This window comes from Pseudomaricurvus alcaniphilus, assembly GCF_011440395.1.
In the GTDB taxonomy this organism is placed as follows: Bacteria; Pseudomonadota; Gammaproteobacteria; order Pseudomonadales; family Cellvibrionaceae; genus Pseudomaricurvus; species Pseudomaricurvus alcaniphilus.
The window spans coordinates 1162402-1220072 of the sequence record NZ_JAAOIX010000001.1 but is presented as its reverse complement, the minus strand read 5'-3'; the positions used below and the strand labels follow the sequence as shown (position 1 = coordinate 1220072).

At 60.4% G+C, this 57671-nt stretch carries 49 protein-coding genes (1 of these 49 running past the window's edge); 32 read left to right on the top strand and 17 right to left on the bottom strand.

Annotated elements, in window-relative coordinates; translation table 11 throughout:
* The 7 genes in view from gspH to gspN are tightly spaced (at most 35 nt apart) and all read left to right on the top strand, a layout consistent with a single transcriptional unit that may run on beyond the window.
* Positions 1 to 303, top strand: the 3' portion of a protein-coding gene (gspH, locus tag G8764_RS05180; RefSeq protein ID WP_166162501.1) for a type II secretion system minor pseudopilin GspH. The gene continues 279 nt to the left of window position 1, outside the view; 303 of the gene's 582 nt are visible here — the last part of the coding sequence; the start codon falls outside the window, past its left edge; its stop codon occupies positions 301 to 303.
* Positions 290 to 706, top strand: coding sequence for a type II secretion system minor pseudopilin GspI (gspI, locus tag G8764_RS05175; RefSeq protein ID WP_166162499.1), 417 nt, complete (start codon positions 290 to 292; stop codon positions 704 to 706). Before gspH ends, gspI begins: the two co-directional genes overlap by 14 nt.
* A 5-nt stretch (positions 707 to 711) precedes the next feature.
* Positions 712 to 1431 carry a type II secretion system minor pseudopilin GspJ gene (gspJ, locus tag G8764_RS05170; protein ID WP_166162497.1) on the top strand — a complete coding sequence of 240 codons (720 nt, stop codon included), beginning with the start codon at positions 712 to 714 and terminating at the stop codon, positions 1429 to 1431.
* Positions 1428 to 2621, top strand: a complete 1194-nt coding sequence (gspK, locus tag G8764_RS05165) for a type II secretion system minor pseudopilin GspK (RefSeq protein ID WP_166162495.1) — start codon at positions 1428 to 1430, stop codon at positions 2619 to 2621. The genes gspJ and gspK overlap by 4 nt, the downstream gene beginning before the upstream one ends.
* Before the next feature lie 35 nt (positions 2622 to 2656).
* Positions 2657 to 3904 carry a type II secretion system protein GspL gene (gene gspL / locus G8764_RS05160; protein ID WP_166162493.1) on the top strand — a complete coding sequence of 416 codons (1248 nt, stop codon included), beginning with the start codon at positions 2657 to 2659 and terminating at the stop codon, positions 3902 to 3904.
* Positions 3905 to 3906: 2 nt separating this feature from the next.
* The gene (gene gspM / locus G8764_RS05155; RefSeq protein ID WP_166162491.1) at positions 3907 to 4392 is read left to right on the top strand and encodes a type II secretion system protein GspM; all 486 of its coding nucleotides are present in this window, start codon (positions 3907 to 3909) and stop codon (positions 4390 to 4392) included.
* Between the two features lie 3 nt (positions 4393 to 4395).
* Entirely contained in the window at positions 4396 to 5187 is a 792-nt protein-coding gene (gene gspN, locus G8764_RS05150; RefSeq protein ID WP_166162489.1) for a type II secretion system protein N, read from the top strand.
* A 14-nt stretch (positions 5188 to 5201) separates the two neighbouring features.
* Here the strand turns inward: gspN and G8764_RS05145 are convergent, their stop codons facing one another.
* Positions 5202 to 6386 carry a glycosyltransferase gene (locus tag G8764_RS05145; RefSeq protein ID WP_166162487.1) on the bottom strand — a complete coding sequence of 395 codons (1185 nt, stop codon included), beginning with the start codon at positions 6384 to 6386 and terminating at the stop codon, positions 5202 to 5204.
* 293 nt (positions 6387 to 6679) lie between these two features.
* Between G8764_RS05145 and gltX the strand changes: the two genes are divergently transcribed.
* A complete protein-coding gene (gene gltX / locus G8764_RS05140) occupies positions 6680 to 8170 on the top strand; it encodes a glutamate--tRNA ligase (protein ID WP_166162485.1) in 1491 nt (496 codons plus the stop codon).
* Positions 8171 to 8420: 250 nt separating this feature from the next.
* Positions 8421 to 10676: a type IV pilus assembly protein FimV gene (locus tag G8764_RS05135; protein WP_166162483.1), complete on the top strand. Its 2256-nt coding sequence runs from the start codon at positions 8421 to 8423 to the stop codon at positions 10674 to 10676.
* 260 nt (positions 10677 to 10936) lie between these two features.
* Here the strand turns inward: G8764_RS05135 and G8764_RS05130 are convergent, their stop codons facing one another.
* Complete coding sequence (locus tag G8764_RS05130) at positions 10937 to 11476, bottom strand: hypothetical protein (protein ID WP_166162481.1); 540 nt, start codon at positions 11474 to 11476, stop codon at positions 10937 to 10939.
* 137 nt (positions 11477 to 11613) lie between these two features.
* Complete coding sequence (locus tag G8764_RS05125) at positions 11614 to 12804, bottom strand: LysR family transcriptional regulator (RefSeq protein ID WP_166162479.1); 1191 nt, start codon at positions 12802 to 12804, stop codon at positions 11614 to 11616.
* A 434-nt stretch (positions 12805 to 13238) separates the two neighbouring features.
* Here G8764_RS05125 and G8764_RS05120 point away from each other — a divergent pair, with 434 nt between their 5' ends.
* The 16 genes from G8764_RS05120 (at position 13239) to G8764_RS05045 (ending at position 30494) form a co-directional block, all read left to right on the top strand.
* On the top strand, positions 13239 to 14837 hold the full coding sequence (locus G8764_RS05120) for an acyl-CoA dehydrogenase family protein (RefSeq protein ID WP_166162477.1): 1599 nt from the start codon (positions 13239 to 13241) through the stop codon (positions 14835 to 14837).
* Positions 14838 to 14989: 152 nt separating this feature from the next.
* Positions 14990 to 16324, top strand: coding sequence for an MFS transporter (locus tag G8764_RS05115; RefSeq protein WP_207951666.1), 1335 nt, complete (start codon positions 14990 to 14992; stop codon positions 16322 to 16324).
* 27 nt (positions 16325 to 16351) lie between these two features.
* Positions 16352 to 17749 (top strand): aldehyde dehydrogenase, encoded by a 1398-nt coding sequence (locus tag G8764_RS05110; protein ID WP_166162475.1) that lies wholly within the window; start codon positions 16352 to 16354, stop codon positions 17747 to 17749.
* 83 nt (positions 17750 to 17832) lie between these two features.
* Entirely contained in the window at positions 17833 to 18672 is an 840-nt protein-coding gene (locus tag G8764_RS05105; protein ID WP_166162473.1) for a p-hydroxycinnamoyl CoA hydratase/lyase, read from the top strand.
* Between the two features lie 25 nt (positions 18673 to 18697).
* Positions 18698 to 20185: an AMP-binding protein gene (locus G8764_RS05100; protein WP_166162471.1), complete on the top strand. Its 1488-nt coding sequence runs from the start codon at positions 18698 to 18700 to the stop codon at positions 20183 to 20185.
* A 15-nt stretch (positions 20186 to 20200) separates the two neighbouring features.
* Positions 20201 to 21085: an amidohydrolase family protein gene (locus G8764_RS05095; protein WP_166162469.1), complete on the top strand. Its 885-nt coding sequence runs from the start codon at positions 20201 to 20203 to the stop codon at positions 21083 to 21085.
* Entirely contained in the window at positions 21082 to 22101 is a 1020-nt protein-coding gene (locus G8764_RS05090) for an AraC family transcriptional regulator (protein ID WP_166162467.1), read from the top strand. The genes G8764_RS05095 and G8764_RS05090 overlap by 4 nt, the downstream gene beginning before the upstream one ends.
* A gap of 190 nt (positions 22102 to 22291) precedes the next feature.
* Positions 22292 to 22981: a 4-carboxy-4-hydroxy-2-oxoadipate aldolase/oxaloacetate decarboxylase gene (locus G8764_RS05085; protein ID WP_166162465.1), complete on the top strand. Its 690-nt coding sequence runs from the start codon at positions 22292 to 22294 to the stop codon at positions 22979 to 22981.
* 3 nt (positions 22982 to 22984) lie between these two features.
* Complete coding sequence (locus tag G8764_RS05080; protein WP_166162463.1) at positions 22985 to 24079, top strand: 4-oxalomesaconate tautomerase; 1095 nt, start codon at positions 22985 to 22987, stop codon at positions 24077 to 24079.
* Complete coding sequence (locus tag G8764_RS05075; protein WP_166162461.1) at positions 24079 to 24999, top strand: NAD(P)-dependent oxidoreductase; 921 nt, start codon at positions 24079 to 24081, stop codon at positions 24997 to 24999. The genes G8764_RS05080 and G8764_RS05075 overlap by 1 nt, the downstream gene beginning before the upstream one ends.
* A 6-nt stretch (positions 25000 to 25005) precedes the next feature.
* Complete coding sequence (locus G8764_RS05070) at positions 25006 to 26025, top strand: amidohydrolase family protein (protein ID WP_166162458.1); 1020 nt, start codon at positions 25006 to 25008, stop codon at positions 26023 to 26025.
* Entirely contained in the window at positions 26022 to 26912 is an 891-nt protein-coding gene (locus G8764_RS05065; protein ID WP_166162456.1) for an amidohydrolase family protein, read from the top strand. The genes G8764_RS05070 and G8764_RS05065 overlap by 4 nt, the downstream gene beginning before the upstream one ends.
* Before the next feature lie 54 nt (positions 26913 to 26966).
* Complete coding sequence (ligA, locus tag G8764_RS05060) at positions 26967 to 27353, top strand: protocatechuate 4,5-dioxygenase subunit alpha (RefSeq protein WP_166162454.1); 387 nt, start codon at positions 26967 to 26969, stop codon at positions 27351 to 27353.
* A gap of 1 nt (position 27354) precedes the next feature.
* Entirely contained in the window at positions 27355 to 28194 is an 840-nt protein-coding gene (locus tag G8764_RS05055; protein ID WP_166162452.1) for a class III extradiol dioxygenase subunit beta, read from the top strand.
* A gap of 165 nt (positions 28195 to 28359) precedes the next feature.
* Entirely contained in the window at positions 28360 to 29304 is a 945-nt protein-coding gene (locus tag G8764_RS05050; RefSeq protein WP_166162450.1) for a Gfo/Idh/MocA family oxidoreductase, read from the top strand.
* 200 nt (positions 29305 to 29504) lie between these two features.
* Positions 29505 to 30494: an aldo/keto reductase gene (locus G8764_RS05045; protein WP_166162448.1), complete on the top strand. Its 990-nt coding sequence runs from the start codon at positions 29505 to 29507 to the stop codon at positions 30492 to 30494.
* Between the two features lie 249 nt (positions 30495 to 30743).
* On the opposite strand, the gene G8764_RS05040 is transcribed toward G8764_RS05045, so the two are convergent.
* The 8 genes from G8764_RS05040 to G8764_RS05005 all read right to left on the bottom strand — a co-directional run bounded on the left by G8764_RS05040 (position 30744) and on the right by G8764_RS05005 (position 41672).
* Entirely contained in the window at positions 30744 to 31967 is a 1224-nt protein-coding gene (locus G8764_RS05040; RefSeq protein WP_166162446.1) for an MFS transporter, read from the bottom strand.
* Between the two features lie 197 nt (positions 31968 to 32164).
* Positions 32165 to 33067, bottom strand: coding sequence for a dienelactone hydrolase family protein (locus G8764_RS05035; protein ID WP_166162444.1), 903 nt, complete (start codon positions 33065 to 33067; stop codon positions 32165 to 32167).
* Positions 33068 to 33146: 79 nt separating this feature from the next.
* Entirely contained in the window at positions 33147 to 34412 is a 1266-nt protein-coding gene (locus G8764_RS05030; protein ID WP_166162442.1) for a sensor histidine kinase, read from the bottom strand.
* A 1-nt stretch (position 34413) separates the two neighbouring features.
* Positions 34414 to 35079, bottom strand: a complete 666-nt coding sequence (locus G8764_RS05025; protein ID WP_166162440.1) for a response regulator transcription factor — start codon at positions 35077 to 35079, stop codon at positions 34414 to 34416.
* Positions 35073 to 38270 (bottom strand): efflux RND transporter permease subunit, encoded by a 3198-nt coding sequence (locus G8764_RS05020; protein WP_166162438.1) that lies wholly within the window; start codon positions 38268 to 38270, stop codon positions 35073 to 35075. The genes G8764_RS05025 and G8764_RS05020 overlap by 7 nt, the downstream gene beginning before the upstream one ends.
* Positions 38267 to 39502, bottom strand: coding sequence for an efflux RND transporter periplasmic adaptor subunit (locus tag G8764_RS05015; RefSeq protein ID WP_166162436.1), 1236 nt, complete (start codon positions 39500 to 39502; stop codon positions 38267 to 38269). The genes G8764_RS05020 and G8764_RS05015 overlap by 4 nt, the downstream gene beginning before the upstream one ends.
* Positions 39499 to 40866 (bottom strand): TolC family protein, encoded by a 1368-nt coding sequence (locus G8764_RS05010; RefSeq protein ID WP_166162434.1) that lies wholly within the window; start codon positions 40864 to 40866, stop codon positions 39499 to 39501. The genes G8764_RS05015 and G8764_RS05010 overlap by 4 nt, the downstream gene beginning before the upstream one ends.
* Positions 40867 to 40961: 95 nt before the next feature.
* On the bottom strand, positions 40962 to 41672 hold the full coding sequence (locus G8764_RS05005; RefSeq protein ID WP_166162432.1) for a GntR family transcriptional regulator: 711 nt from the start codon (positions 41670 to 41672) through the stop codon (positions 40962 to 40964).
* 231 nt (positions 41673 to 41903) lie between these two features.
* On the opposite strand from G8764_RS05005, the gene G8764_RS05000 reads away from it, so the two are divergent.
* Complete coding sequence (locus G8764_RS05000) at positions 41904 to 42935, top strand: aromatic ring-hydroxylating oxygenase subunit alpha (RefSeq protein ID WP_166162430.1); 1032 nt, start codon at positions 41904 to 41906, stop codon at positions 42933 to 42935.
* Between the two features lie 256 nt (positions 42936 to 43191).
* Here the strand turns inward: G8764_RS05000 and G8764_RS04995 are convergent, their stop codons facing one another.
* On the bottom strand, positions 43192 to 44241 hold the full coding sequence (locus G8764_RS04995) for a helix-turn-helix domain-containing protein (protein ID WP_166162428.1): 1050 nt from the start codon (positions 44239 to 44241) through the stop codon (positions 43192 to 43194).
* A gap of 136 nt (positions 44242 to 44377) precedes the next feature.
* Between G8764_RS04995 and pobA the strand changes: the two genes are divergently transcribed.
* A complete protein-coding gene (gene pobA / locus G8764_RS04990; protein ID WP_166162426.1) occupies positions 44378 to 45589 on the top strand; it encodes a 4-hydroxybenzoate 3-monooxygenase in 1212 nt (403 codons plus the stop codon).
* 122 nt (positions 45590 to 45711) lie between these two features.
* Here pobA and G8764_RS04985 read toward each other — a convergent pair whose 3' ends face one another.
* Positions 45712 to 47538 carry a SpoIIE family protein phosphatase gene (locus G8764_RS04985; protein ID WP_166162424.1) on the bottom strand — a complete coding sequence of 609 codons (1827 nt, stop codon included), beginning with the start codon at positions 47536 to 47538 and terminating at the stop codon, positions 45712 to 45714.
* 276 nt (positions 47539 to 47814) lie between these two features.
* Entirely contained in the window at positions 47815 to 49014 is a 1200-nt protein-coding gene (locus G8764_RS04980) for a pyridoxal phosphate-dependent aminotransferase (RefSeq protein ID WP_166162422.1), read from the bottom strand.
* Positions 49015 to 49130: 116 nt separating this feature from the next.
* On the opposite strand from G8764_RS04980, the gene G8764_RS22715 reads away from it, so the two are divergent.
* From G8764_RS22715 to G8764_RS04970, 3 genes are read left to right on the top strand one after another with little or no spacing between them, the layout of a single operon-like run.
* Positions 49131 to 49256: a hypothetical protein gene (locus G8764_RS22715; RefSeq protein ID WP_279538398.1), complete on the top strand. Its 126-nt coding sequence runs from the start codon at positions 49131 to 49133 to the stop codon at positions 49254 to 49256.
* Positions 49257 to 49260: 4 nt separating this feature from the next.
* Complete coding sequence (locus tag G8764_RS04975; RefSeq protein ID WP_243748547.1) at positions 49261 to 51084, top strand: ABC transporter ATP-binding protein; 1824 nt, start codon at positions 49261 to 49263, stop codon at positions 51082 to 51084.
* Entirely contained in the window at positions 51081 to 52943 is a 1863-nt protein-coding gene (locus tag G8764_RS04970) for an ABC transporter ATP-binding protein (RefSeq protein WP_166162418.1), read from the top strand. The genes G8764_RS04975 and G8764_RS04970 overlap by 4 nt, the downstream gene beginning before the upstream one ends.
* On the opposite strand, the gene G8764_RS04965 is transcribed toward G8764_RS04970, so the two are convergent.
* The 3 genes from G8764_RS04965 to G8764_RS04955 form a co-directional block, all read right to left on the bottom strand.
* A complete protein-coding gene (locus G8764_RS04965; RefSeq protein WP_166162416.1) occupies positions 52940 to 53647 on the bottom strand; it encodes a fumarylacetoacetate hydrolase family protein in 708 nt (235 codons plus the stop codon). The two genes, G8764_RS04970 and G8764_RS04965, sit on opposite strands and share 4 nt — an antisense overlap.
* Before the next feature lie 154 nt (positions 53648 to 53801).
* Positions 53802 to 55124: an NAD(P)/FAD-dependent oxidoreductase gene (locus tag G8764_RS04960; protein ID WP_166162414.1), complete on the bottom strand. Its 1323-nt coding sequence runs from the start codon at positions 55122 to 55124 to the stop codon at positions 53802 to 53804.
* 59 nt (positions 55125 to 55183) lie between these two features.
* Positions 55184 to 56638 carry an aldehyde dehydrogenase family protein gene (locus G8764_RS04955; RefSeq protein ID WP_166162412.1) on the bottom strand — a complete coding sequence of 485 codons (1455 nt, stop codon included), beginning with the start codon at positions 56636 to 56638 and terminating at the stop codon, positions 55184 to 55186.
* Between the two features lie 383 nt (positions 56639 to 57021).
* Here G8764_RS04955 and G8764_RS04950 point away from each other — a divergent pair, with 383 nt between their 5' ends.
* Together G8764_RS04950 and G8764_RS04945 are read left to right on the top strand one after the other, a co-directional pair.
* A complete protein-coding gene (locus G8764_RS04950; RefSeq protein WP_166162410.1) occupies positions 57022 to 57255 on the top strand; it encodes a type II toxin-antitoxin system ParD family antitoxin in 234 nt (77 codons plus the stop codon).
* Complete coding sequence (locus G8764_RS04945; RefSeq protein ID WP_166162408.1) at positions 57255 to 57560, top strand: type II toxin-antitoxin system RelE/ParE family toxin; 306 nt, start codon at positions 57255 to 57257, stop codon at positions 57558 to 57560. The genes G8764_RS04950 and G8764_RS04945 overlap by 1 nt, the downstream gene beginning before the upstream one ends.
* Positions 57561 to 57671 lie beyond the last annotated feature (111 nt).

Here is a 57671-nt window from a genome sequence, read left to right as displayed (position 1 = left end):
TATCGCGATCGGCAGTGGCAGATGCAGACTGATGTGCTGGCGCTGCAGCGGTTACCGGGCTGGATGATGCTGGAGCTGAGGGTTGAAAACGAGCCGGTTGACCTGGTGCAGTTGAATGCCGCCAGCCCGCAGCCACAGCCGGTAATCGCCATCTATCCCAGCGGCGAGATCACCCCGTTTGTGCTGCGCTTTTACTCCAGTGAACACGGTGTCGCCGACGAGGTGGGGCGGCGGGTACTGCTCAATAGCAGCGGCCAGCTGGTCAGTTATCAGGACGGTGAAGACAGCAGTGACTTGCGCTAACAGAACGCAGTATCACAACCGTGGGACGAAGGGATCACGGCGGCGGGCCGGCGGCTTTACCCTGGTGGAAGTGCTGGTGGCATTGTTTGTGATCGGGGTGGCGATTCCGGCGCTGTTGTCGCTGGTGATGGGACAGGTGGATGGGACCGGGATTTTGCGCCAAAAAATGGTGGCCCACTGGGTGGTGGAAAATCGCCTGACTCAACTGCGCCTGCAAAAAGCGGTGACGCAACAGGTGTTTAAGGGCAAGGCGTCCGGCATCGAGGCCATGGCCGGCAGTGAGTGGCAGTGGCAAGTGGAGAGCACGCCTACCGAGGTGAGCGGCCTGCTGCGCTATGACATTACCGTTGGCACCCGGGAGCAGGCGGCACTGGTGTCGCTGACGGCGTTTGTTGATGAGTAGTGCCGATGAGTAGTGTCCATGGCGCAATAGCCATCGCCATGCGGCCGCGGCCAGGGTTGCGCCGCGACCGCGGCTTTACCCTGGTGGAAGTGCTGGTGGCGCTGGGACTGTCGGCGGTGGTGGCGGTGCTGGCTTACCAGTCGCTGACGGTGGCGTCGGACGCCTCCCGCGCCATGAAGCTTGCCGCCGAGCAGATGAATGCGGTGGAGCGAACCTGGCAGTTTATCCGCCAGGATCTGCAGCACAGCATCAACCGGGCGCCGCTGCAGGGGCAGCAACAAAGCCTGCCGGCGTTCGAGGCAGTGGCCGCTGCTGAGCTGGATAGCTTCACCTTTGTTGGTGATACCTGGTTTTTGCGCCTGACCCGCTCCGGCTGGTCCAACCCCCTGGGGCAAGTGCGCAGTGAATTGCAGGGAGTGGCCTACCAGTTACAGGACGGCAGTTTGTATCGGGTCAGCTGGCCGCAACGGGATTATTACGACGGCATACTGCCCGCCATGCAGCGCCGCCTGTTGCTGCCCGGAGTGGAGCAACTAAGGCTGCGTTTTTTACCGCTCTCGGCGGCGGGGCTGGACGACAGTGACTGGGTGGAACAGTGGCCGCTCAGCAGTAACGACGGCACTGTCAATAACACCAGTCTGCCGCGGGCGGTGGAAGTGACCCTGGTGGCAGATACCCTGCCCGAGAGCAAGCGGGTGTTCCTGTTGGCGGGTGCCGCGCAGTGATCGCAGCAGCACGACAACGGCCAGAGCGCGAACTGCCAGAGGGCATACTGCCAGAGCGCATACTGCCAGAGCGCATACTGCCAGAGCGCATACTGCCAGAGCGCATATTGCCGGCCCATAAACTGCCGGCGCATAAATTGCGGGCCGGCTGGGAGCCAGCCAGGGCGCGACAGTCGGGGGCGGTGTTGATTATGGCCCTGTTGATCGTGGCGGTGGTGGCCGGGCTGGCGACCAGCATGGGTTTCTGGTTTCAGCTGACCCTGGCGCGGGGCGAGAATCGCTGGCACGGGGCCCAGGCCGAGGCCTACCTGCAGGGGGCGGAGAGCCTGGCGGCCTACCTGCTGCAGGACGACTACAACAACAGCAAGGTGGATCACCTCGGGGAAAACTGGGCCCGGGAGGGGGTGTATTTCCCGGTGAATGAGCGGGGTGACGGTTTGACGCCGGCCATCCGCGACGCCCAGGCACGGCTTAATTTGAATTCGCTGGCGACCAAACTGGTTTACAAAAATCAGTCGAACACACCGGATTTCGCCGCTTTCAGCCCCGCTCAACAGCAGTTTGTGCGCTTGCTACAAAGTTTTGACGCGCTGCCGGTGAGCGAGGCCGAAGCGGTGGCTATACTGGAGGCCGTGGTCGACTGGATCGACCGGGATTCTGCTGTTAGCGGCCAGGGCGGGGCGGAGCTGTATGAGTACCAGCAGCTGGAGCCGGCCTATCACCCGGCCAATCAGTATTTCTACAGCGTGTCCGAATTGCGCCTGGTGCAGGGCGTCAGTGCAGAGCTCTACCAGCAACTGGAGCCAATGCTGGTGGCCCTGCCAGAACCGGTGAGCTTGAACCTCAATACCGCACCGCTGCAGTTGCTCAGGACCCTGGGCAGCAAGGAGCAGCAAGTGCCGCTGTCGTTGGCCGAGGCGGAAAGCCTGGATGCCGCGCGGCAGGCGCGGCGCCAGACCGGGGAGGGGGATAAACAGGGCTTTGCCAGCCCGGAAGAGTTTTTCCAAACGGCGGAGGCCGAGGCGGTGTTCGGCCGCGAGGCGACCCTGGCCACCGAGGGGCTGACCGTGACCAGCCATTATTTTCAGCTGCAAGTGGAAGCGGCCGTCGCCCGCCAGCGGCGAACCCTGGTGAGCCTGCTGCAGCGCAGCGAAACGGGCGTCAAAGTGGTGGGGCGGAGCGGGCTCTAGTGGGTCCACAAGAGTGAGAATTGAGGGTTAAAACCGTGTTTGTAATTCGTGTACTGGAACAAGAGGATGGCACCATCGGCTACGCCTGCTGCCTGCTCGCTGAGCAGAGGGCATCCGCCTGGCAGTGGTGCGAGACCGCCGCCGAGTTGCAAGCCCGGGCGGCCCAGTCAGAGTACGATGCTGTGGGGCTGATCCTGCCCGGCCAGAGAGTCGGTCGCGGCGGCCTTACGCTCAGTCGGGCCGAGCTGCGCCACCTGGCCAGCCTGGCCCCGTTTCAACTGGAAGATGAATTGGCCGGGTCGGTGGATGAATTGCATTTTGCCTATTCCATACCGGAGCGGGGCGAGGCCGGCTACCGGGTCGAGGCCTACTGGGTCGACAGAGACTGGCTGCGGGCTCGCTATGACGAACTCGAGGCGCTGGGTTTTGAGATCAGCCACTGCTGGGCGGACTTCGATTTGCTCGACGGGGCGGCGGGAAATTGCTGGACGCTGCAGCTGGATGGCAATGTGCTGGTTCACCCGGCCGGCTCTCAGGCGTTTGCCCTGGATCTTTCCATGGCCCCGGTAGTGCTGGAGAAAATGGTGGCCGCGCAGGTATCCCAGGGTATTGAGCTGCCCGAGTCACTGCACCTGTTGGCGCCGGACGACCGGGGGCTGCAGGCATTAACCGGCTGCGTACCCAACATTTTACGTTCGCTGCCGGTAGAGAGTGAGTTACAGCCCTTGCGCCTGTCGACGGCATTGCTCAGCAGAGCCCGGGATTTGGCCCGGGGTGACTTCGCCAAAATGCTGCCATTCGGCCGCTGGTGGCAGCAGTGGCGCGCGGTATCGGTGCTGGCCGGTGTCGCCGTGGCGCTCTACCTGGCGGTTGGCCTGGTGCAGGTGGCCGATCTCCAGGCGCAACAGCAACAGGTGCGCAGCGCGATTGAATCCAGTTACCGCCAGGCGGTGCCCAGGGGCGCCATGGTGGACCCGGAAAAACAGCTGCGCCAGAAAGTCAGGGGCAGTGGTAACCAGGGCGAGCGCAGTTACTTCCTGCCCATGATGGCGTTTGTCGGCCCGATTTTGAATGAGCACCAACAAGTCCGGGTCGCCTCTTTGAATTACCAGAGCAACAAGCATGAGTTGCGACTCAGCATCGAGTCGGAATCCTTTGCGGATATCGAAGCCCTGCGCGCGCGGCTCAACGCCCGGGGCTACCGGGCGGAGTTGACCAGCTCCAGTTCACGCCAGCAGAAGCACCTGGCGCAATTGCAAATCGTGCGCACAGCGGGAGTTTGAGAATGTTGGCAGAACTGAAAGCGGCATTCTTGCGCCGCGATAGCCGCGACCAGGTCATGCTGCTGCTATTGCTGGCCGCGCTGTCACTGTTCCTGCTCTACCATCTGCTGGTGCTGCCGCTAAACGGCTATATCAACAGCCAGCAGGTGCAACTGGCGGGCCTGCAAGCCAGCCACGGCCGAGTCAAAAACCTGGCCGCCCAGGTGATCCAGGGGCAGACGAGTAATGTGCGTCCGGCTGCCAGCAACAGCCTGGCGCAGCAGGTGGACCAGGCCTTGCGCCAGAGTGGGCTCAGCATGCAGGGTCTGCAATCGGGTGCCGATGGCGAGGTGCGCTTGCGTTTGCAGGAGGTGGAATACTCCCGCTTGTTGCAGTGGCTGTACAGCATGGAAGTGGAGCTGGGGGTGCAGGTGATCAGTTTGTCGATGGTGGCGAGCCAGGAGGAAGGCCGGGTGGTGGCCAATATTGTGTTGAGAAAAGGAGGCTAGCCCGTGGCAGATTCAACCGCACCCGTGCGTCGCTCGCGCTGGTGGCAGCTGCTGTTGTTGGGGCTGGCTTTTTGGCTGCTGTGGGTGCTTGCCAAAGCACCGGCGACATTGCTGGCCAACCTGGTACAGAGCAACCTGCCGGGCAGTGCGATAAGCGCGGTAACGGGCAGTTTTTGGCGCGGCCAGGCGGGCGAGGTGGTACTTCCCCTCTATGGCGTCAATTATTCCCTCGGGGCAACCCGTTGGCGGGTCAGGCCGTTGCGCTTGCTAAGCCTGGAACTCTGCCTCGAATTGGAAGCGGAGCTTAATCGCCAGCAAGTGCAAGGGCTGTTGTGCGTGAATCCGGCCGGTACGGTGCGTATTGCCGACACTGATATTACCGTGCCCGCCGCTGTGGCAACGCTGTGGCAAGCCCCGCCCGCCGATGGTTTGTTGTCTCTGCATATCGCCGCGGCGGAGATGCACAATGGAGCGCTTGAGCGCGCCAGTGGCAGTGCCAGTTGGCAGCAGGGGCGCGTGTTGCTGTTCGAGCGCTGGCTGGAATTGGGCACCTACGGCACGCGTTTTCAAACTAATGGTCGCGGTGTGCTGGAGGCCGAGGTGATGGACGTAACAGCGCCGCTGGAACTGCAGTTGAGCGCCAGTTCCGAGCTGGGCAAAAACCTGGTACTGAAGGGCAAGTTGCGAGCGCGGCAAAACCTCGATCCCCAATTGGCGCAGGGGCTGCAATTTCTCGGCGCCCCCGATAGCGAGGGTTTTTACCTGATCAACCAATCGCTGGGTTTGGGTTTATAGCGCGGGGGCGGGTATTAGTCATTAAAAGTGGCGTTGTCGCGCTTGACGTCTTCCGCAAACGGCTTGAATACAAACAGTCGCGCAGTAATGAAATTCACCCCCATGCCCAGCGCCACTCCAGCCATCAGCGCCAATATCCGGTTTTGGTCAAAGAAAGCGAACTCACTGGTTAGAAGTACGTAACTACCCCAGTTGACGGCAAAGCCGAGACTGGAGGTGAGCAGGAAGCGTGGCCACTGCACCAGCTTGGCCAGCTGCTGGTGTTGGGAAAAGGTGATGGTGCGATTCCAGCCCCAGTTCCAGGAGGCCGCGACCAGGAAGGAAAGCGCCCGGGCGGTGGTGTGGGATAGGCCCACCAGCCATTGCAGCAGTAGATAAAACAACAGGTCGATGACAAAACCGCTGGCCCCTACCAGGCCGAACTGCACCAGCTCCGACAGCAGTGGAAAGTGAAAGTGGTAGAGGCGCCGCAGGTGTTGCAGAAAGCGCAATTGCTCGCGCGCGCTGAGCTTGCTCTCGCCGTGCACGCGCTCGCCGAAGTGGATGGGGACTTCTTTGGGTTTATCGAAGTCACCTTTGACAAAAATCTCCAGACCAATTTTATAGCCCACCGGCGACAGCAATTGCCGCTCCGGCAGCGAGTCCCGCGGCAGGGCAAAGAAGCCCGACATGGGGTCCCGCAGGGGCGAGAGTGGGCGCGACAACCAGGAGGGCACGCGCGAGTTAATGGTTCGAGACCAGCCCCAGTTGGCGTGGGTGGAGCCGCCGGGCACATAGCGGGAGCCAACCACAAAGTCGGCCTCACCGCTTTGCAAGTGGTCCAGCATGGCGGGGATGGCGCTGCAGGGGTGGGAGAGATCGCCGTCCATGACCACCAGGTAAGTGCCGCGGGCCTTGCTGCAGCCCTCCAGCACCGCCGAAGATAAGCCTCTCTGGTGGCGACGACTGATCAGCCGGACCGGGTTGCCCTCGCTAAGCAGCTGCTCACAGGCAGCACCGGTGCCATCGTCTGAGTGGTCATCGACGATAATCAGTTCGTATGGGGTTGCCCGGGGTGCCAGGACATCGTCTATGCCGCGGGCTAACAGGGGGATATTCAACGCCTCCCGATAAGTGGGCACGATAATGGACACGGCCGGGCTTTCACACTCAGGGGCGGCGAGGGGGGGAGCTGCTGCGGCGGTGGCGATCGAGGCCATGATCAAATCCGTTTGCTACTTATGTTGAATTTGGCGCCATTATAATGGTTTTCGCCGCGAGCCGCAGCCTTTTTTCTCCAGCCTTCTTCTGGCTTTTCTGTGGCGCCTGGCCGGGTTAGTCGCTGGTTGAGGGCGGCGGAAGTGCGTATAATCGCGGGCTTTTGCTGGCAGCCAGTCCGTGGCAAAGTCTTCCTGCTTTTGCCGCGAGCCTTTTATCGTAACCGAGTAAACAGAGTAAGAGTAATGCCAGCGTCGAATTCCTGTTGCCATCCATTATCCAGAGCCTGAAATACATGACCGTTCGCACCCGTATCGCCCCATCGCCCACCGGTGACCCCCACGTAGGCACCGCCTATATTGCCCTGTTCAACCTGTGTTTTGCCCGCCAGCACGGCGGCCAGTTTATCTTGCGCATCGAGGATACCGACCAGGCCCGCTCCACACCGGAGTCGGAACAGGCGATTCTGGACAGCTTGCGCTGGCTGGGGCTGGATTGGGACGAGGGCCCGGACAAGGGCGGCGAGTTCGGCCCCTATCGGCAGAGCGAGCGGCGCGATATCTACGCCCGCTACGCCGAGGAATTGGTGGCCAAGGGCCACGCTTTCTATTGTTACCGCACGCCGGAAGAGCTGGACGAACTGCGCGCCGCCCGGCGCGAGGCCGGTGGCTTTGCCGCCCTCAAGCCCAGTGAATTGCGGCTGCCAGAAGAGGAAGTGGCGCGTCGCAAGGCGGCCGGGATGCCCGCGGTGGTGCGCATGAATGTTCCCGAAGGCGAGGGACCCTGCCCGATAGATGACCTGCTGCGCGGCAGCATAGAGCTGGACTGGGGCCAGGTGGATGCCCAGATCCTGCTGAAATCCGACGGTATGCCCACCTACCATCTGGCCAATGTGGTGGACGATCACCTGATGGGCATCACTCACGTGTTGCGCGGTGAGGAATGGATCAACTCGGCCCCCAAACACAAACTACTGTACGAATACTTTGGCTGGGAAATGCCCCAGCTGTGTCACTTGCCGCTGCTGCGCAACCCGGACAAATCCAAGCTCAGCAAGCGCAAAAACCCCACCTCCATCCTCTATTACCAGCGCATGGGCTACCTGCCGGAAGCGCTGGTCAACTACCTGGGGCGGATGGGTTGGTCCATGCCGGATGAGAGCGAAAAGTTCAGCCTGCAGCAGATGATGGATAATTTCGATGTGCAGCGGGTATCTCTGGGCGGCCCCATATTCGACACCGAGAAGTTGTCCTGGCTCAACAGCCTCTGGATTCGCGAGGACCTGTCGCTGGAGCAATTGGCGGAGCGGCTGCAGGGCTGGGCCTTCAATCGGGAAAACCTGCTGGCGGTATTGCCCCACGCCCAGACCCGGATGAATACCCTCAGTGACTTCGCGCCGCTGATGGCGTTCCTGGTGTCCGGCCAGCTGCCGCTGACCCAGGCCAGCTTTGCCGAGGTCAAGTTGGAGGAAGACAAGCTCAAGGAGGTGCTGCAATTCTCCCTCTGGCGGCTGGAAAACCTGCGCCACTGGGATCGGGACGAGATTTTCAGCACCCTCAAGACCCTGGCCGACCAGCTCGAATTGAAGCTCAAGGACTTTCTCGCGCCGCTGTTTATCGCTATCGCCGGTACCACCGCGTCTTTTTCCGTGATGGACTCCATGGTATTGCTGGGGCCGGACATGAGCCGGGCCCGCCTGCGCCATGCCCTGGGCGTGTGTTGCGGTGAACTGGGCAAGAAGCAGCTGAAAAAACTGGAAAAAGCCTACGAAGCCCTGAACCGGTAGCAGAATTGAGTTGCATAGCCCAACATGGCATTAAGTCCATTGCCGGCTATACTTTTCGTCAAGACTGCTCTTTTGTGCCGTCCCTGTGTTGCGGGGACGGTCAAACCAGCGAGTTTCAGGGTCCGTACGTAGCGCGTACGTAGCGGACAGGCACCGGTGCCGCTGGGGTCAATGAAAACCCGCGCCCATGGAATAAACACGAGTTGCCTTTTAGCAGTGCCAGTGTTGGAAAGGCCATAGAGACACATACATGCTGTTTGGTAAGCACAAACCCTGCGTTATCACCGTTGCTGCATTGCTGAGTGGCGTTTTGCTGTCGTTCAACGCCGCGGCCCTTGGTCTCGGTGAAATCACCTCCAGCTCGCTGCTGGGGCAGCCGCTGCAGGCCGAAATCAATGTGGTCGACTCCGCCCGGGAATATCGTGCGCAAGACCTGTTGGTGCAAAAACTCGACATAACCCGGGCGCAGCAATTCGGCTTCGACGCCCTTTCGGTAAATTACGACCTGGTGCTGGAGCTGGACAACACCGATGCCGGCGTGGTGGTGCGGGTGGCAAGTCGCCGGCCGGTGCTGGAGCCCTTTATTAATTTCCAGGTGGAGCTGCAGTGGTCGAAGGGTTCGCTGATTCGTGAATACACTCTGTTTCTCGACCCGCCAGCCCTGGCCGCGACAGCGGTTGACTCGCGCCCTGCGGCAAGTGGCAGCGGTGCTGGCGCAACTACCGGCCCCGGCAACATTAGCAACAACGTCAGCAAAACTGCTGCTGGCAGCGCAGGCGCCGCGGCAGTAGCGAGTCGCCGCACCGCTGTGACGGCACTGACGGCGGACAGTTACCGCGTGCAGAGTGGTGACAGCCTCTCCGCTATCGCTCGGCGCTGGTCCGAGGGGCGCGGGGAAAGCCCGGCTCGGGTGAGCCAGTGGCTGTTCCAGCACAACTCCCAGGCGTTTATTGGCGGTGATATCAATCGCTTGAAAGCCGGTGCCAGCTTGCAGTTGCCGCAGGCCAGTGATTTACCGCTGCAACTGGGCGGGGAATCCGGCAGCGTTGGCGCCGTCAGCGCGCCCGCCGCTGCTGTCCAGAGCGAGTCCGGCGCAGCGGGTGGTAATCGTGCCTGGATGAATAATCTGCCTACCCGGGAGCCGGCCAGTGCTGTGAGTCCGGTGCCGGCGCCGGAGCGCGACACCGACCAGGCGGCGGGCATGTTGCGGCTGTCGGAAAAAAGTGAGGGCTCGACGCCGAGTTTTGCCGAGCTGGACGCGGAAAGCCCAGAGGCACTCAAAGCCTATCTCGACAGCACCCGGGAATCCATCGACCGGGTGCAGCGTGACAATGCCGACCTGCGCCGGCAGATCGATACCATTGAAAACTCCGATTACATCAATATGTTGAAAGAGTTGGTGGAGCTGCAGGCCCAACAACTGGAAGCGCTTAATCGTCAGCGTAGCGGCGCCGGCAGCCCGGCTGCGACTACTGTGGTTGCGAATCCTGCTGCTGGTGGCGGGGTCGCGGCAGCAGCGACCCCGCCGCCCGGGCAGTCACTGCTTGACATCAACAGTGCCACACAGCCGGCGCAAACGCCGCTGGCTAATCGCGATGCCTATAAGGGCTGGGCGGCTTTGGGGTTGCTGTTACTGGCCCTGATTCTGCTGGCACTTATTATCCGGCGCCTCTGGGAGCAACAGGGTTCACGCTATAAAACCCGGGAGCTGCCGATTGCGGTGGCCCCAATTACCGTGACCGCCGGCGCTGCAAAAGCAAGCGCCGCAGCGACGCCGTCCAGGGCGACCAACAATGCGACGTCATCCTCCGGGACGACAAATACCGGGGCGGCAAAGAGCAAAGCGGGAACGGCGCCAGGCAAGAGCGTAGCAACGGCCGCAGTGCAGAGTGCTGCCGAGCGGGAGGCTCTGCCGGATCTATTGGACGATGATTTTGAAATTACCGATGCAGACTTGCAGACCCTGGGGCCACTGGAGCTGGATATCGATACCGGTGAAGTCGTACCCTCGCCCTTGACCGCAGATGCACCCAAGTCGAAAGCCAAACCTGAAGCCAAGCATGAACCTGCTGTTAAGCCTCCGGCGAAAGCGCCAACGGGCAGCCCGTTTGAGGATTTGATTCCGCAGATGACCCACTCCATCGACGACGACTGGGACGAACTGTTCGATGCCATTATTGGATTAGATGGTGGTATGGAAAATGGAATAGAAAGTGATTTGGAAGATGGTATCGACGCTGGCACTTTCGGTGGTGAACCGGGGGCCAAAGACGGAGTTAAGGACAAGCTTCATAAGAGCAAAGTAAAGGGCCTGGATAAGCGGGAAGGCAAAAATAAAGGACAAGACAGTTTCGAGTTGTCGCTGGAATTTGAGAGTGAGCCGAGCGCCACCGGACCAGTGGCCAATGTGCCGACTGCCGCCAGGAAAACTGTCAGTAAGAAGGCAGCCGGTAAGCTACAAATGAAGCCGGGCAACAAGCCGGCGGAGAAACCGCGCAAGCGCTAATCAATTGCCGGGCACTGGTATTGGCTCAGGGTAACAGGCTCAGGGTAACAGGCTGTGGATAGGGCACTGGCAGAATAGTTGGTGCTGAGCTTCTTGCCAACAATCAGGCTCTTGTTAACATCAGCTTCTTGCCAACAAGTAACAAGCTTTTTGGCAGCCAGCATAATTCAGCATTTTGTCTGCGTTTATTACGGTCAAAAAAAAGGGGCTGTTTCCAGCCCCAAAAAATAACAATGTTAGCTGACCAGAGCTAAATTCGATTAAGCAGTCGCTTCTTCTTTCACGGCAGCAGCAGCTTTCTTGGCCGGAGCCTTCTTGGCTGGGGCTTTTTTGGCAGCGCTCTTGCCAGACAGGGTGCTGAATACTTCTTCGGCAGCACTCTTGAGGATTTTGGCGCTGTCTTCCAGCTTGCTGGAGCCAGTTTTTACGGCTTCCTTGACGCTGTCTGCTTGCTTCTCGGCCTGGGCCTTGGCGTCGTCAACGGATTTTTTTACAGCGGCTTTAACGTCAGCAGCAGTTTTCTTGATTTCTGCCTTGGTGTCGTTAACAGCGGTTTCACCAGAAGCACGAACTTTGGAGATAAATGCCTTGTTGGCATTGTAGCCTTTTTCCAGCGCCTTCTTGTTGACGTCCACAGCGCTCTGCAGGGCACCCTGCAGCTCTTCAAAGTAAGTCTTGATCGGGGTGGTGTATTCTTCGTTCAGAGCAGAAGCCTTATCAGAAACCTTTTTCAAGTTTTCTTCAAAAGTCTTTGTCATTCCTTCAACACCAGTGAAGAGTTTGCTTGAGTAAGTAGCCATGTGTAGCTTCTCCTAAATAAAATTGTCTGAATTGCCAAGGTTTCTCTTGTGGGGGCTAATGTAGGAAAAAAAACTAGAAAACACATACTAAAAAAGCAAAGAAACTGATGTTTGACACGTGATTACACCGCTTGGCGTCAGTTTTCACTGCGCAGCAATTCCAGGAAGCGCGTCTGCACCCGGGTTGGCAGCCATTGCTTGCGCAACGCCAGGCCGATATCGCGACTGGTGCCGGTGAGAATTTGTGGATTGACTACCAGCAAGCCCTGGGCCACTTCTACCTCCACCTGCCTGGCGGGCAGCAGGGCGGCGCGGTCGCTCTCCAGCAGCAGGCCGCGGGTGGCCACCAGGGAGCTGCACTCAATCACGTGCTCCGGCGGATTCAGCCCGGCGTTTTCAAACAGGCGCGCGAACACATCCCGGGCCGGGGTATTGAGTCGCGGTGCAATCCAGTCCAGCTGTTGCAACTCTGCCGCCGTGAACGCCGTTTTATTGGCCAGCGGGTGTCCGGCCCGTACTACCACGTTGAGAGGGTCGCGGAACAACAGTTGCTGGGTGATATCCGGGCTCGGTTGTGGATGCCGGAGGGCGCCGACAATAACGTCCAGCTGGCCCTGCAGCAGGCTGTGCAACTGCTCCTCGTAGGGGCCGTCGATAATACTGACGCGCGCCGCCGGAAACTCCTGCAGTAACAGGGTCACTGCGTGGGGCACCATGCGGGTCCTGGCCAGCGGCAGGCTGCCCACCCGCAGGTTGCCGTTCATATGCCCCTCGTGTTCGCTCACCTCATCCAATCCCTGGGACAGCTCGGAAAAATACAGGTTGGCATAACGGGCCACCTGGCGGGCCTGCCAGCTGGGCTCGACTCCCGCCGGGGAGCGCTGGAAAAAGGTCTGTTCGCAGACACTTTCCAGTTCGCGCACCGCCCGGTGTACGGTGGGCTGGGTGAGTTGCAGCCGGTTGGCGGCGAGGGTGTAACTGCCTTCCTCCACCACCGTGATCAGGGCCCGCAACTGGGTGGTGGTGAGCAAGCGGTGCAAGTGCCTGGGTTTATCCCGCTGCCGTGCACCCAGCACGCCATCCAGCGCTTTCAACCAATTGACCGCACGTTCGGCACGGCGCAGGAAAATGAGCCCGGCCTCGGTGGCAAAAAGGCCGGACGGGGTGCGGGTAAACAGGGTCAGCGCCAGTTCCCGCTCCAGTTTTGCCAGGCCCTGGGTAACCGCTGACTGGGACAGGTGCACGCGCCTGGCGGCGTGGCTGACGCTGCCCAGACGGTGGACTTCCAGGGCGGCGATAAGGTGGCGCAGGTTGGCTAGGGGAGTCATGGGACGACCTTCAGGTTTTAGGAAATTATAGAAAAATCTAATGCCCAGGCATACAGGGTCAGCGGCCTGTCTCAACTCTGACAGAGAAAACCAGGGCCTAAATCAATCGCCCAGGCCAATAGTCACGGCTGAATAGTCATAACTTAGCTGCGTGGTACCTTCTGCATGGTTTTTCGTCACCAAGCGCAATTCCGGCACCTGCGCACGTGTCCTATGCTTTTAACCTGACCGAGTACCAGCACCACCGAAGCTGCAATCATTGCTGGGGCAAAGTATTAGCCAGTGATGCGGGGCCATAGCCACAGCCCAAAAGCGTGACGAAAGCAGGCGGGATTTCAACGATACGTTTTCACTGACATCCCGGAGTAACTGCCAGACTTTTGATAAATACCGCAGGCCCGGGCATCTGACCCCACTCATAGAGCCATATCGCTATGAAAGAATTCAAGGCACCTGTAGAAGACATCGAGTTCTGCCTGCGGGAAATCGTTGCTATCGACCAGCTCCCCGAATGGGATCAGGAATTGTGCTCCGAGGTGATCAATGTCTTTGCCCGCTTCGCCGAGCAGGAGATCGCCCCGCTGAACGAACCCGGTGACCGGGAAGGCTGCCGGCTTGAGAACGGCAGGGTACATATGCCGGCGGGCTTGCCCGAGCTTTTCCAGCGCTACGCTGGTGATGGCTGGCAGGGGTTGAGCCTGCCACCGGCGCTCGACGGCCAGGGTATGGGCGCGGCCCTGCAAGCGGTCATCAGCGAGATATTCAGTGGCGCCAATCACAGTCTGCAGATGATTGTGTCCCTGGTGCCGGGGGCCGCGCGGGTATTGCTGGATTTTGGCTCCGAGGCGCTGCAACAGCAGTATATTCCCCGCTTGGCCTCTGGTGAACTGCTGGCCACCATGTGCCTGACCGAAGCGGGTGCCGGTTCTGATCTTTCGGAGGTGCGCTGCAGGGCGCTCGCCGACGAGGATGGCTGGCGGATTGAGGGTGAGAAGATCTTTATTTCTGGCGGTGACCAGGATCTGAGTGAGGGTATCTTGCACCTGGTGCTGGCGCGCACCGGCGCTGGCGGCACGCGGGGGTTGTCCCTGTTTGCCTGCCCATCGGCGCTGCCCGATGGCAGTGTCAATGGTGTGTCGGTGCTGCGCATCGAGGAGAAAATGGGCTTGCACGCCTCGCCCACCTGCCAGTTGCAGTTCGACGGGGCTCGGGCGGAGTTGATCGGGCAGCCGGGTGCCGGCCTGAAATGCATGTTTGCGATGATGAACCACGCGCGCATCGATGTCGCCCTGCAGGGTGTTGCCCACGCTGCGCGGGCGTTCGACATCGCCGCCGCCTATGCGGCCGAGCGCAAGCAGGGCAAAGACCAGGCGGGCGCTGCGGTGACCATCGACCAGCACGCCGACGTGCGCCAGATGCTGGACGACATGGCGGCACTGGCCATTGGCGGCCGCGCCCTGGTGTACCAGGTCATGTTGCTGCTCGAACAGGGCAGGGATGAGGCGCTGGTCAGCTTTCTTACTCCGGTGGCGAAATTCTTCTGCACGGAAGCGGGCACCCGTGCGGCGTCATTGGCCCAGGATGTACTGGGTGGTTACGGTTACCTCAGCGAATACCTGGTGGAGCAGACCTATCGCGATGCGCGAATTACCACCATCTACGAGGGCGCTAACGGTATTCACGCGCTGACGCTGTTGCGGCGTGAATTGGCCCGCGGTGGCGATGATTTTGTGCGCCTGGTTGAGAGGCTGGCGCAAGAGGGCGTGGCGGAGACGGTGCTGGCCGGGCTCGACTGCTGGTCCAGGGCCCGGGCCTGTGTTGACGCCAGCGGCGCATCGTCCGCCTGCGCCCGGGATTTTATGCGCTTGACCGGCAAGGTGCTGTACCTCGCCCTGTGGTCGAAGATCTGCCAGCGCGCTGATGCCGCACCCGATGTCGATCTCTATCGCCGCGCCGCTGCGCGCGTGCTGCGAAGGGTTCCTTGCGAAATAGCGTGCCTGGCGGCCCTTGTCCAGGCCGAAACGGCGGCCTGACGGCAGTTTGCAATAAGGGGCGTCGTGGTAGTTTGTGCATAGAATTTGGTCACTATTCGCAATTCTGCTGCTGGTATTTTTTGCATAGTATAAACACTCTGGTACAGGCCAGAGCTGGTTAGGACTCCATTAAACACGATAAGAATAAGCCTATGACTACTGCAACTGTCGCCGATCCCAAGCAACTGCTCGATCAATCTGCCATGAACGGTTTCCAAATCATGGCGGTGGTGATCTGCATCCTGCTGAATGCCCTGGACGGTTTCGATGTGCTGGCAATCAGCTTTGCCTCGCCCGGCATTGCCAATGAGTGGTCCATCAACCGGGCGGCACTCGGTGTGGTATTGGCGATGGAGCTGTTCGGCATGGCGGTGGGATCTATTCTGCTGGGTGGTATGGCCGACAAGATCGGCCGGCGACCGACCATTCTCTGGTGCCTGGTGCTGATGACCGCGGGTATGTACCTGGCGTCGCTGGTCAACAGCGTCAATCAATTGCTGCTGGTGCGCTTTGCCACCGGTCTCGGTATCGGCGGCATGCTGGCGGCCACCAATGCCATGGTGGCCGAGTACGCCAACGCCCGTTTCCGCAACCTGGCGGTGATCCTGATGGCTACCGGTTACCCCGTCGGCGCGATCGTCGGGGGTTCCATTTCCACCGTATTGCTGCAGCAATTCGACTGGCGTGCCATCTTCGTCTTTGGCGCCATCGCCACCGGGATCTTTCTGGTTGTCGTGTGGATTGGTCTGCCGGAATCCATCGAGTTCCTGGCGAAAAAGCAGCCCGCGAATGCGCTGGCGCGTATCAACCGCACCCTGGAGAAAATGGGTCACGACACCCTGAAGGTGCTGCCCGAGCGGGAGGCAGTGGTAAAAAAATCCAGCTTCCACACGCTGTTTTCGGCGCGCTTCCTGGCCCTGACCCTGCTTCTGATCGTCGCCTATTTCATGCTTATTATGACCTTTTACTACATTCTCAAGTGGATTCCCAAGATCGTGGTGGACATGGGTTTTGAGGCCTCTTCCGCCGGCACTGTACTGGTGTGGGCCAATGTTGGCGGTGCCACAGGCGCGATATTGTTGGGCTTGTTTGCCAGTCGCCTGAAGCTGCGCAAGCTGCTGATCGGTGTGCTGATCCTGGCGTTTGCGATGGTTTCGGTGTTCGGCCTGGGGCAGGAGAGCCTCACTGGCCTGGCACTGGTGGCCGCCATGACCGGCTTCTTTACCAACGCCAGCGTGGTGGGCTTCTACGCCCTGATGGCCAGCGCCTTTCCGTCCGAGTTACGCGCCAGTGGTACCGGCATCGTTATCGGTATTGGCCGCGGCGGCGCCGCGCTGGGGCCGGTGATCGCCGGGTTTTTATTCGCCGCCGGCTTCGATCTGCTGGTGGTGTCCATCTTTATGGGAGCGGGAGCACTGGTCGCGGCTCTTGCATTGTTCATGCTGGGGCCAGTGCTGAAACAGCACGGCCTGCCGGCCAATATCTGAAAAACGTAACAAGCAGGAGAGGTGACAATGAATTTTGAACGACTCAATCCGTTGACCGGTGACGTGGCCAGCAGTGCCCGCGCCATGCAGCCCGCCGATATCCCCGCAATTGCCGAGGCGGCGCAAAAGGGCTTTGCCGCCTGGTCGCAGCAGGGCCCCAACGCCCGCCGCGCGGTGCTGATAAAAGCGGCGGCGGCGCTGGAGAGCAAGCAGACCGAGTTTGTCGACGCCATGATGAATGAGATCGGCGCCACCCAGGGCTGGGCCATGTTTAACCTGATGCTGGCGGCCTCCATGCTGCGCGAGGCGGCGTCTATTACCACCCAAATCGGCGGTGAAGTGATTCCCTCCGACAAGCCCGGCTGCCTGGCGATGGCGGTGCGCGAGCCAGTGGGGGTGATTCTCGGCATTGCCCCCTGGAATGCGCCGATTATCCTCGGCGTGCGCGCCGTGGCCACCGCCCTGGCCTGTGGTAACGCAGTGATTCTGAAAGCGTCGGAATCCTGCCCGCGCACCCACGAGTTGATTGTCGAGGCGCTGGCAGAAGCCGGCTTCCCCGAGGGCACGGTCAATGCCGTCACCAACGCTCCGGCCGACGCCGCTGAGGTGGTGGGCGCGCTGATCGACCACCCGGCGGTCAAGCGCATCAACTTCACCGGTTCCACTGCGGTGGGCAAGGTGATTGCCAGGCGCGCCGCCGAGCACCTCAAGCCCTGCCTGCTGGAATTGGGAGGCAAGGCGCCGCTGATCGTGCTGGAAGACGCCGATCTCGACGAGGCGGTGAAAGCCGCGGCCTTCGGCGCCTTTATGAACCAGGGCCAGATCTGCATGTCCACCGAGCGCCTGGTGGTGGTGGGTGCGGTGGCCGATGCCTTCGCCGCCAAGCTGGCCGAGAAGGTGAAAAGCATGGCGACCGGCGATCCGCGCGAGGGCAAGACGCCGCTCGGTGCCGTGGTGGATATGAAAACTGTCGACAAGGTCAACGCCCTGATCGACGACGCGGTGGGCAAAGGTGCGCAATTGTTGAGCGGTGGCAAGGGTGAATCCGTGCTGATGCAGGCCACAGTGGTGGCCGGTGTTACCAGCGAGATGGCGATTTATCGCGAGGAGAGCTTCGGCCCGGTGGTGGCGATGATCCGCGCCAAAGACGAAGCGGATGCGATTCGCATCGCCAATGACAGCGAGTACGGCCTCAGTGCCGCGGTCTTCACCACCAATGCCGCCCGCGGATTGAAGGTGGCGCGCCAGATTCATTCAGGCATCTGCCATGTCAACGGCCCCACTGTGCACGACGAAGCACAAATGCCGTTTGGTGGTGTGGGCGCTTCCGGTTACGGCCGCTTTGGCGGCAGGGCCGGTATCGACAGCTTTACCGAGTTGCGCTGGATCACTATGGAAACCGAGCCGGGTCACTACCCGATATAAGTCGGCTGGCCAATTTAACAACCGTTGGCCAATTGAAAAAAACGTTAAACACATTGCTTTTACCCTGAAAGAAGGACATGAAGATGACAACTGAACGCAAAGAAGAAGATACAGTCGCCTACACCGTGGAAAACGGCATTGCCTGGGTGAGCTTCAATCGCCCCGAAAAACGCAATTGCATGAGCCCCAAGTTGAATCGGCAGATGATGCGGGTGCTGGACAAACTGGAGTTTGATGACGAGGTGGGTGTGCTGGTGCTCACCGGTGAAGGTTCGGCCTGGTCTGCAGGCATGGATTTGAAAGAGTACTTCCGCGAGATGGAAGCGCTGGGCCTGGGTGGCACTCGCCAGGCGCAGAGAGAGTCTTACGGTTGGTGGCGGCGCCTGCGCTGGTACCAGAAGCCCACCATCGCCATGGTGAATGGCTGGTGCTTCGGCGGTGGTTACGGCCCCCTCTACGCCTGTGACCTGGCGTTTGCGGCGGAAGAGGCGCAGTTCGGTCTCAGTGAAATCAACTGGGGTATTTTACCCGGCGGCGGCGCCACCAAGGTTGCTACCGACCTGATGCCGATGCGCAAGGCTATGTACCACGCCATGATGGGCGAGAATATCGATGGCAAAACCGCGGTGGAGTGGGGCCTGGTTAACGAAGCCCTGCCGCTGGCGAAGCTGAAGGACCGGGTTACCGCGGTGGCCAATGTCTTGCTGGAGAAAAATCCGGTGGCGCTCAAGGCGACCAAGGATGCCGTGCGTCGGGTGGGGGAAATGACCTACGATAACGCCGAAGATTATTTGATCCGCGCCCAGGAGGCCGCCAACAGCTACGACAACACCGGGCGCAAGGAAGGCATCAAGCAGTTCATCGATGACAAGACCTACAAGCCGGGCCTCGGCGCCTACGATAAGTCCAAGCAGCAAGGTTAAGGTGTAAAAGTTAAGGAAAATAACGATGGACTATGTTCGCTTCCACAGCCAGTTGCACCCGGCCAGAATGGCGTTGACTGACCTGATCAGTGCGCGCCAGTGGCGCTATGCAGAGCTCGACCACTATATTGCCACCTGCGCTGCGCTACTGGCCGCAAGGGGGGTGAGCGAGGGTGACCGGGTTGCCTGCCTGGCGAAAAACTGTGCCGAAATCGTGGTGTTGCACCTGGCTTGCGCGCGCCTCGGCGCGCTATTTGTGCCGCTTAACTGGCGCCTGTCGGCGGCGGAGTTGGCGGTGCTGGTAGAGGACTGCCAGCCCACGCTCATCTTTTTCGACGGGTCGGTGACCGAATTGTTGCCCGATGCCCCGGCGGCGGCAACGGTTGCCATTGACCAGCTGCAAAGTCTCTGTGCCCAGGTTGAACCTGTTTGGCCTGGGCACCGGTCGGAAGACCTGCCGTCGCTGATACTCTACACCTCCGGGACCACCGGCAAGCCCAAAGGGGTGATGCTAAGTGAGCGCAACCTTACCGAGACTGCCATTAATTTTTCCCTGTTGGGAGAGGTAGATAGCGAGAGTGTATTTCTCTGTGAATCGCCCATGTTCCATATCATTGGCATGATCACGTCACTGCGGCCGGTATTTTTATGTGGCGCCCAGGTGATGATCTCCGACCGTTTTATTCCGGAGCGCACCCTGGCCAGGCTGGCCGACCCACAACTGGGTATCAGCCATTACTTTTGTGTGCCGCAAATGGCGGTGGCCTTGCGCGCCGAGCCAGGTTTTGATGCGGGCAAGCTGCGCGGGCTAAAGGCGCTTTTCACCGGCGGTGCACCTCATCCGGAAGCACAAATTCGTGATTGGCTCGATGTCGGCATCTCCATTGTCGATGGCTATGGCATGAGCGAGGCCGGCACCGTGTTCGGCATGCCGCTGGACAGGGCCCTGATCGCGGCCAAGGCCGGCTGTGTGGGAATTCCGTCACCGCGCATTCACGCGCGGGTGGTTGATGAGCAAAACCAGCCGGTAGATGTCGGGGTTCCCGGCGAGCTGCAACTCAAAGGCGACAACATCGCGGTGGGTTATTGGCGGCGGCAAGAGGACTATCAAAATGCGCTCACCGAGGACGGCTGGTTCTGCACCGGGGACGTGGTCGCTCTCGATGCCGACGGTTACTATCGGGTCACCGACCGCAAGAAGGACATGTTTATCTCCGGTGGCGAAAATGTCTACCCGGCGGAAGTGGAAGCGCTGCTGGTAAAATACCCGGGCATTCGCGAGTTGGCGGTGGTCGGCGTGCCGGATGAGCAGTGGGGCGAGGTCGGTTGCCTGTTTTATGTGACCGATGGCGCTGACCTCAACCCGGAGCAACTGCTCGGCTCTTTGACTTCACAGTTGGCCAAGTACAAAATACCGAAGAAAACGATGGCCCTGGAGGCGCTGCCGCGCAACAGTCTGGGTAAGGTGTTGAAACACGAATTGCGCGAGAAGTTCTCCGCCACAGCTCCCTGAGGTGCAGGCCCGATTATGATCCAGGCAGATAAAGTAGTTGCTATCGATGTCCATGTCCATGCGGAAGTGTCGTGCACGGACCCTGAAGATCCGGTCATGGGCAAATTCTTTGACGCCGCCAGCAGTTATTTCAAGGCTCCGCGGCAGCGGCCCACTATTCAGGAAACCATTGACTATTACCGCCAGCAGAATATGGCCTTCTGCCTGTTCACAGTGGATTGCGAAGCCGGCGTCGGCGCCAGGCGAATCCGCAATGAGGAGATTGCCGAGCTGGCCAGGGTCAACTCGGATGTGGTGATTCCCTTTGCCTCAATCGACCCTCACAAGGGCAAGTTGGGGGCGCGGGAGGCGCGTGATTTAATCGAGAACTGGGGAGTGCAGGGTTTCAAATTTCACTCGCCTATGCAAGGCTGCAGCCCGGCTGATCGTATGGCCTACCCCATTTACGAGGTGATCGCCGAGTACAAGTTGCCGGCGATCTTCCATACCGGCCACTCGGGTATGGGCACCGGCCTCAAGGGCGGCGGTGGGATCAAATTGAAGTATGGTCAGCCCATGCTGATCGATGAGGTGGCGGTGGACTTTCCCGACATTAATTTTATCCTCGCGCACCCGGGCTGGCCCTGGACCGATGAAAGCCTGTCCATGGCGCTGCACAAGGCCAATGTCTATATCGATCTCAGCGGCTGGTCGCCGAAATACTTTCCCGAGCAAATCGTCCGCTACGCCAATACCCAGCTCAGTCACAAGATGTTATTCGGCTCGGACTTTCCCCTGATACGTCCCGACGCCTGGGTCGAAGCGGCGCAAAAAGTGGGTTTCAAGGATCACGTGCTGCAGGCCATTCTCAAGGATAATGCGGTGAAGTTGTTGGGGCTGGATGGTTCCAGTTCCCCATGAGTGCGGCCAATGCCTTTGTCAGCCAGCTCTATCACCTGGCGGTAGACAAGGGCCTGGACGGGGATAAGTTGCTGGCCGCCGCCAATCTCAGTCCGGCGGATATCGATGCCCCGGATGTGCGGGTGGAAACCGAAAAGCTGGCAATCATTGTCGAAAGCATTTGGGATCACCTGCAGGATGAATCCATGGGCTTGTCGGTGTCGCCTATACCCCGTGGCGCCTTTTACCTGATGGGCAAGCTTGCCATTCTGGAGCCCAGTCTTGGCAAAGCCCTGCGCGAGGGGATTCGATTTTACGGCATGGTCAGCGGGGCTTATACCCTGCGGCTTGCGGTCAATGGTGAAAGTGCCGCGCTTTTGTTTCACATGAGTACGCCGGAAACTGACCCACACCACTTGTTTGCCGAAATCACTTTGATGGCCTGGCACCGCATGGCCTCCTGGCTGATCTCGGAAAATGTCACGCTCAACGAAGTCTATTTTAATTATCCCAAACCCGCGCACGTGAGCGAGTACGCGTACCTGTTTCCCGGCCAGCATCGGTTTGACCAGCCCGAGCTGGGCTTTTCTTTTCACAGCAAGTTTCTGCAGCGCGAAGTGTCACAAAGCTTGTCGGCACTGAGGGCGTTTATTGAGCGCTGCCCGATGGAACTGTTTATGCAGCCAACCACCGACTTCAGTGTCGCGTTTGACCTGCAAAAACTGCTCAAAAGATATCTGCGCGATGGCTTTCCGGTGATCGAAGAGGCGGCGCAAAGCCTGCATATGACCAAGCGCACCCTGATGCGCAAGCTCAAGCAGGAGGGCACTTCCTACCAGCAGATCAAGGATCTGGTGCGCCGCGACCGGGCGATTTGGTTGCTCACCAGTCACACCATGCCCCTCGGGGAGGTGGCCGAAGCGCTGGGCTTTTCCGACCCGGCGGTCTTTGCCCGAGCCTTTAAAAGCTGGACCGGAGTCACCCCGCGGGACTACCGGCTAAAAACCCATAAACCCATAGCCGCGCATCAGAGTTGACCCACAGGCCCCTGCGTTGGTGCCCCTGGCGCCTGTGTTGGCGCTGTTTATTGTTGGAAATGCAGGGCATTATAGAAAAAACTAATATCCTGGAGCGGTATTCGAACATCCCAATTCGGGCGCCTGGGCGTATGATAGCCCCCATAAAACCTATCCATCAGCTCAAGTTATATAGTTCAGGGAGTAGACCATGCCAGTTTGTGTTACCGATATCGAACGCGTACCGGACAATATCGTCAGCCTGTACCAGGGGGCGGAAGTCGCCACTGTGCACGAAGCCCAGGGACGCAAGGGGCTGCTCGCCTCCTACATGAAACCCATTTATCGTCCCGCCAAAATTGCCGGCCCTGCGGTGACCTGCGAGGTGGCTCCCGGTGACAACTGGATGCTGCACGTGGCGGTAGAGCAGTGTCGCCCCGGTGATGTGCTGGTGGTAGCACCCACCAGTCCCTGTGAAGACGGCTATTTCGGCGATCTGCTGGCGACTTCGCTCAAGGCGCGCGGTGTGATCGGCCTGATCATGGACGCCGGGGTGCGGGATATCGCCACCCTTACCGAGATGGGTTTTCCGGTCTGGTCCAAGGCGGTATTTGCCCAGGGCTGTGTCAAGGAAACCGTGGGTAACGTCAATATTCCAGTGGTCTGTGCCGGCGCCCTGATCAACCCCGGTGACCTGATCGTCGCCGACGATGACGGCGTGGTGGTGGTGCGTCGCGAAGAAGCCGAAGCGGTACAGGCCAAAGTGGCCCAGCGCAGCGCCAATGAAGAGGCCAAACGGGTTCGGTTCGAAGCCGGGGAACTGGGGCTGGACGTTTACAATATGCGCCCGCGCCTGGCCGAGAAGGGCCTGCGCTACGTCAAAACCCTGCAGGACGTATAAGCCATGCAAACGGCCATTCCCTGCATGGTGATGCGCGGCGGCACTTCCAAGGGCTTGTATTTTCTCGCCTCCGATTTGCCCGCCGATACCGCTGCCCGCAATCGGCTGTTGCTGGCCGCCATGGGCTCTCCCGATGAGCGCCAGATCGATGGTATGGGCGGTGCCCATCCGCTCACCAGCAAGGTGGCCATTGTCAGCCCATCGGCGGATCCGGACACCGATGTGGATTACCTGTTCCTGCAGGTGGTAGTGGACAAGGCGGAAGTCAGTGACTCGCAGAACTGCGGCAATATCCTCGCCGGTGTCGGCCCCTTTGCCATCGAGCGCGGGCTGGTGGACGCGGCGGAAGGATTTACCGACGTGCGCATCCATATGGTCAATACCGGCGCGCGAGCGGTGGCGCGGGTGGAAACCCCCGGGCGCCGGGTCAACTACCAGGGCGACGCCCGTATCGACGGCGTACCCGGTACCGCTGCGCCGGTGCCGATTGATTTTCTCGACATTGCCGGCTCCAGCTGCGGTGCACTGCTGCCCACCGGCAATATTGTCGACCGGGTCGAGGGGGTCGAGGTTACCTGCATCGACAACGGTATGCCGGTGGTGCTGTTGAAGGCCGGCGATTTCGGTCTCAGCGGCAGTGAGTCCCCGGCTGAGCTGGAGGCCAATGCCGAGCTCAAGGCGCGCATCGAGCAGATCCGCTTGGCGGTCGGGCCGCTGATGAAGCTCGGCGATGTCAGCAACAAGACCGTGCCGAAGATGAGCCTGGTGTCGGCCCCCCTGGCGGGCGGTGCGATCAATACCCGCACTTTCATTCCCCATCGGGTGCACGAGGCCATCGGTGTGTTGGGCTCAGTCAGCGTCGCCAGTGCCTGTATGCTGGCCGGCTCGGTGGCCGAGCAGGTGACCGGTTTGCAGGCCCGCGACGGTGTCTGTCGACTGGACGTGGAACACCCCACCGGCTTTTTTACCGTGGAGATGGATGTCAGCGGCAGCGCGCAGCTGGATACTTTCCAGGTCAACCGCGCCGCCTTGCTGCGCACTGCGCGCCTGCTGATGCGCGGTGAGGTGCTGGTGCCCGCGACTGAGGTGAACAAGTAATGAACATTGAGCGCATATGCCTGCTCGGTCTGGGGGAGGTCGGTCGCACCCTGGCGGAAGACCTGCTGCGCGGCTCGGCCGTGGAGCTGCAGGTTTGGGATGCGCAGCTCGACCGGGCCGATAGTGCGGCGGCAAAAAATTACCAGGCGCTGGCTGCTTTAGCTGGAGCGCAAGATACGCGCCTGCAGCGCGCCAGCAGCGGCGCGAGTGCGGCCTTGAACTGCCAGCTGGTGCTGTCTGCCGTCACCGCCGACCAGGCCATAAACGCGGCGCGCGCTATCTTGCCGGGCCTGGCCGATAATACCTGGTTCGTGGATTTGAATTCCGTCTCGCCCGTGACCAAGCAACAACTCAGTCACGCGGTGGAAAAAGTGGGTGGGCGCTTTGTCGAGGCGGCCATCATGTCGCCCATCGGACCGCAGCGCAGTGCTGCGCCGATGTTATTGGCGGGGCCACAAGCCAGCGATTTCGAAATTTTGGGCCGCGACCTGGGCTTTAGCGCCATGCGAGCCGTGTCGCCGTCACTGGGCGTCGCTGCCGCCACCAAGATGTGCCGCAGCGTCATCATCAAGGGTATGGAAGCCCTGGTCACCGAGTCGCTGTTGGCAGCCCGCTATTACGGCGTCGATGGGGCGGTGCTGGAATCGCTCAACGACTTGTTTCCCCGCCCGGATTGGTCGCAACACGCCCAGTACCTGATTTCCCGCTCGTTGCAGCACGGCGGCCGGCGCGCGGCAGAGATGCGCGAAGTCGCCAAAACCGTACATGAAGCCGGCTTGACCCCCTGGATGAGCGAGGGCTGCGTCGAGCGCCAGGCCTGGGCGGCACAATTTCACAGCCTGCTGCAGGAGCCGACCCTGGGGGGAATGCTCGATGCCATGCAGGCCCAGCTCGATCAACACAATAACCCACACGAGTAATGCGCTATGATTATTGATTGTCACGGACACTACACCACTGCACCGGAGCCGCACCAGCTGTTTCGCGAGGCGCAAATCGAGGCCTTTAAAAAGGGCACTGCGCTGCCAGAAGTACCGACCATCAGCGACGACCAGATTCGCGAGAGCGTCGAGCAGAACCAGTTGCGCTTGTTGCAAGAGCGCGGCGCCGATATGACCATCTTTTCGCCCCGCGCCTCCACCATGGCTCATCACGTCGGCAATGAGGCGGTGTCCAAGCAGTGGACCTCAGCCTGTAACGACCTGATCAAGCGGGTGGTGGACTTGTACCCTGAGTACTTTATCGGTGTCTGCCAGCTGCCCCAGTCGCCCGGTGTCTCCATCGCCAACTCTGTGGCCGAGCTGGAGCGCTGCGTCAACGAGCTGGGTTTTGTCGGCTGCAACCTGAACCCGGATCCGTCCGGCGGTCACTGGACCTCGGCGCCCCTGACCGATCGCAGCTGGTACCCCTTCTATGAAAAGATGGTGGAGCTGGATGTGCCGGCCATGGTGCATGTGTCCGGATCCTGCAATCACAACTTTCACGCCACCGGCGCCCACTACCTGAACGCCGACACCACCGCGTTTATGCAGTTTCTGCAGGGCAACCTGTTCAAGGATTTTCCCGATCTGCGCTTTATCATTCCCCACGGCGGCGGCGCGGTACCCTACCACTGGGGTCGTTTCCGCGGCCTGGCGGATATGCTCAAGCAGCCGCCGCTGGCCGAGCACGTGATGAAAAACGTCTACTTCGATACCTGTGTCTACCACCAGCCCGGCATCGATCTGTTGTTCCGGGTGATCGATATCGACAACATCCTGTTCGGCTCGGAAATGGTTGGCGCCGTGCGCGGTATCGATCCGGAGACCGGGCAGTATTTCGATGACACCAAACGCTATGTGGACGCCTTGAACCTGAACGAAGAAGACCGCTACAAGGTCTATGAAGGTAACGCCCGCAAAGTCTATCCGCGGCTGGATGCCAGCCTTAAGGGGAGGGGCCTATGAGCAAGTTCACTATGGATGCCGATTGGCTGCACTGGCACCAGTCGCCGTCGAAGCCCGCTTACACCCCGCCGGCCGGTGCCGTGGATGCCCACTGCCACGTGTTCGGCCCCGGCGACCAGTTCCCGTTCGCACCGGAGCGCAAGTACACCCCGTGTGACGCCTCCAAAGACCAGTTGTGGGCCCTGCGCGACTACCTGGGTTTCTCCCGCAATGTGATTGTCCAGGCTACCTGTCACGGCGCCGATAACCGCGCCTTGGTCGATGCCCTCAACCACTCCAACGGCATGGCCCGGGGTGTGGCGACAGTGAAGGGCAGTGTCACCAACGCCGAGCTGGAGCAGCTGCACGCCGCCGGCGTGCGCGGGGTGCGGTTTAATTTCGTCAAACGGCTGGTGGATGCGCTGCCCTTCGATTCGCTGCAATCCATTGCCGAGCGCATCAAGCATCTGGGCTGGCACATCGTGATTTATTTTGAAGCCCAGGAGTTGCCGGAGCTGTACGACTTCTTTACCGCGCTGCCCACCACTGTGGTGGTCGACCATATGGGCCGGCCCGATGTGAGCAAGCCGGTGGACGGCCCGGAATTCCAGCTGTTTGTAAAGTTGATGCGCGAGCACGAAAACTTCTGGTCCAAGGTGACCTGTCCGGAGCGATTGTCCTTGGCGGGGCCACCGGACTACGGCGACGTGGTCCCTTTCGCCCGCCACATTGTCGATGCCTTTCCGGATCGCGTATTGTGGGGCACTGACTGGCCGCACCCTAATATGAAGAGCCACGTACCCGACGACGGCAAGCTGGTGGATTTTATTCCCAAAATCGCACCCACTGCGGAGCTGCAACAGAAGCTGTTGGTGGACAACCCCATGCGCTTGTACTGGCAAGATTAAGTACTTGTTGATGAGCGTTTTAAGAAAGCGAAATAGCAAATAACAGGAGGATTTATGGCTCTGGACAAACCCTATGAGGATGTTCCCGGAACCACCATTTTCGACGCCGATATGGCGCGCAAGGGTTTTCATCTAAACCAGTTTTGCATGTCGCTGATGAAGGCTGGCAACAGAGACGCCTTCAGGGCCGACGAGCGCGCCTATCTGGACCAGTGGCCCATGACCGAGGCGCAGAAGCAGGCGGTGCTGGACCGGGATTACAACCGCATGATGGCGCTGGGCGGCAATATCTATTTCCTGGCCAAGATATTCTCTTCCGATGGCATCAGCTTCCAGGCCGCGGCTGCCACCATGACCGGCATGAGCCAGGCGGAGTACGCCCAGATGATGCTCGACGGTGGACGTTCGCCGCAGGGCAATATGTACAAAGAGGACAAATAATATGGCTAAAATTACAGCGGGAGTCTGTACTTCCCACGTGCCGGCCATCGGTGCGGCAATCGACAACGGCAAAACCGGCGATGACTACTGGCGGCCGATGTTTGCCGGCTACGAATACTCGAAGCAGTGGATTGCCGAGCAGAAGCCGGACGTGATTTTACTGGTCTACAACGATCACGCCTCCGCCTTTGATTCCAACCTGGTGCCCACCTTTGCGATTGCCACCGGCGAGGAATTCAAGCCCGCCGATGAGGGCTGGGGCCCGCGACCGGTACCCAATGTCAAAGGCCATCCGACCCTGGCGTCGCATATCGCCCAGTCGGTGATCCAGGATGAATTCGATCTGACCATCGTCAATAATCTCGATGTGGATCACGGCCTCACCGTGCCCCTGTCGTTGCTGTTTGGCCAGCCCAGTGAATGGCCTTGCCGGGTGATCCCCATTGCCGTTAATGTGGTGTTGTACCCGCCGCCGTCTGGCAAGCGCTGTTACGCCCTGGGCAAGGCCCTGCGCCGTGCGGTGGAATCCTTTGACGATAATCTGAACGTGCAGGTCTGGGGCACTGGCGGCATGAGCCACCAGCTGCAGGGTCCGCGCGCGGGCTTGATCAACCAGGAATTCGACAACGATTTTCTCGACCGTATCGTCGACGATGCCGAGGCCCTGGCCCAGGTGCCGCACATCAATTACGTGCGCGAGGCCGGCTCCGAGGGCATCGAACTGGTGATGTGGCTGATTGCCCGCGGCGCCCTGAATGACAAGGTCACGCTAAAGCATCGCTTTTATCACGTGCCGGCGTCGAATACGGCAGTGGGCCATTTGGTGCTGGAAAACAGTTAGTACCTATCCGGAAGCCAGGAAATTGCCAATTTGCCGTCATTCCCGCGCAGGCGGGAATCCATAGATTTTAATCGGTTACTGGATCCCCGCCTGCGCGGGGATGACAAAAAGCAGCGTTCCTGGATGGACACTAGTTAACTGAACAAAATAAGGCAGGAGAAGATTATGAAAGTTATGGTAGTAGGCCCTGGCGCCTTTGGTATCAAACACCTGGACGGCATCAAGAACATTGCCGGCGTCGAGGTGGTATCCCTGGTCGGTCGCGACCTGGAGAAAACCCGGGAGGTGGCAGACCAATACGGTATTGGTCATGTGTCGGTGGATCTGGCCGAGGCGCTGGCAGCAACCGAAGCACAGGCGGTAATTCTGTGCACACCCACCCAGCAGCACGCGGCGGAATCCATTCAATGCATGCAGGCCGGCAAGCATGTGCAGGTGGAAATTCCCCTGGCCGACAGCTGGGCCGATGCCGAGGCGGTGATGCAAACCCAAAAAGACACCGGCCTGGTGTGCATGGTGGGGCACACTCGTCGTTTCAACCCCTCGCACCAGTGGGTACACAACCATATCAAGGCGGGCGAACTGAACATCCAGCAGATGGACGTGCAGACCTATTTTTTCCGGCGCAAGAACATCAATGCCAAGGGCGAGCCACGCACCTGGACCGACCACCTGTTGTGGCACCACGCCGCCCACACGGTGGATTTGTTTGCCTACCAGGCCGGCTCACCCATCGTCAAGGCCAACGCCATCCAGGGCCCGATTCACCCGGAGTTGGGTATCGCCCTCGATATGTCCATCCAGCTGCAGGCCGAGAACGGCGCTATCTGTACCCTGTCCCTGTCGTTCAATAACGATGGCCCGCTGGGCACTTTCTTCCGCTATATTTGCGACAATGGCACCTATATCGCCCGCTATGACGACCTGGTGAACGGCAAGGAAGAGCCCGTGGATGTTTCCAGGGTGGCGGTGTCCATGAACGGTATTGAACTGCAGGATCGCGAATTTTTCAGCGCCATCGCCGACGGCCGCGAGCCCAACTCCAGTGTCGCCAAGGTACTGCCGTGCTACAAGGTACTGCACGAACTGGAGCAGCAACTGCAAGGCTAACGGGCACTCCGTGTTCTCTGCTTCCCGCTTCGGCGGGGGCAGAGCTTTTTCCTCGCTCGACCGCCGTGCTAGTATTCGCCAGTGCCGCTAACCACCCAGACCGTAGCTCGCACTTTTTTATCGCATTTTTTTAGCGCACTTTTTTATCGCATTAGTTACCGCAGTAGTTATCGCAATAAATTTAACCGCAGGAAACGCTCATGCTACAGCGCACCATTGACACTCGCAAAGTCCCGGCCATGGGCCTCGGCTGTATGAACCTCAATCACGCCTACGGCCAGGCGCCCGGTGAAACGGACGCTATTCGCCTGCTGCACCGGGCCTTTGATTTGGGGGTGCGACATTTCGACACTGCCGCGCTGTACGCCTTTGGTGCCAATGAAATCCTGCTGGGTAAAGCTCTGGGCGTTTATCGGCAGGAGATTTTCCTGGCCAGCAAGTGCGGCATGACCGGGGTCGACGGCAAGCGAGTGATCGACAATCGGCCGGAGACATTGGTCGCAACTGTCGAGCGAGCGCTGCAGAGCCTGCAAACGGATCATATCGACCTTTACTATTTGCACCGCTGGGACAAGCAGGTACCCATTGAGGAGACGATCGGGGTCATGGCGCGGATGGTGGAGCAGGGCAAGGTGGGGGCACTGGGTTTATCGGAAGTGTCTGCCGCGACTCTGCGCAAGGCCCACGCCGTGCACCCCATTGCCGCTGTACAGACGGAATATTCACTCTGGACCCGCAACGCGGAGATCGCCATGCTTGATGCCTGCAAGGATATTGGCGCGGCGTTCGTGGCGTTCAGCCCGCTGGCTCGTGGCTTCCTGACCGCGACCATCGACGACCCGGAAACCCTGGAGGCGAAAGACATCCGCCGCGGCATGCCGCGCTTTCAGCAGCCCAACTTCGACGCGAATATGACGTTGCTGGGGCCATTTAAGGAGTTGGCTGCGCAGGCCAATTGTACCCCCGGGCAGCTGGCATTAAATTGGGTACTGAACCAGGGCGAGCATATCATCCCCATTCCGGGTACTCGTTCTATTGCTCACCTCGAAGAAAATGTCCAGGCCGCAGAGCTGGATATCGATGCGGCAATTTTGCAAGCCGCCGGTGAGTTGATCAATCAAACCAGCGTAACCGGGCCGCGCTACCCAGCCGCCACCCAGGCGGAAATCGACACCGAAGAGTTTGCTTAAGCAGAATCTCGAGTCCGCTTACCGGGTTGATTGGCGGCGTGGCGAACGTCGATTGCCGAGGTTGCGCAGCTGACGCGCTCAAGCCCGTCCATGGGTCGCTCGACTGCCGACGCCCCCCAGGGGGCCCTCTCTTCAAGCTTCGCTTGAATTCACCTTGTCGCTGTCGGCAGACGGTCAGCTGCGCAACCTCGGCAATCGCCTCACTAACCTCTATAGCGGCTACTGAGTTAATCCGCAAAAAAGCGAGTGCTATTGCTCCGCTATGTCCACATCGTCGAGTCGCTTTAACGAGCGTATGCCGGCAAACAGGTAGTAGCCGCCGACCGCGACGCCCAGCGCCATGACCCCACCCAGTGCCACCGTGGCGACCGGGGAGAGCAGAGCGGCCACCGCCCCGGCACGGAAGTCACCCATTTTGTTGGAGGTGGCGATAAAAATCGTGTTGACCGCGGCGACCCGGCCGCGCAGGGCGTCCGGTGTGGCCAGTTGCAGCAGGGTGTTGCGAATATTCATGCTGACCATGTCCGAGGCGCCATAGATCCACAGTGCCAGCAGACTGAGCCAGTAATTGCTGGAGAAGGCAAACAGGATAATCGACAGGGCGAAGATCGTCAGCGTCAAAAACAGGCTCTTGCCGGCCTGGTTAAACGCCGGCAGGCGGGTCAGTGCGATTCCCATCATCACCGCGCCGAGGGCGGGCATGCCACGCAGAAAGCCGAGCGCTTCCGGGCCGACTTGCAATATATCGATGGCGTAGACGGGCAGCAGCGCCATGACGCTGCCGAACAGAACCGCGAACAAGTCCAGGGAAATACTGCCCAGTATTATCGGGTTGCCGCGGATAAAGCGAATGCCGCCCAGCACCTGGCCCCAGCCTTTTTGCAGCGGTTTTACATGGGGCAATTTGGGGATGGCAAAAAACAATAGCGTTCCCATGCCGCCGAGCCCGGCCATGATCCAGTAGCTGCCGTAGTCGAACCAGGCCAGCAGCAAGCCGGCGATAAACGGGCCGCTGGTGGAGGCGACGTTCCAGACGGTTGCGGTCAGGGCCACGGCCCGCGCCAGTGCCTGGCGGCTGACAATATTGGGCAGGATGGCCTGTTGCGCGGGGCCGTAGAATGCCCGGGCGCTGCCGTGCAGGAACAGCAGGAAAAAGATGCCCTGCTTGTCCACCTCGCCCGGTTGTGCCTGTTGGATCCGCTGCATCACCAGGGCGAGGCCGATCAGCACCAGGGTTTCCGCCAGCGCACAGGCGAACAGTACCTGGCGGCGGGGAAAGTGATCCACCACCCAGCCGGTGACGATAAACAGCCCCAGCACGGGAATGATTTGCACCAGGCCCACCAGCGCCAGGTCAAAAGGGTCGCCGGTAAGCTGGTAGAGGTGCCAGCCGATAATCACCGACAGCATCGAGCCCACCAGGCTGATAAACACACGGGCGGCGAGGTAGGGGATTAATACGCTGTAGTTCATGTTGCTGCTTCGGTGGTGGCTGGCGAGGTCGGCACCATAAGGTGTGGCAATTGGCCGGGCAAGTAAAAAATGTTTAACGTCTCAAAGGCTGGCTGCTGCCGGCTTGCTGTTGGCTAATCGCCGGGTTATCGGTTTCCGGGCTATTCGTATCCTGGTCATTGGCTTCCCCGCAGCCCGCTTCTGCACAAGTTGCAGTGTTACGCCAGTTCCCGCTTAAACAACGCCAACATGCGGCCCCAGGCGCGCTCCGCCTGCGCCTCGTTGTAGACCCTCGAGTCCAGCGGGCACCAGCCGTGCATGGCGCCGGCATAGACCTCGATCTCGGCGTCGACGTTGGCGGCATCGCTGGCTACCCGTAACAGGGTTTTGGCTTGCGGGTCTTTCTCATCGTCGTTCTCGGCGATGGCAATCAGCAAGCCGGCCTTGACCTTGGGCAGCAGCAGGTGGGGACTGTCGGTGGCATCGCTGGCCAGGCCGCCGCCGTGGAAGGAGGCGCCGGCGCCGATACGTTCCGGCAGGGCCGCGGCCAGGCGAATAACGTAGGAGCCGGTCATACAGTAGCCGCAAGTGCCGATTTTGCGCGATGTATCAACGGCGGCGAGACTGTCCAGGTAGGCGACAAACGCGGTGCCATCGCTGACACAGGTGTCCGGCGACAGGCTTCTGGCGTGGGGCATCAGGCGCTCGCGTACCTCCGGCATGTGGAAGCCTTCACCAGTGCTGATAATGTCGCCCTTGTGGGTGCGGTAGTAGGGGTTCACCACCAGCACCGTGTAGCCGGCACTCGCCAGGCGCTTGCCCATCATTCGAAACGCCGGGCGGATACCCATGATGTCGGGCCACATGATGACCGCCGGGTGCTTGCCTTTGGCCGGGTGCACCAGGTAGCAGTCCGCTGCGCCGGCGGGGGTAGTGACCAGCACGTCAGACTCCACTACTGCAGGCTCGCCCGCCTGGGCGGCACTGGCGGTGGTTGGCAACATCGCCGCCAGCATGGCCGCTGATACACCGGCACTGAATTCGCGGCGGGTCAGGTTTCCGGCGCTAGCCTGGGTCGCGCGGTATTTGTCGTTATCCTGTTCGGTAAACTCGTCACACATAACTCACTCCTGTTGTAAAACATGTCCGGCAATATTAGAAAAACTCTTTAGCAAGCATAAGTTCAGTAGCCAGCAGCCATTAATGCTCGCCAGCAAACCGGACTTCGGCCTCATGGCCGTGGGCAGTCACCTCGTTTTTATACACCCATTGGAAGCGCTCGGCCAGTTTGCGCGTGAGGTCCAGGCCGAGGCCAAATCCCAGCTCCTGCAGGTCGTCGGCGGCGCTGTGATTGCGATTGACAATGGCGACCCGGGCGCCTTCCTGCTCGATCCATACCTCCCCGGCCTGGGTGTGCTGAAAGGCATTGCGGATCAGGTTGGCGAGCATAATTTGCACCGCTATGCGGGGCAGGGGCAGCACTGTCGGCCGGGTGTCGATATGTACTTCAACCTCTTTGCCCTGCAACAGGTAGCGCAGGTCCTGGCAGGTTTGTGCCAGCATCTGGTCAAGCTCAACCGGCTCCGTTGGCAGGTTGGATTCCGCCTCGCGGCTGAGCCATAACAAGGTGTCGGTCAAGTGGTTCATGGTGGCGCTGGCGCGCTCGATGCGCGCAATTACCTTGCGCTCTTTCTCCGGCGGATCGGGGTTGAGCTTGTGCAGCAGTTCCACATTGCTGCGCACGGTGGCGATGGGGGTGCGCAGTTCGTGGCTGGCGTGGCGCAGGAAATCGTGTTCCCTATCCAGCGCCTGTTGCACGAACAGCAGGCTGCTGCGCACTATCTCAGCCAGGGTATTCAATTCGTTGTAGCGAAAATCCGGTGCCGGTTGACGCAGGTTTTCCGGCTGCAAGCCTCGGGCCCAGTCGCGCAGTGCCTCCATGGGGTTGGAGATGGAGCGCAGAATCAGCAACAGCAACAGGGTAAACACCACGATCACGGACAACCCCAGCAGTAGGGCCGATTTCACCAGGTTGCGACCGCCGCCGTGAGCACGCGGCGGCGGCGTGTTGATTTTGTCCATGGTCCTGGAGACATAGCGCAGTTCACCGGCGGGCGTTCGCACCAGCATCAAAAAATGCATTTCGCTGGGCCGTGAAAACAGGTTTTCCTGCACATGCGCTTTGTTGAACTGGAACTCGGTTGGCGGCGCGGCCGGGAAGTGCTGGCGCACAACAGGGGGCACGTCAGCGTAATTTTTGGTGATATGGTAGCCGAGCAAGCTGGCCTGGCCGTCGTCGCCCAGCACGGCCTCGTTGGCCACATTGATCATCAAGTGCTGATTGGCTTTATCCAGCCCCTCGATAAAGTACTGTACCGTGACCACGAAGTAGAGTGCCGCCAGGCTGGTAATCAGGAACACCAGGGTACCGAGCAGGTAGAGGCGAATACTGAGGCGAATTTTCATATCACTCCCGCAGGGCGAAGCCGACGCCGCTGAGGGTGTGGATCAGTGCCGGTGCGCCGTCGGCGTCGACCTGCTTGCGCAAATTAAACAGGTGCACCTTCAGGCTGTTGCTGTCCGGCGGATCGTCGCCCCAAACCAGTTGCATCAGCAATTCGCGGCTCACCGGGGCCGGACTGTGCCGGGCCAGCACTTCGAGAATGCGAAATGCGGTGGGTGACAGCTTTAGCGGCCGCCCTTGCCGGAAGGCTTTTTTTTCCCGCACATCCACGCGCAGGTCGGCCACTTGCAAGCGCTCCACCTGGCCGCTGCGACGCTTGGCCAGGGCCTGGGCACGGGCGATCAACTCTTCCATGGCAAAGGGTTTGACCAGGTAGTCGTCGGCCCCGGACTCGAAGCCTTCGAGCTTGTTCGCCAGGCTGTCGCGGGCGGTGAGCATGATCACCGGTGTGTCGATGCCTGCGGCGCGCATGGCGGTGCAGACATCGAGACCGTTCAGGCGCGGTAAATTGATGTCGAGGATAATCGCCTGGTAGGTGTGTTTCTGGATCAGTGCCAGCCCGGCCACGCCGTTGGCGGCGTGGTCGCAGTTGATCGCTTCCAGTTCCAGGTAGTCGACGATGGTGGCCGCCAGGTCCAGGTCATCTTCGATCAGTAACAGGTTTAACATGTGGTGACTAGGTCCGCTGCGGTGTGCACTGTCAGGGTGGGTTTTGCCAGCAATCCCTGTACATCCGCCTGAATGCGCAGCAGGGCCGGTATCAGGATCAGGGTTATCAGCGTCGCAAACAGGATACCATAGCCGAGGGCCGCTGCCGCCGGGATCAGGAATTGTGCCTGCAGGGAGGTTTCGTACAACAGCGGCGCGAGGCCGGCAAAGGTGGTGACCGAGGTCAGTAACACCGGGCGCAGGCGACTGGTGCAGGCCTCGATGATGGCCTCGCCGGTGGTCATGCCGCCGTCTTTCAGTTCGTTGTAGCTCGACACCAGCAGCAGGCTGTCGTTGACTACCACACCGCTCAGGGCCAACACGCCGTTGAGGGACAGGATGCTGATGGTGAGGTCGTTCCACCAGTGGCCGAGGATGGCGCCGACCACCCCGAAGGGTATGGCGGTCATAATCAGCAGCGGCTGGACATAGGAGCGCAAAGGGATGGCCAGCAGGGCATAAATGACCAGCAGGGTGAGCAAAAACATGTGCGCCATAGAGCTGGTGGTTTCCGCCTGCTCTTCCGCTTCACCGCCAAAATGGACGTCCAGGTCGTGGTATTGGCTCTGCAGTTGTGGCAGCACATCGCGCTCTAATTGGGCGACCAGTTGGTTGGAGGAAACAACGGATTTATCCACCACTGCGCTGATGTAAGTGGCGCGCAAACCGTCGATGCGGGTAATGTCAGTCTCGGAAAATTCCGCGCTGATATTGGCCACCGAGCTCAGCGGCAGCACACGGCCGTCGTCGAGGCGAATGCGGGCCTGGAGGATGTCCGCCTGGGTTTGGCGCTGGGCCGAGGGGTAACTCACCCGCACTTCCACCTCATCCTTGTCGCGCTGGAATTTTTGCACAAAGCTGCCACCGAAGGCCTGCAAGATCTGCTCTGAGAGCATCGCGGTATCCAGTCCCAGGGCGCGGCCCTGCTCGGTCAGCTCAAAGCGCAGCTGCGGCTGGCCCGGGCTCATATTGTCGTCGATGCCGCTGACCCCGGGAGTTTGGCTCAACGCTGCTTTTAATTGCTTGCCCGCGGCCAGCACGGTAGCGCTATCCCAGCTTTTCAGTTCCACTTTGAAATTGTCCACCATGACTCTGCTGGCGCGTACCTGCAACTGGCGCACGCCCTCGGGGGCGCCGATCAACTGTTGCCAGAGTTTACTGAATTCACTGCTGCTGTAGGGGGCATCGCCGCTCAGCTCAACGGTGATGGCGCCGGACAAATCATCTTCGGCCACCAGTTGCAAGCCGGTGATGGCACTGGGGTCAGCGGAGTCTGGACCGCGCAACTGCTGGTCGGCCTGCCAGGCGGCCTGTTCCAGGCGCAACAGGTTGGCGTGGGTCTGGCCGAAGCTGGCGTCGGTCTGCATATCCAGGCTGGCGCTGACCACGTCCCCGGGAATGTCGGGGAAAAATGACACGCGCACGCCGCCGGTGAACGGCAGGCCGGCCACTAGGATCAGCAGCGTCAGGAACCCCAGCACCACCGCGTAGCGCAGCCGCAGCGCCGTCTCTACTGCCGGGCGATAGAGCCGTTGATTAAACCACTGCAAGCCGCGATCGGCACCCTGTTGGATGCGCGGCCACAGGGTGCGCCAACCGTTTTGGCCGGAGCTTTCGCTGCGGCGGGTATTGATATGGGCCAGATGCGCGGGCAGGATCAGCTTCGATTCCACCATCGACAGCAACAGGCAAATGGTGACTACCGTGCCGAACTGGGCGTAGATCTTGCCCAGATTGCCGTCGACATTGGACAGTGCCATAAACGCGGCCACCGTGGTCAGCACGCCAAATACTGTGGGCACCGCCACCTTGAGGGTGCCGCGCACGGTATTGGCGAGGCTGTCGCCGTGGGCGCGGCGGGTGCTGTAGATGCTTTCGCCCACCACCACCGCGTCATCCACCACGATCCCCAGTGCCATAATAAAACCAAAGGTGGTCATCTGGTTGATGGTGAGACCGGTAAACCGGTCGGTCATAAAATAGAGCGTGCCGAAGAACACGAACGGCAGGCCCGCCGCTACCCACAGGGCAACGCGCACATTGAGAAACAGCGCCAGCACGATAAACACCATGGCAATACCGGTGATGGCGTTGCCAGTCAGCAGTGCCAGCCGGTCCTTGATGGTAGTGCTTTTGTCGTACCAGACTTGCAGCTGCACGTCGCTGGGCAGCATGCCGCCCTGCTGCCACTCTTGCACCACTTGTTGGGCCTCGTCGACAATGCGGGTGATATCGCCGTTCTCGTCCATCAGCAATTGAATGCCGATACCGTTTTGGCCGTTGTAGCGCGACAGTACAAAACTGTCGTCGTCAAAGGTCTCGATCACGCTGGCCACATCGCCGAGGCGTACCACGCTGCCGTCAGTGCCGCTGAGCAGGGTAATGTTGCGGAACTGGTCGCGGTTGTAGGCCTGCTCCGAGGCGGTCAGGCGCAGCACTTTCTGTTCATTGCGCAGGCTGGTGGTCAGGGCCGAGGCCGACTCGGCATTTATGGCGCTGGCGATGTCGGCCAAGGTCAGGCCGTAGGCTTGCAGGGTCGCCTCATCCACTTCGATGGCGATAATGGGTTCGGCTTTGCCGGACAAGCTCAGCTCACTGATGGCCGGGCGAGCCAATAGCTCCGCTTTCAGGCGCTCCGCCAGCGCCTGCAGGGTGGCGTGCTCGGCGTCGCCATAAAGCTGGATCCAGGCGGCGTGATCCTGGCGGCGGGCCTTGCTGATCACCGGCTTTTCCGCTTCCGCGGGAAAGTTGTTGATGGCGTCCACCTGGTTTTTAATGTCCGCCAGCAGCACGTCCAGGTCGTAGTCACTGGTTTTTTCGATATTGACTGAACTGCCTTTGGCATTGGAGGTGGAGGTGATGCGCTTGATGCCGGGTACACTCTCCAGTGCCTCTTCGATTTTCAGGGCAATACCTTCCTCGGCCATAGCCGGGGTGCCGCCATCGTAGACCACCGATACCCGGACATAATCCGGCTCCAGGCTGGGGAAGGCCTCCTTGCGAATACTGCTGAGGGACAACAAGCCCATGGCGATAACCGCTATCAGCAGCAAATTGGCGGCCACCGGGTTGCCGGCAAACCAGCCGATAATGCCGCCATTAAGGGGCTTACCTGGGGCCGGGCCGGGGTGGGGAAATTGATTGGCGTTCATGATTTCTCCTCCAGCCGCGCATTGACCCGCATGCCGGCCAGGTAGGTATTAAGTGGCCGCACCACCACCTGGCCACTGCTCAGGCCCGCCGGGGGACGTACATAACTGTCATTGCCTTTGGCGAACACCACGGTGGCCGGCCGGGTTTGCAGCTGCTGCTGTTCGTCGACCAGCCAGAAGTACCCACTCTGGGTAATCGCCGAGGTGGGAATCTTCCACACATCGTCCACTTCGCGGCCGCTGATGCGGGCGCTGGTGAAAGTACCGGGGTAGAGTGGTGTCGGCAGCGCCAGCGGTGTGTCCACGGTCACCACCAGCGAGCGCTGGCGGCTGTCGCTGGCCAGGTGTTGGCTGACCCGGGTCACATAGGCGGGCCACTGCTGTTGACTCTCCGCACTCTGCAGCAGCACCGGCCAGGGCTCGGCGTCGAGGCTGGCCGGGGCGGGCAGGTTTTGCCACTGGCTGGCAGACAGGGGAATCTCGATTTCCAGGCGCTGGCTGCTGTAGAGCATGGCGACCTGGGTTCCGGCTTGCAGATAACTGCCCGGTTGAATGTCGCGGCTGACCACCAAAGCGTCGAAGGGAGCCCGCAGCACCGTGTTGTCCAGGTCGCGCTGGGCGGCGGCGAGTTGCTCGCGGGCCTTGACCAGGTTGGCTTCGGCGGCCTGCAATTGCGGTTCACGCAGTACCAGCGGTGAATCCGGTGCGCCGCTGAGGCCGGATTGTTGCCACTCCGCCCGCGCCTGTTCACCCTGACGCTGCTCCTCCAACAGTGCCAGTTGTGCTTCCGCCACTGCCGCCTGGGCGCTGGCCAAGGCCTGGCGGTAGTCGGTTTGATCCAGGGCTGCCAGCACATCCCCCTGGCGCAATTGCTGGCCGCTGACGAACTGCGGGCTCAGGCTCTCCACCCGGCCGCTGATTTCCGTGCTCAACGCCAGTTGGTACTCCGCTTTGGCTTCACCGTAACCGGTCACCTCGGCGCGGTAGCTGGCGGCTTGCACCGGCACCACACTGACTTCGATAAACTGCGCGGCATTTGCCTTGGCCGGGCGCGGCATTTGCGCCTGCTGTTCTATCTGGGCGCCGTTGAAAGCGATGGCCAGCGGAATGCCGAGGGCGGCAATGGCGGTGACCAGAATAACTTGCAACCGTTTTTGCAGGGGCCACAGTTTTTTTCTTGCTCCTGGCCCGGCGTTCGGCTGTTCGGTTTCGGTGTTCAGATGCGTGCTCATGAGGTGACTCCCAGGCCCAGGGCCAGGCCCAAATCGATGCGATTGGCCAGCCGTTGGTAAGTAATTTGTGTCAGTTGTGCCTGCAGGTTGAAGGCCTGTTGTTGTACCGTCAGCAGGTCGAGGATATCCACCAGTCCCTGGCGGTATTTACTCTCGTAGCTGGTGGCGCTGCGGCGGGCGCTGGCCAGCGCGTCACTGAGGTGTTGCTGCTGCTGTTGCAGGGCTTGTTCCTGGCCGAGGGCGTTGTTGACTTCCGTCACTGCTGTCAGCAGTGTTTGCTGGTAGGCGTAAAATTGTTGTTCGGCGCTCAAGCGGGCCACTTCGGCCGCGGCCCGGAGCCGGCCACCCTGGAACAGCGGCGCAGTGATCTGGCCGAGCAGGCTCCAGGCGGGGCTGGTCAACAGGGCGTCCGCCGGGGAGGCCGCCAGGTCGCTGAGGGCAGCGGACAGGTTGAAGGAGGGCAGCAGCTCTTTGTAGGCTACCTCGCTGCGGAAGCCGGCGGCGAGAATATTGTAGTAGGCCTGCTGTAAATCCGGTCGCCGCGCCAGGTCCTGGTCGGGCAGGGCCGCCAGCGGTGTGATTACCTGCGGGAACTCCCGGGCCTGGGGCAGCTGGGCCTGCAGACCTTGCAGACCGAGCAATTGCTGCAAGCTGCGCTCGGAGCTCGCCAGGTCTTGCCGGTAGCCGGCCAGAGTAGATCGAGTGCTGGCACTGTTGCTGCGGGCGTTGTCCAGCGCCTCGAGATCGCCCAGGCCGCTGCGATAGCGCTGGGTGATCAATGTCTCGTTACTCTCCAGTATTGCCAACCGCTCCGTCTCGATGGTGATCAACTGGCGCCGCAGGACGATGTCCAGCCAGGCTTGCATCACGCTGGCGCTGAGCAGGTCGCGGGCGGCTTGCAGTTCGGCGCTGGAGCTGGCGAATTCCATTTCCGCTGCGCTGACCCCGTCGCCGAGCTTGTGCCATAAATCCAGCTCCCAGCTGATGCTGACATTGGCGTTGTAGCTGGTATCGGTATCCTCCGCGCGACTTTCGCTCAATCCGAGCGCGGCACTGGGCAGGCGTTCCGCAGCGCTGATCTGGCGGTTGGCGCGGGCGATCTGCAGCGCCAGTGCGGTTTGCTGCAGGCCGGGGTTCTGTTGCAGGGCTTGCGCCACCAGGGCATCGAGTTCGGTGCTGCTGACCAGGTCGGTGATCTGGCTGACCGCTGCGGCATCGGTTTGCGTGTACTGCCAGGCTTCGATGCTCGTCCGCGAGCTGTCTGCCGCAGGCGCGAGATCGCTGCCTGGCAGAGTGCTGCAGCCGGCCAGCGCCAGCAGTGCCAGGCTTATAAAGGTGGGTTTGAGGTGACCGTAGAGGTCCATTGAGTGTTCTCCTGCGAGTTTCGAACTGCAGGATAAACGGGTCGGGGTTAATGGAAGGTTAAGGCAGGATTAAAGGGGCGGCGGGCGAAAAATTCTCAAGCACTGATAACCCGCAGGTCGCTGTTTTTATCTGCAGCACCGATAAAAATCTCCGCGTAACGCAAGGTGGCATTGGCGTGCTCGCGCATAATGGCTTCGGCACGGGCGCCCTGGCGGTGGACAATGGCGTCGAAGACCGCATGGTGCTGCAGGTGGGCGAAGTTAAAGCGCCGGTACTCGCGCTCGAGGTGGTGGCGATCAATGGCCAGCGCGTTGACCGAGGCAAACGGCAGGTGCTCGTTGCGGCTCAGGGCCAGCTGTATGGCCGGATTACAGCTGGCTTCGATAATCAGGCTGTGAAAACGCCGGTTGAGGTCGTGGTAGACCTCCAGCTCGGCTTCGGTAATGGATCCATTGGCAAACAGGCTATCCCCCAGCGCCAGGCATTCCAGCATTGCCTGGCGCTGCTGTTCGGATATGCCTTTCTCGGCGGCCTGCAAGGCGGCCAGCCCCTCCAGTACGCCGCGCACCTCCACCGCACCGTTAATTTCCTCGGCGCTGACCTTGCGAACCCGGTAGCCGCGGCGCTCGAGCTTTTCCAGTAAACCTTCTTGTTCCAGCGCCCGAAAGGCAATGCGCACCGGGGTGCGTGAGACCCCCAGGCGCTCGGCAGTAGGGATTTCGGCAATGCGTTCGCCAGCGGCGAGCTCGCCGGAGGCAATCATTTGTCGCAGTGCGCTGAGTACGCGCTGGCCAGGTTTACTCATACAGGGCTCGCTCAGGGGTCGATGTTCCAAGGTAAAGCTAATGGCGCCAGCATAGCAGATTGGATCCGGTTTGACGCAGGTCGGCGGGGCCATTTTGTGGGAAGTCCTGCCAAAATTCAAATTTTTGGATCCAAAAAATACATTAATATTGCCAGAATGGCTTTTTTGTGGTTTTATTGGATCCAATAAGTTTATGTAAACAAACCAAACTCAAGTACAGAGGAGAAGAGTATGTTCCCGAAAAACACCTGGTACGTGGCCTGTGCCTCGGATGAACTGGACAGCAAGCCGCTGGGGCGCCGGATTTGCAACGAGTCCATGGTGTTTTACCGCGACGGCGAGGGCAAAGTGGCGGCGCTGGAAGATTTTTGCCCGCACCGGGGCGCGCCGCTGTCGCTGGGGTATGTGGAGGATGGCCTGTTGGTTTGCGGCTACCACGGTTTGAAAATGAATTGTGAAGGTAAGGCCGACTCCATGCCCGGACAAAATGTAAAGAACTTCTCCTGTATTCGCCAGTTTCCGGCCCATGAACGCTACGGCTTTATCTGGGTGTGGCCCGGTGCTGCGGGAAAGGCAGATATCGCCACCATTCCCCATCTGGAGTGGGCGGAAAGTCCGGACTGGGCCTACGGCGGAGGCCTCTACCATATTCAGTGCGATTATCGCCTGATGGTCGATAACCTGATGGACCTGACCCACGAGACCTATGTGCACGCCAGCAGCATCGGCCAAAAGGAAATTGATGAGGCGCCGGTGGATACCCGGGTGGAAGGTGAGAGCGTGGTTACCAGTCGCTTTATGGAAAACATCATGGCGCCGCCGTTTTGGCAAATGGCGCTGGAAGCCAACGACCTGGCCTCGGATGTGCCGGTGGACCGCTGGCAGATTTGCCGCTTTACGCCACCCAGTCATGTCATGATCGAAGTGGGCGTGGCCCACGCCGGCCACGGCGGCTACGACGCGGACCACAAGCACAAGGCGAGCAGCGTGGTGGTGGATTTTATCACCCCCGAGACAGACACATCGATCTGGTATTTCTGGGGCATGGCGCGGGACTTCAAGCCCGGGGATGCCGAACTTACCGCCTCAATACGCGAGGGCCAGGGCAAGATATTTGCCGAAGACCAGGAGATGCTCGAGCGCCAGCAACAAAATCTGCTGGCCTGGCCAGAGCGGCGCCTGATGAAGCTCAATATCGATGCCGGCGGCCAGCAGTCGCGCCGTATTATCAACAAGCTGATCAAGGCGGAAAATATCGAGTAATCTGTGTCGCGCTAAAACATGTGCCAGTCCGGAATCGTTTTTTTGGCCATCCTCTACAGGCCTGTTATCCCTATAGGCCTGTTATCCCTATAGGCTTGTCACCCCCGCGCAGGCGGGGGATCCAGGTTTCCCTACACTGGATATCCTGGATTACGGGACAACGGAACACAGTCCGTGCAGGAGTGACGAATTTGATGGCTTAGGGCTTTAATCAGTGCTCCCTGGTCAAGCTTGAAAATACGGGGGTTCCAGTCCCCTAGTCGTGAAGCGTATCGGCACGCTTGCGATACTCTCCCGGTGTCGCCCCCTCCAGCTTCTTGAAAAAACGGGCAAAGTAGGCGTGATCCTTAAAGCCCAGTGTATAGGCGATTTCCTCGTTGCTCTGCCTGGTGTACACCAGCCGCCGCTTGGCCTCGCCCAGCAGCCGTTGCTGGATAATGGACTTCGGACTCTCGGCAAAATATTCATGGCAAGCCCGGCTCAGGGTCGACGGTGATACATGCAACGCCTGGGTGTATTGGGTCACCGACCAATGGGCTCGATAGTGCTCCTCCACCAGCGCGCGAAAGCGGCTCAATAACAGTGAGTCCTTGTGGCCACTGCCGGTTTCGATGCGGTTTTGCTGCAGTTGGCGACTCAGTGCCAACAGCGCCAGCTTCGACAGCAGTGCCAGCGCCTGCTCGCGGTCGGCGTTGAAGTTCTCGAACTCCTGGCGGATCAGCTGGACATAGTGCAGGAACGGGTTTTGTGGCCAGCCATTGCCCGGGCCTGGAGTGGCTGCGTGCCCGTTCTCTGCGATTGAATCGCCTGAGCTTGCATGGCCTGAACTTTCACGTGCTGGATTCTCCTTGATCGATTCGTTTCTGCCAGCCCCGTGGTTAGCCGGAGCCTGAACGCCGCCAGCGGCGTCTGCTGTGAGTGGAATAAGCTGTGGCGCAATATACAGCTCCTCGATGTGGCGGCTGTATTCTTCCTCCTTCGATTGCGGAATTACGCTGCTGGCAATGGACAGTACAAACCCGTTGCTGTTGGGCTGGAAGCGAAAGCCGTGCACTACACCCGCGGGTATGGTGACAATCCAGCTGCCGCTCAGGGCGTGTGGTTTGCGGTTCAACTCGACCTCAAGCTGGCCATCAAAAATGCATAAAACCTGGAACAGCTTGCTGTGTCGGTGGGGCTTGATCAGCCAGCCGAGATCGCTGCTGCGGTCGGCGATATCCTCGATATGGACAAAGCCCGGGTCGCTGCTGATCAGTTGCTCGCCGTACAGGCCGTACACGGGGACAGTGGCTTTATCGCGCTGCATGGTTGCGGTTGTCCTTTGCGGAGGGGCTAAGTCGCCTGATGGAAAAGTACAATAATCTGGGTGATAAGTGAATAACCAGCTGGATCCGGTCAGGGCATGATGGTGCCATTGATACCTAACCGTAACGGAGTTCACTATGCCAACTATAACAACCCAGGTCGCCATTATCGGTGCCGGTCCCTCCGGCCTGTTGCTCGGTCAATTACTGTCCAAACAGGGCATCAGCAATATCATTCTCGAGCGCGTGACCGGCGAGTACGTGCTCGGTCGCATTCGCGCCGGTATTCTGGAGCAGGGGTTCGTGGACCTGGTGCACGAGGCCGGTGTCGGCGAGCGCATGCAGCGGGAGGGTGAGGTGCACGACGGCTTTGAAATTGCAGTTTACGGCCAGCGCACCCACATCGATTTGAAAACCCTGGCCGGCGGCAAAACGGTGATGTGCTACGGCCAGACTGAGATCACCCGCGACCTGATGGAAGCGCGCCAGCAGGCGGGCCTGCAGACCTACTACCAGTCCAGTGATGTGGCCCTGTGCGACGTCAAGTCGGATAAACCCTACGTCACTTTCCAGCACCAGGGCGAGAGCTACCGGTTAGAGTGCGACTATATTGCCGGTTGTGACGGTTATCACGGTGTGTCGCGCAAGACCATTCCAGAGGACCTGCGCACCGAGCACGAGCGGGTCTATCCGTTTGGCTGGCTGGGCCTGTTGAGCGATACCCCGCCGGTCAGTGAAGAGTTGATTTACAGCAAGAGCGAGCGTGGCTTTGCCCTGGCCAGCCGCCGCTCCGCGACCCGCTCCCGTTACTATTTACAGGTGCCACTGAGCGACAAGGCGGAAGACTGGAGTGATGATGCCTTCTGGGCGGAGCTGAAAAAGCGCCTGCCGGCGGACGCTGCGGCCAAGCTGGTGACCGGCCCCAGTATTGAAAAGAGTATCGCCCCGCTGCGCTCCTTTGTCTGTGAGCCCATGCAGTACGGCAACCTGTTCCTGGTGGGTGACGCGGCTCATATTGTGCCCCCCACCGGCGCCAAGGGCTTGAACCTGGCGGCTTCAGATGTGGCGACACTGTGCAAGATCCTGGCTCGCGTCTACCGCGACCATGACAAGGCCTGCATCGACCAGTATTCACAAATTGCCCTGCGCCGGGTCTGGCACGGCGAGCGCTTTTCCTGGTGGCTGTCCAATATGTTGCACGACTTCGGCGACACCGCGATCAGTGATATGGATAGCAAGACCTTTGAACGCTTTATGAATTCGGAACTGGATTACTACCTCAACCACGAAGAGGGTCGCAAAGTAATCGCCAACCAGTATGTGGGGTTGCCTTACGAGGATCTGCAGTAATGGCGGCTGGATTCCCGCCTGCGCGGGAATGACTTCTAATAAAGTTTACGCGGTTGACGTGGTAATAAAGTTTACGCGGCTGACCTTACAAGGAATTTTGGTTGTTTGCGGATGGCCACGAGTCAGTCGGCGTTGCTGTCATCGCTACTGCCCAGGTCGGCGCGCAGGGAATCCACTACCCCTTGAAATTTCTCGCGGTTCTCCGAACTCAGTGAGGCCAGGGTTTCGTGGGCGCTGAGCATGCGCGCCCCTTGCCCGGCCGCGTCGATCTCCACCAGTTGCAGCGGCTCCATCGCCTCTGGCAGGGGTTCGTGGGAGGGGCTGGCGTGGCTCAGTACTGCGTCCATACACAGCTCTTCGAACAGCGCCCGGATACTGTCGGACATGCGCTGCAGCTGCACTGCGTCCGGTTGCGACATGACAATCTCGTGCAGGGTGCCGAGACAGGTGCTGTCCATATAGTCGCAGTCGCCCAGGTCGATAATCAGTTGCGGTTGTTTTTGCAGCAGTGCGCTGGCCGCGTCCAGCAGGGCGTGGCTGAATACCCAGGTGACGTTACCCGCCATGGTGATAAAAGCCTGGTTGTCGCGCACACCGCGGCGCAGCTGCGCCTGGGCCGTCATCGGTTGCGGTGGCTGCTTTTCATTGGCTGCCTCGCGCTCCGCCGTCGGCGGGGTATCATCGAAGTGGCTGGGGCCGGCCCCGCGCTCCAGCAGGATAATGGTGATGTCGTCCCGGTCGCTGGTGACATTGCGGGTCGCGGCCCGGTAGAGGGTGCCCGGCATCTCGGCCTTGTCGATACTGGAGCACAGGGTGCGGGCAAGATCGTCGCTACTGATCGCGTCGGCGCCACTCCCCAGTACGCCATCGGTGTACAGCAGCAAGCGATCATCGATCGCCAGCTCGACCTCGCGCTCCTCGTAGCTGGCTTCCGGGTTGAGGCCCAAAGCGGGGCCGGTGTGGGCCAGCATTTTCGGCTGGCCCGATGGCGAGGCCCAGATACAGGGAGGGTGTCCGGCGGAGGCGATGCGGGCGTGGCCGGTGTTGCGATTGAGCAGTACGTAGACCGCTGTAATAAAAGCACCGGGCGTGGTAATGGCCTGGTGCAGCCTTTGATTCAGGTCGCTCAGTACCTGGCCGGGCATTTGCAGATTGCCCGCCTTGTCGGTGACGTGGAGGCGCAGTTTGAACAATACCGAGAGCATGGCGGCGGCGACGCCGTGCCCGGCGGCGTCGGCAATCACCAGGCCGATATGATCCTGGTCCAGCAGAATGACGTCGTAGAGGTCGCCGCCGACACTGCTGCCAGACCGGTACAGGGTTTCCAGGCACCAGCCGTCGATCTCCGGGGGTTCCTGGGGCAGCAGGGCGCGCTGAATGACTTCGGCGCGGTCCAGGTCGGACTGAATGACGGCGGCCTGTTCCTTGAGCATGCGGCAGACTTGTTCCAGCTGCTCGACCTTTTCGGCCAGCAACTGGTTGCTGTGCTCGATCTGCTGGTACAGTCGCTTGCGCTCGTGTACCAGCTCTATCTGGTCGAGGGCGTTACGCACCGCCACTCGCACCTGCTGGATATGGGGCGGTTTGCCCAAATAGTCGAAGGCACCCAGTTGCAGGGCGTCGACGGCGCTATCGAAAGTCTCCAGCCCGGATAAAACGATCCACAGTGGCCCGGGACAGTGCTGCTGGGCCCATTTCATGAGTTCGATGCCGCTCATGTGCGGCATGAGTACGTCGGTCACCACCACGTCCACGGCCTGGCGGCCCAGCACCTCCTGGGCCGCCAGGCCGTCTTCCACTTCCAGCACCTGTGCCGGTTTCAGTTCCGCCAGCCCCCGGGCCACGATCTTGCGCATCATAGGGTCGTCGTCCACCACCAGGATGGTCGGCCCGGTGGCTTCGGGGCCAGCGCTGCCGGTGCCGGCTGTGTCGGAATTTTTTATGGGCATTCCAGGGTACCTCCCCGGTTCAATGTGCGGTTTAAAAATCTGGTTGTTGTTATCTATGGACAGCAAGAGACGCCGGGAATGTCCTGAAATTTGCTTGCCCCGGCAGGTACTAGCGCCTGTGTCATCTTTAAATGGCGCGTTAAACAGCGCGTTCTTGTTTTGCGACAATAGCCTATGTTGGCGTGGCTGTCGATGGCGGGAAGAATCTCTTTTCCAGGGGCTGCCCGGGCATGGATTTGGCCCAGTAGAACTGCGCAATTTATGAATGAATGGGCACTAATTCGCCGGGTTCGTCATGCCTGCCAGCACAAAGGCTTCTATGCGATCCATTGCCGGGGCCAGTTCGTCTACACCCAGGGTCAGGGACAGGCGCACGAACCCCCGGGTGCTCTCACCGAAGCCTGCGCCCGGCAGTACCGATACCCCCTGGCTGGCCAGTAACCGGTCGGCAAAGGCGAAACCGTCTGTTGCTATTTGGGTCACGTTGACCATGACGAACATGCCGGCCTGGGGCGGCTGGCAGTGCAGGCCGGGAATGGCCATTACCCGCTGGCAGACGTAGTCGCGACGCTTGCGGTACTCGTCGCGGATTCCGGCCATATAGTCTTCATCGTTGGTGAGGGCATAGCGGGCGGCATCCTGCACAAACTGGCAGCAGCCGAAGATGACCGCCGATGTGAAGGCCAGCAGCTTTTGCGTGATGGGCTCCGCCGCCACGGTCCAGCCCAGGCGCCAGCCGGTCATGGCGTGGGATTTGGACAGGCCATCGATAGTGATCACATTGGCCAGCTCGGCTGCCGCCCGGCGCAGGGATACATGGCGCTGTTCAAAGGTAATCATGGAGTAGACTTCGTCGCATACGATCCAGATATTACGCTCGAGGCAGTAGGCCGCCAGCTCTTGCAGTGACTCGCCGGGGATGATGTTGCCCGCCGGATTGCCCGGTGTGTTGAGAAACAGCACCCGGGTTTTGCTGTTGATCGCCTGTTTGACCCGGTCGATGTCCAGCCGAAAACCGGCATCGACTTGCAGTGGCACAGTGACGACTTTGGCGCCAATAATATCGAAGATGCCGCGGTAGCCGATGTACATGGGTTCGGGAATGACCACTTCATCCCCAGGGTCGAGCAGGCAGCACATGACGCTGTAGATGGCGTGGGTGGCACCGGGGAAGATCAGGATTTCGTTCGGGCTGCAGGGGCGATTGGCCGAGCGCGCTTCGATAGCGGCGATGGTTTGGCGCAGGCTCAATTCGCCGGCGCCGGGCGAGTAGTGAGTGCGGCCCTGCTGCAAGGCCTCGACCACGTGCTGGATGGTTGAGTCCAGGGTTGCCAGGTTGGGGTCGCCGACCGAGAGCAGGATGATGTCTTCCCCCGCGGCCAGCTTTTCCCGGGCCCGCTCATGCAGGCTCCACACACTGGAGGATTCTCCGGAGAGGCGGGCCACGGCCTGGCTGTAGCGCAATTTGGTGTTCATAGTTGGCTTTGTTATATCGCAGTCAATGCCGGCTGTGAAGCAGTTTCAGCGTGGGGGTAAGACGGGCTGATCGGGATGACAGGCGCCCCCGCTTTGTAACTGCCGGCCGGCAGGGTATGATAGCGCCCCCTGCACGTTACCTGATTCAGGTAAACGGCCTCGAAGAGGTCGGTAGTGTCGGTGAATCCGCATCCGGTCGCAGCCGGGTGAATGCTACCCATGCCACCCAAAAGAACAGCTGATATTTTGTCAAACCACGCTATTTTGTCCAACCGCTCGGCCGAGGAATCCAACTGGCGCTTCTTTTTTCGCTACCTCTATCGGCACAAATGGTCCTACGGCCTCGGTGTCCTTATGCTGCTGGCCACCAATTGGCTGGCGGTCAGTATCCCGCGCTATATCGGTATCGCCATCGATTTGCTGCAAGAGTCGCTGGCCCAGAACCAGGCCCAGTTCAACAGCAATATCGTCCTGATCATGGGGTTGGCGCTGGCCATGATGGGGGCCAGAACCCTGTCGCGCATGCTGTTTTTCAACCCGGGGCGGGCGATCGAGAAGGAGTTAAAAGACGACGCCTTTAGCAGGCTCACCTATTTGCAGCGGGATTTTTACAGCAGCCACCCCACCGGCACCCTGATTTCCATTGTCAACAACGACATCAATGGCATTCGCGCCCTGGCGGGGGTGGTGATGCTGCAGGTGTTCAATATCAGTTTCGCCCTGTCGTTCACCCCCTACAAGATGTGGCAGCTGTCGCCCCAGTTGACCCTCTATTGCATGGTGCCTGTGGTGCTGACTTTTATGGTCTCCAGTCGCGCCATTGGCAAGATGCGACGCATGGTGAAAGTGCGGATGGAAGAGTTGCAGGCCCTGTCGACCCGCTCGGTGGAGCTGTTGTCCGGAATCGATGTGATCAAGTCCAATCATATCCAGCCCTGGGCGCGGGAAGAGTTCGCCGAGGACAATGAGGTGTTACTGCAGCGCTCGGTGCAACTGGCGCGGATTCGCACCCTGGTGCTGCCGATCCTGGGTTACACCGATCGACTGATCAAGGTGCTGATCCTGGCGGTGGGCGGCGGCTACGTGATCCAGTCCGGTTTGTCCCTGGGCGAGCTGGTGGCGTTTTTGGCTTACGCCACCCTGCTGGCCATGCCGTTTTTCTCCATGGCCATGATCTGGTCGGCGTTCCAGAGCGGCTTTCTCAGTATCTCCAGCCTGCGCCGGATTCTCGACCAGGAGATACCCGCCAAAGACTTGCAGCACCTGCCCGAGGCGGAGCGCCAGCAGTTGTTCAGCTCCGGGGTCCGGGTCACCAATCTCAGCTTTACCTATCCGGGGCAAACCGAGCCGGTATTGAAAAACATCAGTTTCGAGATCCGCCCCGGGCAGACCGTGGGTATTCTCGGGCAGGTGGGCTCGGGCAAATCCACCCTGGTCAATTGCCTCAACCGCCACCTCGACATCGAGCCAGGGCGGATCTTTATTGACCAGCACGATATCACCCAGTTGTCGCGCCGGGACTTGCGCAGCGCGGTGCGCACCATCACCCAGGAGCCGTTCCTGTTTTCCGATTCGGTGCTCAACAATATCCGTTTCAGTGCCGGCGACCAGGAGTCCCAGCCCATCGACGACGTGCTCTACCAGAGCGATATGCGCGATGAAGTGCAGCAGTTCCCGGAGCGGGAAAATACCCTGGTGGGGGAGAAGGGCATCCTCCTGTCCGGCGGCCAGAAGCAGCGCCTGAGCCTGGCCCGGGCTATGTACACGCCGTCCAAGCTGATGATTCTCGACAATGTGCTGTCGGCGGTGGACAACGAGACCGAGCGTTTCCTGCTGGAGCAAATTTTTGAAGCCATGCAAAGCCAGAGCACGCTGATTGTGTCCCATCGCGCCAGTGTGCTGGAGCGCGTCGATTACATCCTGGTGCTGGAGCAGGGCGAGATCGTGGCCCGGGGCACCCACCAGGAGTTGCTGCAAACTTCACCCCTGTACCGCCAGACCTGGCAGTTGCAGCAGGAGGGCGACGACCAGCTGGCGTCGACCCCGGATAACGGGGAGCAAAGCCAATGAAAGAATTTGCCAGGGGTTCCGCGGCGCCGGATTCAAACCCGGGTTCATCAAGTCCCCACTCACCACCAGCAAAGGCCGCCAAAACCGCATTTGATTGGAACCTGATCAGTCGCTTTCTCGGTTACCTGAAACGCTACCGCCGCCAGGTGATTATCGGCACTGCCGCGGTGCCGCTGTCGATTCTCTGCAGTGTGCTGTTTCCCTGGCTGATTATGCACATCATCGACACCCAGGTGATGATGGGGGAGTTCAGTGGCCTCTACTGGTGGTCGGCGTTGCTGTTATTGGTGCTGCTGGGCAACTACGCGGCCGACGCGCTGTTTAATTATTTTTTGCAGACCTCCGCCTTGCATGCACTGCGCGATATGCGCGCCGATATGTTTGCCAGGATCCTGGCTTTCCCGCGCCGCTATTTTGACACTACGCCCATCGGCGTCTCCCTGACGCGCCTGACGAGCGACCTGGAGGCCATCAACGAGTCCTTCGCCCAGGGCTTGCTGGGCATGGTGCGCGATGTATTGACCACCCTGGCGCTGCTGGTGTTCCTGTTTGTGATCAACTGGAAATTGGCCTTGATGGTGCTGGTGCTGGGGCCGCCCACCTACCTGGTGACCGAGTTGCTGCGACGCCGGCTGCGGGAATCCTATGCCAGCGGGCGGGTGGTGTTATCCCAGGGCACCGGCTACTTGCAAGAGTGCCTCAACGGCATCAAGACGGTGCAGCTCTATTCGGCAGAAGAACAGGTGCAGCGCAAATACGGCAGCTATACCCTGGGTTTTTTCCAGGCCCAGTCGCGCTCCAACTTCTACGACGCAGCGCTGTTTGCCATTATCGAGGGCCTTACCACCATCGCCATGGCGCTGGTGATCTGGTACGGCGCCAAAGAGATTCTGGTGGCCAGCATCAGCTACGGGGTGCTGATCGGCTTTACCCAGACCCTGGACCGGATTTTTGTGCCGATTCGAGATTTTACCTCGCAGATCGCCTCCATCCAGCGAGCGCTGGCGGCCTTTGGGCATATCGAGGAAATTTTCGAGCAACCGTTGCAGGAGGAGCCGCCGGTGGATCGCCAGCGCAGCGCGACCGCCGCCGATGGTGCCCTGACTCGCGCGCCGGCGCGGCGCCAGTTCCAGTCGCTGGTGTTCGACCGGGTCAGTTTTCGCTACAGTGAAAACGGCCCGCTGGTACTGGACGAGGTGTCGTTTGAATTGCGCAAGGGCGACAAGATTGCGCTGGTGGGCAGCACCGGTTCGGGCAAGTCCACCATCCTGCGCTTGCTGACTAAAACCTACGACAACTACCAGGGTTCGATTCGCCTCAACGGCCAGGAGTTGCGGGACATTGGCGTGGAAGAAGCGAGCCGCCTGTTCTCCCTGATGCAGCAGGAAGTGTTTCTGTTCAATCGCTCCATCGAGTTCAATATCAGCCTCGGGCGCGAGGGCATTCATCGCGCACAGGTGCTGGAAGCCGCCCGCTACGTCTACGCCGACGGTTTTATCGAACGCCTGCCGGGCCAGTACGATTTTGTCTTGCAGGGCAATGGCGGCAACCTCTCCGCCGGCCAGTGCCAGCTTATCGCCTTTGCCCGTGCCATTGCTTCCGGCAGTGAGGTGGTGTTGCTGGACGAAGCCACCAGCTCGGTGGATTCGGTCACCGAGCGGCTGATCCAGAAGGCCATCGACCATGTGTTTATGGATAAGACCGTGATCGCCATTGCCCACCGACTCAGCACCATCGAGCACTCCGACCAGATCCTGGTGCTGGACAAGGGCCGCATTATCGAGCGCGGTTCCCACTCTGAACTGGTGGCTATGCAGGGCTTTTACGCCAACTTGCTGCAGGAGTTGCCGCCAAGTTAGGACGGCTCCTTAATACTCAACTCAATCGTGCCGACGCCGTCGATCTTGCCGCTGAGGCGGTCGCCGGCGACCACCGGGCCGACGCCGTCCGGAGTGCCGGTGTAGATCAGGTCGCCGGGTTGCAGGTGGTAGAATTTGGACAGGTCAGCGATGATCTCCGCTATGTTCCAGATCAGCTTGCTGACATCGGATTTTTGCCGGATTTCGCCGTTTACCGAGAGCTCGATATTGGCCGTGGTAATCAGACCGGTCTGGCTTTTGGGGGTGATCGCCGACAGCACCGCCGCGTCTTCAAAATCCTTGGCCAGGTCCCAGGGGCGGCCGCCTTTTTTGGCCTCTGCCTGCAGGTCGCGGCGGGTCATATCCAACCCCACGGCGTAACCGAAGATCAAATCGTCGGTCGCTGCTTCGGCCACTTCAAAACCGGGTTTACCGATGGCCACCACCAGCTCTACCTCGTGGTGGTAATCCGCGGTTTGCGGCGGGTAGTCAATGCTGGCGCCGCTGGCCAGCAGGTGGGCGGGGTGCTTGTTGAAGTAGAAGGGCCGCATGGTGGCCTTGTCGACGCTGGTGCCCATCTCTGCGGCGTGGGCGTGATAGTTGCGGCCGACGCAGAAAATACGGTGCACCGGGAACACGCTGTCACTGCCGACGACGGCGCTTGTCGGCTGGGGGCGTGCGGGAAACAGGTAGTTATCGACCATGGGTTTGTCTCAGGATTTTTGGGTTCGATCCCGGGGCGGCCGGGTGCTGGAATGGCATCATCCCAAACTCCTGCGCCGCAGGCCAGAGCACTTTATCGAATTTAAGCTTTATACAGAACACGGCAGCAACCGGTTTTACCGGGCGGCGAGCACCTCAGATAGCGCCAACCTTGACTCTGGAGCCGTCCTGCAAGCGTGACAGGCGAAAGGGCGCCGGGTCGACGCAGGGCGTGTCGTTGGCGACCAGGTCGGCGGCCAGTTGGCCGATGCCGGGGCCGAGGCCGAAGCCATGACCCGAGGTGCCGGCGGCAAGGTAAAATCCGGGCATGCCGTCCACCGGGGAAATCACCGGTACCGCGTCCGGAGTGCTGTCGACGTAGCCGCCCCAGGATTCGGCAACCTCCACCTTCGCCATTTCCGGGAACAGGGCTTTTACCCGCGCCATGGCGGCGGCGACGATGTCGGCTTTGGCCGGTGGATCGAGTTCCCTGATGCGCTCATAGGGTGTTCCGGAGTTGGCCGCCCAGCCCCCCAGGGCCTCGGGGCCGCGGAAGAAAGATTCGCCGACACGGATTTCCACGTTTCTCCAGCGCTTGCGGTACATCGGCAGGAAGTCGCGGGCATAGCGCAGGCTCTGGGGGGTGATTTCCATCTGCGCCTTGCCGCTGATGGCCACGGTGTAGCTGCCGTCAAGGCGGCGGGTGAGGGCGCAGTCCGGGGTGTAGATCGCCTCGCCCAGGTTCGGGGCCGGCCGGGTGCGCAGGGCGGTCTGGCGTACGCTCACCTGGGGAAAGTTCAGGCCGTGCCGGCGACAGAAGGCGGAGGCCCAGGCGCCGGCAGCGCAGAGCACCGCGCCGGTGCGGATGAGACCCTGCTCCGTGAGCACGCCGGTCACCGCCCCGTTGGTGATATCGAGGCCCCGGGCGGCGCAGTGTTGGTGGATGCTGGCACCGAGGGCCCGGGCACCCTCGGCGATGGCGGGGGCGGCGATGGCGGGTTCGCCCTTGCCGTCGTCGACGGAGTGCACGCCGCCGAGCCAGTGGCGACCGCGGGCCGGAATGTGCGAGCTGGCTTCGCTGGCACTGAGCATGCGGGTATTGATGTCAAACTCGCGGGCGGTGGCGCCCCAGCGCTCCCACTCGTCCAGTTGTTGCGGGTTGTCGGTGGCGTAGAGCAGGCCGCAGCGACGGAAGCCGAGGTCGGTGCCAATCTCGGCCGTCAGTTCATCCCACAGCCGCAGGGCAACCCCGGAGAGGGGCAGTTCGCGCGCATCGCGATTCTGTTGCCGGCACCAGCCCCAGTTGCGGCTCGATTGCTCGGCGCCGACCCGGCCCTTTTCAATAAGGGCCACCGACAGGCCGCGCCGGGCCAGGAAATAGGCGCTGACGGCGCCGACAATGCCGCCGCCGATTACCACCACGTCTGCGTGGGCGGGAAGCTTCTCGTCGCTGTGTATGTTGGCCAGCGCAGGTGTCATTGCAGTCTCCAGTTGTTATTTACAGGCAGAGTGGCCCGGGTTCAGGTTCAGGTTCAGGTTCAGGCGTAGCCGAGGACTGCCTTGGTCTCCAGGTATTCCTCCAGTCCTTCGACGCCGAATTCACGGCCATTACCCGAGTGCTTGTAGCCGCCGAAGGGCGCCTGGGGGTCCCAGGCCGGATAGTTGAGATGCACCTGGCCGCAGCGCAGTTGTGCCGCCACCGCCCGGGCAGATTCGATGCTGCCACTCTGGACGTGGGCGCCGAGGCCGTAGACCGTGTCATTGGCGATGGCCACCGCCTCCTCCACGCTGTCGTAGGGAATGATGCACAACACTGGGCCGAAGATTTCCTCGCGGGCGATGGTCATCTCGGGGTTCACGGCGGAGAAAATGGTGGGGCGGGCATAGAAGCCGTGTTGCAAACCCTCTGGGCGACCAGGGCCGCCGCAGACCAGGCGCGCGCCTTCGTCCAGGCCGATGCGGATAAACTGCTGCACCCGTTCAAACTGGGCCTGATTGGCGAGCGGGCCATGGGTGGTCTGGGTGGCGGCGGGGTCGCCGACGACAATCTCCTCGGCGGCGCTGCGCGCCAGTGCCTCGACTTGTTCCAGCTGTGCGCGCGGTACCAGCATGCGGGTCGGCGCGCTGCAGGACTGGCCGACATTGCGGAAACAGGCGGCTACGCCGGGGGCGACGGCGCGGGCCAGGTCGGCGTCAGGCAGGATCAGGTTGGGGGATTTGCCGCCCAGCTCCTGGGCCACCCGCTTGACGGTGGTGGCAGCGGCCTGGGCCACCAGGATGCCGGCCCGGGTTGAGCCGGTAATGGAGATCATGGCCACATCGGGGTGGGCTGCAAGTGCGGAGCCCACCCCGGCACCGTCGCCGTTGACCAGGTTGAACACACCGGCCGGGAAGCCCGCCTCCTGCACCAGTTCCGCGAACAGCAGGGCGCTCAGCGGCGACAGCTCGCTCGGCTTCAGCACCACGGTGCAGCCCGCCGCCAGGGCGGGACCCACTTTGGCGGTAACTTGGTAGAGCGGCCAGTTCCAGGGAGTGATCAGGCCGCAGACGCCGATCGGCTCGCGCAGGATGGCGGTGGCGCCGCGCTGGCTGACAAAGGGGTACTCGAGCAGGTTGTCGCGGGCGACGCGGATATGCTCTGCCGCGAAGGGGACATGGGCCGTGCGGGCATACTGGATAGCTGCACCCATTTCCATGGATAACACTTCGGCGAGGGGCTCGGTGCGCTCGAGCAACAGTTGGTGCAAGCGCGTCAGCAGTTCTGCGCGAGTGTTGACCGAGGTGGTCGACCAGCTGGCGAAGGCATGCTTGGCCGCGTCTACTGCTCGCCTGGCATCGCTGTCACCGCTGAGTGCGAGTTCGGCGATGGCTGCTTCGGTCGCGGGATTGATCACCGCTACCCGGCGCACAGCCTCGGCCGGCGTCCAGGCACCGTTGATAAAGGCCTGCTCGAGTCGGCCGCGCTGGATAAGGTGTTGGAGTGGTGCTATCAAGGTGCTTGAATCCTGCGGTCTGGGGTCGGCTCCTGCAAAGCGAGCCCACCGGATGAATCGGGTTGCGCCGTCAACCTGTGAACAACAGACGCTGGTCACGTCGGTCCGGGTGCTACAGGACAATTATAGGGGCGGGGGTGCGGCACGGGATTCCGACTTACCGGGAGGAGCGGCACATTATGTTATGGCGGGCCGCCGGGATGGCAGAATATGAGGCGTCCCCGCGGTATCAAACCGCTTCAGCGATTCTCACCCGCATGGCTACACCAATAAAAAACCCCCATGCCTTGCGGTGTGAGGGTCTTGAATTGGTGGGCCAATGTCCATATTTGTCATATATAGACATAAGTGATAATCTGAGTCTCTATTCCAGGAGGTGCACCATGAATATCAGTTTTACCCAAAAACAGGAAGAATATATATCTTCTCAGGTCAAACAGGGCGATTATCAAAATGCCAGTGAGGTTGTACGCGATGCCTTGCGTCTGCACGAGGTCTACCGCCACCGGGTTATCGAAGAGCTACGCGCTGAGATTGCCAAAGGCTGGGAAGGCCCCGCGAGCAAGCGCAATGTAAAGGAGATTATCAAAGCCAAGATCGCTAAACGGGAAAGCTAATGACACAAACCGATCTGTTCTATGAACTGTCGGTCGAAGCCGATAGGGACATCGAAGACATATTTGATTACACCGCTGAAGAATTCGGACTTGATCAGGCTGTGGCCTATGTGAATGCGTTTGATGATGTTTTTGTGGAATTACTGGATAATACGGAACTGGGGCGAAGACGACCTGAAATTCGTGAGGGTCTACGCAGCATTGCAAAAGAGAGTCATATTATTTTCTATCGGATTCTAAAAGACCGCATTCGTATTATACGAATACTCCACGGAAGCCGTGACCTGCCGAAGTTTCTAACCTAGCCTAGAGATCAAAATAAAACGATAACTCCCTTTCATTGTTAATGGGGTAGAGCCCATGGCTACACCAATAAAAAACCCCCACACCTTGCGGTGTGAGGGTCTTGAATTGGT

What these genes read in the sequence shown, in the direction of transcription:
- G8764_RS05070 (WP_166162458.1), top strand. Translation starts at nt 25,006, where the DNA reads ATGATTATTGATTGTCACGGACACTACACCACTGCACCGGAGCCGCAC.
- G8764_RS05105 (WP_166162473.1), top strand. Translation starts at nt 17,833, where the DNA reads ATGACAACTGAACGCAAAGAAGAAGATACAGTCGCCTACACCGTGGAA.
- G8764_RS22715 (WP_279538398.1), top strand. Translation starts at nt 49,131, where the DNA reads ATGATAGCGCCCCCTGCACGTTACCTGATTCAGGTAAACGGCCTCGAA.
- G8764_RS05050 (WP_166162450.1), top strand. Translation starts at nt 28,360, where the DNA reads ATGAAAGTTATGGTAGTAGGCCCTGGCGCCTTTGGTATCAAACACCTG.
- G8764_RS05085 (WP_166162465.1), top strand. Translation starts at nt 22,292, where the DNA reads ATGCCAGTTTGTGTTACCGATATCGAACGCGTACCGGACAATATCGTC.
- G8764_RS05115 (WP_207951666.1), top strand. Translation starts at nt 14,990, where the DNA reads ATGACTACTGCAACTGTCGCCGATCCCAAGCAACTGCTCGATCAATCT.
- G8764_RS04985 (WP_166162424.1), bottom strand. Translation starts at nt 47,538, where the DNA reads ATGCCCATAAAAAATTCCGACACAGCCGGCACCGGCAGCGCTGGCCCC.
- G8764_RS04965 (WP_166162416.1), bottom strand. Translation starts at nt 53,647, where the DNA reads ATGGTCGATAACTACCTGTTTCCCGCACGCCCCCAGCCGACAAGCGCC.
- gspM (WP_166162491.1), top strand. Translation starts at nt 3,907, where the DNA reads ATGTTGGCAGAACTGAAAGCGGCATTCTTGCGCCGCGATAGCCGCGAC.
- G8764_RS05035 (WP_166162444.1), bottom strand. Translation starts at nt 33,067, where the DNA reads ATGTGTGACGAGTTTACCGAACAGGATAACGACAAATACCGCGCGACC.
- G8764_RS05020 (WP_166162438.1), bottom strand. Translation starts at nt 38,270, where the DNA reads ATGAACGCCAATCAATTTCCCCACCCCGGCCCGGCCCCAGGTAAGCCC.
- G8764_RS04960 (WP_166162414.1), bottom strand. Translation starts at nt 55,124, where the DNA reads ATGACACCTGCGCTGGCCAACATACACAGCGACGAGAAGCTTCCCGCC.
- G8764_RS05045 (WP_166162448.1), top strand. Translation starts at nt 29,505, where the DNA reads ATGCTACAGCGCACCATTGACACTCGCAAAGTCCCGGCCATGGGCCTC.
- G8764_RS05120 (WP_166162477.1), top strand. Translation starts at nt 13,239, where the DNA reads ATGAAAGAATTCAAGGCACCTGTAGAAGACATCGAGTTCTGCCTGCGG.
- G8764_RS04945 (WP_166162408.1), top strand. Translation starts at nt 57,255, where the DNA reads ATGACACAAACCGATCTGTTCTATGAACTGTCGGTCGAAGCCGATAGG.
- G8764_RS05090 (WP_166162467.1), top strand. Translation starts at nt 21,082, where the DNA reads ATGAGTGCGGCCAATGCCTTTGTCAGCCAGCTCTATCACCTGGCGGTA.
- G8764_RS05000 (WP_166162430.1), top strand. Translation starts at nt 41,904, where the DNA reads ATGTTCCCGAAAAACACCTGGTACGTGGCCTGTGCCTCGGATGAACTG.
- G8764_RS05130 (WP_166162481.1), bottom strand. Translation starts at nt 11,476, where the DNA reads ATGGCTACTTACTCAAGCAAACTCTTCACTGGTGTTGAAGGAATGACA.
- G8764_RS05015 (WP_166162436.1), bottom strand. Translation starts at nt 39,502, where the DNA reads ATGAGCACGCATCTGAACACCGAAACCGAACAGCCGAACGCCGGGCCA.
- G8764_RS04950 (WP_166162410.1), top strand. Translation starts at nt 57,022, where the DNA reads ATGAATATCAGTTTTACCCAAAAACAGGAAGAATATATATCTTCTCAG.
- G8764_RS05125 (WP_166162479.1), bottom strand. Translation starts at nt 12,804, where the DNA reads ATGACTCCCCTAGCCAACCTGCGCCACCTTATCGCCGCCCTGGAAGTC.
- G8764_RS05110 (WP_166162475.1), top strand. Translation starts at nt 16,352, where the DNA reads ATGAATTTTGAACGACTCAATCCGTTGACCGGTGACGTGGCCAGCAGT.
- gspJ (WP_166162497.1), top strand. Translation starts at nt 712, where the DNA reads ATGAGTAGTGTCCATGGCGCAATAGCCATCGCCATGCGGCCGCGGCCA.
- G8764_RS04980 (WP_166162422.1), bottom strand. Translation starts at nt 49,014, where the DNA reads ATGAACACCAAATTGCGCTACAGCCAGGCCGTGGCCCGCCTCTCCGGA.
- G8764_RS04970 (WP_166162418.1), top strand. Translation starts at nt 51,081, where the DNA reads ATGAAAGAATTTGCCAGGGGTTCCGCGGCGCCGGATTCAAACCCGGGT.
- gltX (WP_166162485.1), top strand. Translation starts at nt 6,680, where the DNA reads ATGACCGTTCGCACCCGTATCGCCCCATCGCCCACCGGTGACCCCCAC.
- G8764_RS05010 (WP_166162434.1), bottom strand. Translation starts at nt 40,866, where the DNA reads ATGGACCTCTACGGTCACCTCAAACCCACCTTTATAAGCCTGGCACTG.
- G8764_RS05065 (WP_166162456.1), top strand. Translation starts at nt 26,022, where the DNA reads ATGAGCAAGTTCACTATGGATGCCGATTGGCTGCACTGGCACCAGTCG.
- G8764_RS05005 (WP_166162432.1), bottom strand. Translation starts at nt 41,672, where the DNA reads ATGAGTAAACCTGGCCAGCGCGTACTCAGCGCACTGCGACAAATGATT.
- G8764_RS05055 (WP_166162452.1), top strand. Translation starts at nt 27,355, where the DNA reads ATGGCTAAAATTACAGCGGGAGTCTGTACTTCCCACGTGCCGGCCATC.
- G8764_RS05145 (WP_166162487.1), bottom strand. Translation starts at nt 6,386, where the DNA reads ATGGCCTCGATCGCCACCGCCGCAGCAGCTCCCCCCCTCGCCGCCCCT.
- G8764_RS05030 (WP_166162442.1), bottom strand. Translation starts at nt 34,412, where the DNA reads ATGAAAATTCGCCTCAGTATTCGCCTCTACCTGCTCGGTACCCTGGTG.
- pobA (WP_166162426.1), top strand. Translation starts at nt 44,378, where the DNA reads ATGCCAACTATAACAACCCAGGTCGCCATTATCGGTGCCGGTCCCTCC.
- G8764_RS04995 (WP_166162428.1), bottom strand. Translation starts at nt 44,241, where the DNA reads ATGCAGCGCGATAAAGCCACTGTCCCCGTGTACGGCCTGTACGGCGAG.
- ligA (WP_166162454.1), top strand. Translation starts at nt 26,967, where the DNA reads ATGGCTCTGGACAAACCCTATGAGGATGTTCCCGGAACCACCATTTTC.
- G8764_RS05135 (WP_166162483.1), top strand. Translation starts at nt 8,421, where the DNA reads ATGCTGTTTGGTAAGCACAAACCCTGCGTTATCACCGTTGCTGCATTG.
- G8764_RS05095 (WP_166162469.1), top strand. Translation starts at nt 20,201, where the DNA reads ATGATCCAGGCAGATAAAGTAGTTGCTATCGATGTCCATGTCCATGCG.
- G8764_RS05040 (WP_166162446.1), bottom strand. Translation starts at nt 31,967, where the DNA reads ATGAACTACAGCGTATTAATCCCCTACCTCGCCGCCCGTGTGTTTATC.
- G8764_RS05075 (WP_166162461.1), top strand. Translation starts at nt 24,079, where the DNA reads ATGAACATTGAGCGCATATGCCTGCTCGGTCTGGGGGAGGTCGGTCGC.
- G8764_RS05100 (WP_166162471.1), top strand. Translation starts at nt 18,698, where the DNA reads ATGGACTATGTTCGCTTCCACAGCCAGTTGCACCCGGCCAGAATGGCG.
- G8764_RS05080 (WP_166162463.1), top strand. Translation starts at nt 22,985, where the DNA reads ATGCAAACGGCCATTCCCTGCATGGTGATGCGCGGCGGCACTTCCAAG.
- G8764_RS05025 (WP_166162440.1), bottom strand. Translation starts at nt 35,079, where the DNA reads ATGTTAAACCTGTTACTGATCGAAGATGACCTGGACCTGGCGGCCACC.